Raw genomic sequence first — 53590 nt, 5'->3', positions numbered from 1 at the left:
GACGGATGATGGCGGGGTGAACTCGGGGCTGATGATTCCGCAGGTTACGGCTGCGGCTCTCACCTCCGAGAATAAGTCGCTTGCCTTCCCTGCCAGTGTCGACTCAATCCCGACCAGCGCAGGACAGGAAGACCATGTTTCGATGGCACCGATTGCCGCCCGCAAGGCCGCGACGATCGCCCGAAACGCGGCGGGTATCGTTGCCGTCGAATTGATAGCCGCTGCACAGGGCGTCGACTATCATGCGCCGCTAACGACCAGCGCACCGCTGCAGTCCTTGCACGAAAAGGTCCGCGCCCTGTCGCCGCATCTTGAGGCCGACCGTTACTGGGCCGACGAGATGGCGGCGCTGCAGGGCGCAATCCTAGATGGCTCTCTTCTGCCCAGGCTGTGGCTCTGACAGCCTATTTCTCGCCGAGTTCCGTCAGTATTTGGGCAGCGGTCATCGGCCCATTGGCATAAGTATCAGAGAGGAACGTGATCGTCGTCCTGAATTCGATGCTCGCCTTGGGACTGCCTGGAATCCCCATTTTCTTTGCTGCGGATTCGATAGCGTTGTCCTGCGCCTACGTCGTCACCGGATTGATCACCGGCCGCAACTGTTAGCGGACGCGGATCCAGTTCGATGTCTTACAAACCACTCCAAGCACACAGCCGCGTACGGCCAAACGGTTAGCGCCAATCTGTCGGATGGTGCCAGTGGCATGAATGTTTCGGTCGGCAAGAAAGACTTTGGCGCGGTAATTATTTGCGCCGATCGGGCGAATCTGGCGGATGAGCGTCGCGCCGATCAGGTCCGTTCCGCTACCGCGCTGCGCCTTTGCCTGCTGCTTGCCCGAGGCTTTGACGACCGTGCCGCATAGTGTCGGGCCGCACGGCTTTATGTCGACCTGTAGGTTGCCCTTTTTCCAGCGTCCCTCAATCGGTGCTCGTGCGTCGGCGGTTCCGGAAATGCCCAACGTGAGCAGGGCGGCGATGATAATGGCTGCTCTGGTCATGGAAGAGGGCGATATTCCAACAATGTGGCGCGGATGGGTCGCCAGCATTGCTCGCAAATTAACAAGTGCGCCTAAACGCGCTATTGATAATCATTCGCACGTAAGCTAGCCGGCTCCCAACACCAGAGGGAATTTGTCCATGCGTCCTGCTTTGCGCGCGGCGTCCGCCACGCTGTGCTTCCTTGCGCCCACCCCCCTTCTTGCCCAGCAGACTGAGTCCGCGTCCGACAGCCCAGAAACTGCCTTGGTCGACCCGGACGCCATCATCGTCACCGGCACGCGCACCCGCCTGCCGGTGACTGCATTACCACTGACCGTCGACGTGCTCGGCGGGCAGGAGTTCATCGACCAAGCGGCGGTTTCCGGATCGGTGATAGACGCGGTGTCCGCCCGGCTGCCCGCTTTTTCCCCGACACGCGAGAAACTGAGTGGCGCGGGCGAGTCGCTGCGCGGCCGCTCGCCGCTATTCGCGATCAATGGCGTCCCGCAATCGACTCCGATCCGCGACGGTTCCCGCGACGGCTTCACCATTGATCCCTTCTTCATTGACCGGGTCGAGGTGATTTACGGCTCTAACGCTTTGCAGGGTATCGGCGCGACCGGCGGCGTGGTGAACCAGGTGACGGTTGGCGCGCCGGTTACCGACGGCGTCAGCGTCCGGACCCTTATCCAAGGCACGGCTCAGGACGGCTTTGACGGCGAAGCGTTGGGCGGCAAGGTTGCCGGCCTGGTCGGTTACCGTGCCCGTGACTTTGATTTTACTACCGGCGCCACCTTCGAGCGGCGCGGCGCCTTCCTCGACGGTCACGGCGACCGCATCGGGGTAGACAGCACGCAGGGCGAAATCCAGGACACCGACAGCTGGTCCGTTTTCGGCCGCATCGGCTACGAAATTGGCGCAAGCACCCGTGTCGAACTCGTTGCCAACCGGTTCGAGCTGAAGGGCCGAGGCCATTACGTTCAAGTCCCGGGGTTCCCGGCCACCAGCGTCCGTGGGGAAACCGAAGGCGTCCCACCCGCCAACCGCGCGGAATTGCTCAGCGCGTCGCTGACTAGCGGCGAGCTGGCGGGCGGCGAACTCACTGCTCAGGCCTTCTTCAGCGGCACTCGGGACATTTTCGGCGGAAGCACCGCCGGCACCTTCCAGGACCCCAGCATCGCGCCCGTCGGCACCCTGTTCGACCAGTCGGTCAACAAGAGCCGCAAGCTCGGTGCGAAATTCGGCTACGAACGCACGCTCCCCGGGTTCGATGCGCTGACGCTGACCGCAGGGCTCGACCTGCTGCACGACCGAACGGCGCAGACCCTGCTCGAAACAGACCGCGCATGGGTGCCGGAATCGACCTTCTTCAGCGTCGCGCCATTCCTCCAAGGAAATCTGAAGCTGCTCGACGGCAAGCTCCGGCTGGCCGGCGGCGCGCGTTATGAAAAAGTCACGCTCGACGTTCCAGATTTCACGACGCTCGCTTCCTATGGCTCGCGCAACGTCGCTGGCGGCAAGCCAAGCTTCGACAAGGTATTGCTCAACGGTGGCGTGATCGTGGAGCCGCTCAAGGGCCTCCGCGCCTACGCCAGCTATGCCGAAGGCTATACGATCGCCGACGTCGGCCGCATTCTGCGCGCGATCAATGTCGATGGCGTCGACGTAGACAATTTCCTGACTCTCGAGCCGGTCGTATCTAATAATCGTGAGATCGGGGTCGAATGGAAGCAGGACTTCCTCAGCGCCAGCGCAGCCTATTGGTGGTCATCGTCGAGACTCGGCTCGCTTCTCGTCCGCAATGCCGACGGAATCTACGACGTCGCCCGCCAGCCGATCAAATTGGAAGGCCTAGACCTGTCGATCGAGGCGAAGATGCCGGTCGAAGGACTAAGCATTGGCGCTGCCTACGCCCGGGTGCGCGGGCGGACCGACAGCAACGACGTCGATACCAAGGTCAACAACGATCTGGACGGCGCCAACATCGCGCCAGACCGCATCAACCTTTACGCCGCCTATGCGCGGGGACCGCTCGATGTGCGCGTCGCGGCGCGCTTTTACTTAGAACGGCAATTCAACGACGCCGCCACCGTCACCGACTTCGAAGGTTATACGTTGGTCGACGCGTCGGCCGGCTACCGCTTCGGCAAGCATCGGATCAGCCTGTCCGCGATGAACGTACTCGACAAATATTATGTCAGCTACAACAGCGACACCGTTTCCCCGACCGATCCGGCGCGTTTCTTCGCCGGGCGAGGGCGGACCCTGACGCTTGGCGTCACGAGCGAGTTCTAGATGAAGACGCTTTCCATTCTCCACCGGTGGTCGGGCGCGCTGGTAGGGCTCCTGCTTGCCTTGCTCGGCCTGACAGGGACCATTTTGGTTTGGGAAGGGGAGTGGATTGGCGTCCCCGGCGCCGGTGACGCCGTGATCGAAGAGGTCGACCGGATCGGCGCGGTCGCCGAACGCGCCGCGGCCGGCGGCGCGCTGCGCATCACCTTCGCCAGCGAAGAGATAGGCCTTCACCATATCGCGAAAGAGGGCGGGGCGGGCGAGTATGTCCGGCAGGACGGTGGTGTCGCGGCAAGCTGGTCCAGCCAATGGGAACGGCCAGAACTTTGGATATTCGACTTTCACCATCACCTGTTCGCGGGCGAGACAGGCGAACTCGTAACTGGCATTGCCGGCATCTTCGGACTGGCGTTCGTGATAACTGGATCGATCCTGTGGTGGCGCAGCCGCCGCACGTTCGAATGCCGGCTCTGGCCACGCACGATGCAGCCAGGCCCAATCGTCCGCCACCACCGGGACATTGGCATCGTAACGTCGCCGTTATTGCTCATCTCCTTCCTCACGGGCATCGGCATGCTGTTCCCCTCTGCCGCTCGAGTGGTGCTGGCGCCGCTGGGTACCATGGAAGTCGCGAAAAAGTCGCCGACGGCTGACGCAGGGCCGGGTCCCGCGCCAGTCGGCGCCATGCTGATGAAAGCGAAGGCGCGCTTCCCGCAGGCGAAGCTCCGGCGGCTTACCATTCCGTCTAAGCCGGGTGGCGCATGGTCGGTCCGGATGCGTCAGCCGTTCGAATGGACGCCCAACGGTCGCACGACCCTTTTCTTCGACGGCCGCGGCCAGTTGCTCCGCGTAGATGATCCGGCCACCACCGGGCGGGCGGCGTTGGTCAACGAAACTTTCTATCCGGTTCACACAGGCAAGGTCGGTGGCGTGGCGTGGAAGCTGGCCATGACCCTGTCGGGCGTCGCGCTGACCCTGCTTGGCTCGCTCGCCGTCTGGTCTTTCTGGGTCCGCCGCTTCCTCCATCGCCGTTCGCGGCGACCGCAGGTATCACCTGTGCGCCAGGCGAGTGCCGAAGCTGCCTAGTCCAAGTCGGCGGCGCTGTGCCGCTCGTCGATAAGCGTCGGGTTGCGTTCGGTCGGACTGCGGTTGACGCGGCGCCCGCGCTGGACGGCGGGACGCTGCAGCAATTCATCCACCCACCGGTTGAAATGGCGATAATCCTTTGTCGACAAGAACGTCGACGCATTGCCATAGGCCTCGCCCAGCGCGACCATTCCGTACCAGGGCCAGATCGCCATGTCCGCGATGCTATATTCATCGCCCGCCATGTACCGGTGGCTGGCCAAGTGCCTGTCTAGCACGTCGAATTGCCGCTTCGCCTCCATCGCATAGCGATCGATGGCATATTGAATCTTCACCGGCGCATAGGCGTAGAAATGGCCGAACCCGCCGCCCAGGAAGGGCGCCGACCCCATTTGCCAAAACAGCCAGCTCAGCGCTTCGGTTCGCGCCGCCTTGTCGGCGGGCAGGAAGGCGCCGAACTTTTCCGCCAGATAAAGCAGGATCGATCCGCTCTCGAATACTCGCTGCGGCCTCTTGGCATCGCTCCGGTCGAGGAGTGCTGGGATTTTCGAGTTGGGATTCAACGCGACGAAGCCCGACCCGAACTGGGCGCCCTCGCCAATGTCAATTTTCCAAGCATCATACTCGGCGCCGACGTGGCCTTGGGTCAGTAGTTCTTCCAGCATGATAGTGACCTTTTGCCCGTTCGGAGTGCCGAGCGAATATAGCTGCAGCGGATGTTCGCCGACCGGCAGTATCTTGTCATGCGTCGCGCCGGCTACGGGGCGGTTGATGCTGGCGAAGGCCCCGCCGCTGGGCGCATCCCAACTCCATACCTCGGGGACCATGTAATCGGCGGGAAGGGAAGGAATTTCGGCGTTCGCGCGATCGGGCACGAGATGCTCCTGCAAATGGGTTGCAGAAGGAAATGGGTCGCGACTCTCTCCGCCGCAAGATCAGGCGAGGCGGGACAGCACCATTCCCGCGACGATGGCGGCAAAAGATACTAGGACGCTGGCCGCGACGTAAGTTCCGGCTGTAACTGGCGAGCGCTCCCACAGGGTCAGCGCGTCCAAGCTGAAGGCAGAAAAGGTGGTGAAGCCGCCAAGGAATCCCGTAACCAGGAACAGGCGCCACGGCTGGCCTGTCCCAAATGCGCTGAACAAGCCGATCAGTAGGCCAATCAGGAAACTCCCCACCACATTGACGGCCAGCGTTCCCCAAGGGAAGCCGGGGCCGAAAGCTTGAAGCGTTGCCCGCCCGACGGCATGCCGCGACATTGCGCCAAGGCCACCTCCGACGAAGACAAGTAGCCAGCTCACCTGCTAGTGAACTGCCGCGACCTGGTCGTCCGGCTTTTTGTGGAATTGCTTGACAACCAGTACGATGATCCCGCCCACAATACCCCCCGCGATGGCTGCGCCGATCGCATTGGCGATCCACTCCAACGCTGCGCCGATGCTGCCTCCACCGACCGCTTCGGCGACTGAGTGGGCGGCATCGTGCACCATGTGGGGGATGGCGGGAGCGCCCAATTCTTCCATGCCGTGCAGCAAAATACCGCCGCCTACCCAAAGCATCGCTGCCGTTCCGATCACTGACAGCGATTTCAACAGCTTCGGCACTACACGCACTAGTGCACGGCCAATTGCACGCGACGCGGCGTTAGCCCGATCGGCGAGGTGCAGGCCGATATCGTCGAGTTTGACGATCAGCCCGACTACTCCATAGACCGCTACCGTAATCGCGACCGCGACCAAGCCCAGCGCGGCCGCCTGTTGCGGCAGCGCCATGCCATCAAGCTCGTTCAGCGCGATGGCCATGATTTCTGCCGACAGGATGAAGTCTGTCCGTACTGCGCCCGCGACCTGGCGGTCTTCCAGTTCTTCGGGCGTATCCGCCTGCAGCAGTTCCTTTTCGGCGTGATGATCGTGGGCAATGGCTTCCAGGATCTTTTCGGTTGCCTCGAACGCCAGATAGGCGCCGCCCAGCATCAATATGGGCGTAATCAGAAATGGGGCGAATGCCGATAGGGCAACGGCGCCCGGCAAAAGGAACAGCAGCTTGTTTTTCAGCGACCCTCTGGCGATCTTCCAGATGATCGGCAGCTCGCGTTCCGGGGACAGGCCGGTGACGTAGCGCGGCGTGACGGCGGTATCGTCGATAACGACGCCCGCGGCCTTGGTTCCCGCCTTGCCGACGGCGACACCCACGTCGTCCATGCTGGACGCAGCCAGCTTGGCGATCATCGAAATGTCGTCGAGCAGCGCGATCAATCCGGACGGCATGAATTTCCCCTTGTTGGTGAAGACTGCCTAGCCAAGCTTTTGGAGACTTGCCAGCGCCCCCGCTTTTGACGCACTGCCGGCCCATGCTTTCGATGGAATTCATCAAGACGAACCGCGCCGACGTCGATCGCGCGATCCGCGACAAGGGCGTCAGCGTCGACGTCGATGCGCTGCTGGCGCTTGATGCCGAGGCGCGAGCCCTCAAGACGGAAATCGACAATCTCCGCGCCGCCCGTAACGCGATCAGCGCTCGCTTCAAGGACGCGACGCCAGAGGAAAAGGCCGTGCTCGGTGCCGAAGCCAAGGCCGCCGGCGCCCGGGCATCCGAGCTCGAAAGTCAGCTGGGGGGGAAGCAGGACGCGATTAATGCGCTCATGATGAAGCTTCCCGGCATTCCCTGGGACGGCGCGCCGGTTGGGCCAGATGAAAGCTTCAACAAAGTCATCCGCACCGAAGGCGAAGTGCCTAATTTCGGTTTCGAGCCGCTCGACCATGTCGCGCTAATCGAAAAGAATGACTGGGCCGACCTGTCGCGCATCGTTCAGGTGTCGGGTAGCCGCACCTATTGCCTCAAGGGCCGCCTCGCGCTGCTCGAAACCAAGCTGATGGGCTGGGCGCTCGATCGGATTGCTACGGCCGGCTTTACCGCCATCACCGTCCCCGCAATTGCCCGCGAGCAGGCCTTCCTCAATCAGGGCCAGTTCCCTGGCCACGTCGAGGAAACATATGCCCTTCCCAATGACGACGCCTATCTGGCGGGCACGGCTGAAGTCGCCCTGACCTCGCTTCATTCGGGCGAGATCGTCGACGGCGCGAAGCTGCCGATCCTTTACGCTGGCTATTCTCCCTGCTTCCGTCGCGAGGCGGGCAGCGCGGGAAAGGACGTGCGTGGCCTGCTGCGCGTCCACCAGTTCCTGAAGGTCGAGCAGTGGGTGATGTGCGATGCGGATCCGGCCGTCTCCGCCGAATGGCACGAAAAGCTGCTGGGCCTCGCCGAGCAACTGCTGACCGCCCTCGAAATCCCTTACCAGGTGATCGAGACTTCGACCGGCGATATGGGCCTCGGCAAATATCGCATGAACGATATCGAAAGCTGGGTGCCCAGCCTCGGCAAGTACCGTGAGACGCATAGCTGCTCAACCCTGCACGACTGGCAGGCGCGCCGCGCCAATCTTCGCTACCGCGACAGCGAGGGGAAGGTCCGCTTCGCCCACACGCTTAACAACACCGCGCTCGCGTCCCCGCGTATTCTCGTGCCGCTGCTGGAAAATCATCAGACTGTCGACGGCCGGGTCCGCCTGCCAAAGGCGCTACGCGATCTGATGGGCGGAGACGAATATCTCTAAAGTGGCCAATCCGGACGAGCAAATCCCGCCCGGCTGGCGGCGGCTGAGCGAGTTCTTCTGGCAGCTGCCCCGCATCGCTTACTCTTTCGGCCACCTCGGACCGCGTGGCCCGGAGGATGGCCCGCCCGCGCTGGTCATCCCCGGCTTCATCGCCAACGACCGTACGGTGATGGAGCTTCGCCGCGCGCTCGCCGACGCGGGCTGGCGGGTGCATCCTTGGGACAGCGGCTGGAACCTAGGCGCCCGCGCCGACACGGTCGATCGCATCGCCGCCCGCCTCGACTCCATTTCCGCAGATCAACCTGTGCTCGTCGTCGGGTGGAGCCTCGGCGGCGTCTTCGCCCGCGAGGTCGCCCGCTCCCACCCGGACCGCGTCCGCGCCGTCATCACTCTAGGCAGCCCGTTCAGCGGCGATCCCAGGCTCAACAACGTTTGGCGCCTCTACGAATGGGTCGCGGGGCACCCCGTCGACGACCCGCCGATTGAACGCATCACCGACAAGCCGCCGGTACCGACGCTGGCCATCTGGTCCCGTGCCGACGGCATTGTTAGCCCTCGTGCGGCCAGAGGGCTCGCGCACGAAAGTGATCGCGCGGTCGAGTTTGACTGCACACACATGGCGTTCGGGGTCAGCCGCACGACCGCCCGGCGAGTAGTGCAGGAAATCGACAGCTTCCTGAAAAGCGTTGCGGAATAAGCGCTATTTCTTGTTTCGGTAGCGAAAACACCCCATTTTCAGCTTTATGAAGTGGGAGAAGACGTCGCGAGCGCCCAAGGTGGCACCGCCCAGCGCCGACGATACTGCCCCGTCCGGCTGGCTCCGGTTTCGCGAGGTCGTTTGGCATTTCCCCCGCCTGCTGTCCGGTCTCGGCCCGCTCGGACCGCGCGGCCCAGAGGACGGCCCGCCCGTGCTCGTCATCCCCGGCTTCCTCGCAACGGATCGCACGACGATGGACCTGCGCCGCGCCTTTGCCCGCGGCGGCTGGCGAGCGCACCCCTGGCTGCTCGGAGTCAACACCGGCGCCAAGAAGGACACGATGCAGTCGCTCGGGGGAAGGCTGGAAGCCATCTATGATGGCCGTCCAATCCTACTCGTCGGCTGGAGTCTCGGTGGCCTATTCGCCCGCGAACTCGCTTGCCGCCAATCCGACAAGATCCGCGGTGTCGTTACCCTTGGTACGCCTTTCAGCGGCGACCTCAAGACCAACACCAACGTTCGCGAATTTTACGAGCGGATCGCCGGGCACGATGTCAACCAGCCCCCGTTTGAGCGGTTCGGTACCAAGCCGCCTGTTCCCACTCTCGCCATTTGGTCCAGCAAGGACGGCATCGTTGCCCCCGCCGCCGCGCGCGGCTTGGCGCATGAAAGCGATAAGGCGGTCGAAATCCCGACACTGCACATGGGCTTCGCAGTTTACCGCCCCGCGCTCAGCTGGATCGTCCGCGAAATCCGCGTTTTCCTGACAGAGGTCGAGGGCAAGGCGCCAGAGCTAACGCCGCAGCGTCAGGACTGATCGCACGACAACGCCGCAGCGCCTTCCATCACCCTAGCCCACAGCAGCAGCGCCTCGCGATCCTCCCCGTCGGCCAAAGCCGCCAGCTCGCAGATCAATGTCACCACTCTCGTCCAATCGAGGGCTTCCGGCTGCAGGGACAGGGGCGCGGGAGGCGCGGGACGCACGGGTACAAGACAATCGGGCATGGGCGGATTGTGCCTGCCCGATCAGTTGCAAAGCGCGTACCTTTCCACCGGCGACCCGCTGGCAACGACGAACGGAGAAATCGTTTCGGCCCCGCCTGCCTCGCGCTGACTAGGCGTCGTCTCCCATACGGAGCGCCGCTATGAATGCCTCCTGCGGGATGCTTACCGATCCATACTCCCGCATCCGCGCCTTTCCCTTCTTCTGCTTTTCCAGAAGCTTGCGCTTTCGCGTCGCGTCGCCGCCGTAGCATTTGGCGGTGACGTCTTTCCGCATTGCGCTGATGGTTTCGCGCGCGATGACTTTGCCGCCGATGGCGGCCTGGATCGGGATCTTGAACAAGTGCCTGGGGATCAGTTCTTTCAGGCGTTCGCACATGCCGCGGCCGCGGATCTCGGCGGTGCTGCGGTGGACGATCATACTCAGCGCATCGACTGGCTCTTCGTTGACCAGGATGCTCATCTTGACCAGGTCGCCTTCGCGGTGGCCGATCTGGTGATAGTCGAAGCTGGCATAGCCCTTCGACAGGCTTTTGAGCCGATCGTAGAAATCGAACACGACTTCGTTGAGCGGCAGCTCATATTTTACCATCGCCCGCGTGCTGCTGCCGTGGCCGACGTAGGTTAGGTCCTTCTGGATACCGCGCCGGTCTTGGCACAGCTTCAGGACCGCACCCAGATATTCGTCGGGGACGTAGATGGTCGCCTCGATCCACGGCTCCTCGATGCTCGCGATCCGGTTTGGGTCGGGCATGTCGGCCGGGTTGTGAAGCTCGATGGTCTTCGCGTCCTCGGTCTTCGATTTCGAAAGGTGCATCTTGTACACCACCGACGGCGCGGTAGTGATCAGGTCCAAATCATATTCGCGGGTCAGCCTCTCCTGAATGATCTCCAAGTGGAGGAGGCCGAGGAAGCCGCAGCGGAAGCCGAAGCCTAGTGCCGCGCTGCTCTCCATTTCGAAGCTGAACGACGCGTCGTTGAGGCGCAGCTTATAGAGACTTTCGCGCAGCTTCTCGAAATCGGCCGCGTCGGTCGGGAACAGGCCGCAGAAGACGACCGGCTGCACTTCCTTGAAGCCCGGCAGCGGTTCGGTCGCGGGCTTCTTGACGTCGGTGATCGTATCACCGACCGCGGTCTGGCTGACTTCCTTGATCTGCGCGGTGATGAAGCCGATCTCGCCGGGGCCAAGCTCTTCCAGCTGTTCGATCTTCGGCGTCATGCAGCCGACGCGGTCGATCAGGTGGGTGGTGCCCGCCTGCATGAACTTGACCTGCTGACCCTTGCGGATCACGCCGTCCATTACTCGGACGAGGATAACGACGCCTAGGTAGGGGTCGTACCAACTATCAACCAGCATGGCTTTCAACGGTTTGTCGCGGTCGCCCTTGGGCGGCGGGATTTTGTCGACGATCGCCTGCAGTACCTCGTCGATGCCGATGCCGCTCTTCGCGCTAGCCATCACCGCTTCCGACGCGTCGAGGCCGATAATGTCCTCGATCTCGGCGCGGACCTTCTCGGGTTCGGCGGCAGGCAGGTCGATCTTGTTGATGACGGGCACGATTTCATGGTCGTGCTCGATCGACTGATAAACGTTGGCCAGCGTCTGCGCTTCCACGCCCTGTGCCGCATCGACGACCAGCAGCGCGCCCTCGCAGGCGGCGAGGCTGCGGCTGACCTCATAGGCGAAGTCTACGTGGCCTGGCGTGTCCATCAGGTTTAGCTCGTAAGTCTCGCCGTCGGCGGCCTTCCACTTCAGGCGCACCGTCTGCGCCTTGATAGTGATCCCGCGCTCCTGCTCGATCTCCATGTTGTCTAGCATCTGCCCGCGCGTCATTTCGCGCTCGGTTAGCCCGCCCGTGCGCTGGATCAGCCGGTCGGCCAGGGTGCTCTTCCCATGGTCGATATGCGCGATGATCGAAAAATTCCGGATTTTCTGAAGGTCTTGAGCCAATTTTTCCAACATCGCGCATCTCGCGCACAAAGGTGAGATTGCCGCGCCCGCTAGCAGAGGGAATGCGCTGTGTCATCGGGGGCGTGGAACCTTGCGTCGCGCGGGCCGTCTCATCCGCTTCAACAGGGAGTTTGCGCGATGGGTATGGAACGGGTTCGGCGGATCGAGACCTGGGCGCGACTGGGCTATGCCGCGCGAGGGGTTGTTTATCTTTTGCTGGGCTGGATCGCGCTATCGTCGAACAAGGCACTATCGACGGGCGAGACGGTCCAAGCCGTCAAGGACCTCCCGGGCGGGACGGTGCTGCTCGTCGTGCTGGCGCTCGGCCTCTTTGGTTATGGTTTATTTAAAATCTACAGCGCGGTCGTAGATCTCGACGGCGAGGGGCATGAGCCCAAGGGGCTGGTCGTGCGCGTGTTTCGCGCCATCGGCGGCGCCGGCTATTGGGTGCTATCGTTCATCGCGGTGAAGCAGTTGACTAGCGAGCGGCCTTCGCCGGTGGAGGCAGGCGCTGCTAGCGGGTCAGGCGGGACTCAGCAGGAGGCGGCGCGAGAGGTCGCGCAGGCCGCTGGTGGCGATATGCTCTTGACCCTGTTGGGGGTTGCCGTGCTGGCCGTTGCGGCCAGCCAGTTCGTCATCGCCTTTCGCGCGAAATTCATGGACGACATGCCCGGCGCCCCGCGCCTTGCGAAGCCTGCGGGCCAAGTCGGCTATGCGGCCCGGGCGCTGGTAATGACCATTGTCGGCTGGTTCGTCCTGCAGGCAGGCATCGACGGCGAGCGGTTGCGCAGCTTCGGTGATGCTCTGGCACTCGTTCGGGACGCCAATCCGCTACTGTTCAAGGGCGTTGCAGCAGGGCTTGTCTTGTTTGCGATTACCAGCCTGATCATGGCCCGCTACCGGCAGATCGCCGACGACGACGTTGTCGCGCGCCTGTCGGCCAAAATGCACCGGATCGACCCCCGCAATCATACTTCTAGTTAAGCAGCCGAAATGATATAGCCTCCCTCGCGCTCGATAGGCGCAAGGGAGGCGGATCATTATTCCGCGCGTATCGCGGGCCGCGGCAGGGGTGCGGCATCTGGCCTCCTTTCATTCGATTGGGAGGCAATTTACATTATGTCGAAGTCGTTCATGCACGCAGCGCTGGCCAGCGCGGTACTGGTCACCTCCGCGCCCGCGCTCGCGCAGACCAGTAACACCGGCGCCAGCGAATCCCGCAAGATGCAGTCCGCGGCAACCGCTCAGATACCGCAATGCGCCCGGCCGCTGGGTGTCCTCGCCATCGTCGAGCCGGAGGACCAGTGGTGGCGGCAGCTTAACCTCGGCAGCCCGGAAGCCGTCATCAAGGTATTCGTACAGAATTCCCGCTGCTTCACCATCGTGAACCGAGGCCGGTCGATGCAGAGCCGCGCGATGGAGCGCGCGTTGGCGGATTCCGGTGAGCTCCAGCAGGGATCGAACCTCGGCAAGGGCCAGGTGAAGGCCGCGGACTTCTTCCTTGAACCGAACATCGTAACCGCCAACCAGAACTCGGGCGGCGGCGGAGCGGGCGCCGCGATCGGTGCGCTGGGCGGCCTGTTCGGTGGCGGAGGCCGCTTCGTGGGCGGACTAGTCGGCGGAATCAACGTCAAGAAAGGCGAAGCCAACGTCACCCTGTCGGTCGTCAATGCCCGCACTACGGAGGAATATGTCGTGGAAGGCTATGCCCGGAAGAAGGACATTAGCTGGGGTGCCGGCGGCGGAGGCGGCTGGTGGAGCGGCTTCGCGGCGGCCGGTGGTCACGGCTATCAAAATACCGAAATCGGCCAGGTCATCGTGCTGGCTTACCTTGATGCCTATACCAAGCTAGTCGGCCAACTCGGCGGCATCCCGCAAGGCGCACCGGCCGCGCGCTAGCGGCCAGAGCTCCGCGCGGCCCGGTTCGTGCCGGGCCGCGTCGTTCGTCGATCTCACGACGCCGTTGGTCGATGATGGTTGCATCGGCGGCGGGCGTCCTTAGGGTTCCCCACTGATCATTGGGGAGCCTTTTCATGCGTTTAATCGATCGTCGCCTGACCATCCTGCTTGCCAGCGTCTCGCTGGCCGCTTGCGCCACGGCGCCGGCCATTCAGACCGCCGCGCCAGCGGGCGTGGCGCCGGTCGCGGCTGTTGCTGTACCGGCCGAGCCGGTACCAGTCGCTTCGCTGGTCCAGGAAGTTTCGATCCCGCACCAGAAATTCGTGCTCGAAAATGGGCTGACCGTGTTGGTCCATGAAGACCACAAGGCGCCCGTTGTCGGCGTTTCGGTCTGGTACAATGTCGGCTCCAAGGACGAGCCCAAGGGCAAGACCGGCTTCGCCCATTTGTTCGAACATCTGATGTTCAATGGGACCGAGAATCTGCAGGGCGACTATTTCAAATATTTGCAGCAGATCGGCGCCACCGACCTTAACGGGACGACTTCGTTCGACCGCACCAACTATTTCCAGACCGTCCCTACTGGCGCGCTGGAACGGGTGCTGTTCATGGAAAGCGACCGCATGGGTCACCTGCTCGGCGCGGTGAGCCAGGGTGTGCTCGATAATCAGCGCGGCGTAGTGCAGAACGAAAAGCGGCAGGGCGATAATCGCCCCGGCGGTCTCGTTTTCTACGAGGTGCTGAAGGCGCTGTTCCCCGAAGGGCACCCTTACCGCCATTCAACAATCGGTTCGATGGCAGACCTTGACGCAGCCAGCCTGAACGACGTCGGCAACTGGTTTCGCGATAAATATGGCCCGAACAATGCAGTGCTAGTGCTGGCCGGCGACGTCGATGTCGCCACCGCCCGGCCGCTGGTCGAGAAATATTTCGGCTCGATCGCCCGCGGCCCGGTCAACAATCCGGCGCAGGCTGCCGTGCCGGTGCTGTCCGCAAATTCGTCGATGGTAATGAAGGACAATGTCGCCACCACTACAGTGTCGCGTTACTGGCCGGTGCCGGGTCTGCTCGACCCGCAACTGGTAGCGCTTGACGTCGGCGGATCGGTGCTTGGCGGCCTCGCCAGCTCGCGCCTCGACGAGGTAATGGTCCGCAACGAGAAGATCGCGACCTCGGTGTCCGCCGGTCTCTACGCGTTCCAGCGCGTCGGCGTGTTCAACGTTCAGGCGACGGTAAAGCCCGGCGTCGATCCGGCGCTGGTCGAGAAGCGGCTGGACGAGCTCGTCGCAGATTTCATTGCCAAGGGACCAACCGATGACGAGGTGCGCCGCGCGTCGGTCAGTGAAGTTGCTGGCCGCATCCGCGGTCTGGAACAGGTTGGCGGATTCGGCGGCAAGGCGGTGACCCTGGCGGAAGGACAGACCTACACCGGCGACAGCGACTGGTACGCCAAGAATTTGGCCACCTACGCCTCGATCACGCCGGACGCGGTCCGCGCAGCCATGCAACAATGGCTGACCGAGCCGCGCTTTGCGCTGACGCTCGAGCCGGGCCAGCGGCCTCCGTACGAGGAAGCCAAGTCGGTTGCTGCCAAGGGCGGCAAGTCGGCGCCCAAAAATGCCACCGCGGCCAAGCCCGGTCCGAAACGTGAAGTGCCGCCGGTCGGAACGCTCGCCGGCCTCGACTTTCCGGACGTCACGGTCACTCGCCTCGCGAACGGGGTTGAGCTGCAATATGCGCAGCGCGCCGCCGTCCCGGTCACGCAGCTGGCCTTGTCATTCGATGCGGGTGACGCGGCCGACCCCGCCAATGCGCGTGGGCTGCAGTCGATGGTCATGACCATGATGGATGAGGGCACGACCAGCCTGTCATCGCAGCAGGTGGCCGAGGCACAGGAGCGGCTGGGCGCGGATATCAGCACCGGAAGCTCGCTGGACCGCTCGTCGGTGGTGCTGTCGGCGCTGTCGGCCAATCTGGCGCCATCCCTCTCGTTGCTTGGCGACGTCGTAAAGAACCCGGCGTTCGATGCAGCCGAGCTTGAGCGCGTGCGCACCCAGCGGCTCACTGGCATTGCTCAGCTGCAAAAGGATCCGAACGGTATTGCCCAGCGTATTTTGCCGGCGCTGCTGTTCGGGGCCAATCATCCCTACGCGACGCTGGCAGGCGGTGACGCCGCGGCCATCCAGCGCTTCACCCGGGACGAACTGGTTGCCTTCAAGGATAGCTGGATCCGGCCCGACCGAATGAAGGTGTTCGTCGTATCCGACCGCCCGCTGTCGGAAATCCAGCCTCTGATCGAAGCGGAGTTTGGCCGCTGGGCCGCGCCGGCCGTCCCCGCGGGCGTGAAGAACTTCTCGGCGATCCCGGCTCGTCCGGCCAGCCCGCGCATCGTTCTGGTCAACCGGCCGGATTCGCCCCAGTCGGTGATTATCGGCGGGCAGGTCACGCCGGCCGACCCGCGCGACAATATCGAAGCGCTGATCAGTGCCAACGATGTTCTGGGCGGCAACTTCCTGAGCCGTATCAACATGGACCTGCGCGAAGCCAAGGGCTGGTCTTACGGCGTTCGTGGCTCGGCTCAGCTTAGCGAGAAGGCAGTGCCCTATGTCATTTCCGCACCGGTTCAGGCCGATCGGACCGGCGATTCAATCAAGGCGCTCAACGAGCAGATTGGCGGCTTCCTCGGTACCAAGGGCGTGACCGGAGAAGAGCTGGAGCGGACGATCGCCAACCGCGTCAACGCGCTGCCGGGCCAGTTCGAGACGTCGAGCGCGGTCCTGTCGGCGATGATGTCGAATGACCTCTACGGTCGTCCGACCAACTATCAGGAGACGCTGGCCGCCAAGTACCGTGGCTACTCGGCGGGCAGCTTGGACGCGGCGATCCGTGGTGCGGTCAATCCCGAGGGGTTCGTCTGGGTCGTGGTCGGCGATGCGGCCAAGGTGAGGCCGCAACTCGACAAACTCGGCATCCCTGTCGAGGTCGTCCAGCCGCGATAGCCTAAATGAAAGGCGGAATCGGCCCGGCGGAGCGCGACGCTCTGGCCGGGCCCTTTCTTTAGGCCTCTTGTTGGGCCGCGTTGTGAAACAAGGCGGCCGACAGCAGCCAGATGAGCGCAAAGCCCGTGCTGAACAGCCCGCCGCGAAGATCGCTATTCATTCCAGCCAATCCGCCGATTGCCTGAGCAACTGCTGCGACAGCCAAAGCTAGCGCCATGCCCGACGCACGGAACCGGGTGACCACCGATCCTGAGAGCGCCAGCACGATTACGCCGAGGAAGACGAGATTGTACGGATTGTCCTCCGACCCGATCATCCCGACTGCGCCATTCACCCAGATGGTGAGAAAGGATGCGGCCAACGCCGCCGCGACGCCGCCGCGATACGCCCAGCTTGCCGACCTCCGGACCGTGAACTCGTAAAGGGCGCCTACTCCGCCAATTAGCGCCGCCGCGAAAACAAAATCAGCCGAGGTCCAGTTCACCTCACGGGTGAATTGCATTGCGGCCAGCGGCAGCAGGACAAGTCCCAACGCAATCCCCCATCCAGCGATCCGCCACTTATTCGTCCAAGGTTGCGCTAGCTTCGACACTAAATCCTCCATCAGTTGTCCCGGCTTGGCGTGGCGGAGTTTCAGCTGGAAAACATGAGGGGGACGTGAGGAAAATCTGAAAACGCATTTATTGTCGTTGCAGGACGAACTATCATCGCGCCGAACCTAGGTCCCCGCAGGAGGTGGAGATGCGCGTTTTAGTCGGTCTTGGTCTCGCTTTGGCCTTCGTGGGCGGTACCGCAAATGCCGAAAAGGCAGCGGCTCCCGAAGACAAAATCGTCTGTAAGCGCACCAACAATACCTACACCGGATCCAATCTGCACCGGCCCAAGAAGACTTGCATGAAGGCTTCGGAGTGGAAGTTGCTTGAAGATGAAAAGGACCGGACGATGCGCCGCGTTCAGGATGGCAACGGGCTCAATCCCAACCAACCGACGTCACTGGGCGGTGGGCCGGGCTGAGCGCCAAGGATTAGCGCAGCCGAGTGACGTGACCCATCTTGCGGCCGGGCCTGGCCTCTCCCTTGTTGTAGAGGTGCAGTGCGGCGCCCGGTTCCGCGACAAGTTCAGCCCAGCCGTCGACGTCGCGGCCGATCAGATTCTCCATCGTCGCGCCTGATGCGACCAGGCCGGGGTCTCCCAGCGGCAGGCCGAGAATCGCGCGTAAATGCTGCTCGAACTGGGAAGTTCGCGCGCCCTCGATCGTCCAGTGGCCACTATTGTGCACGCGCGGCGCAATCTCGTTGACGACCGCGCGCCCGGAGCAAGCGAAGAACTCCACCGTCAACACGCCGACATGGTCGAGGGCGTCCGCGATGGCCCGCGCCATTTCAATGGCGTCGGGTTCGAGATCGCTAACCGGCGCACCCGCCGGGACGATCGACTCGCGAAGGATGCCGCCGTGGTGTTCATTGCGGGTCAAGGGAAAGGCGCAGGTTTCGCCGTCCGCCGTCCGCGCTAGCACCACGCTGAACTCCGCCTCGAAGGTCATGCGCGCCTCGGCGACCGCGGGTTGGCTGTTGATCGTCTCCCATGCAGCCTCGGCCTCCTCGGCCCGATGGACCCAAGCCTGCCCCTTGCCGTCGTATCCTAGACGCCGGGTCTTCAGCAGGATCGGACTACCGAGCTGCTCTAGCGCTGTCCGCACATCGCCGACTTCATTTACTTCACGCCATGGGGCAACATTGGCGCCGGTGCGCTCGATAAAGTGCTTCTCGACGGCGCGGTCCTGCGCGATTTCAAGGCTGCGGGTACCCGGCCGAATCTTTCCATCGAGCACATCGAGCGGCGCGACGGGTACATTTTCGAATTCGTAGGTAACGACATCACACTGCTCGCCGAAGCGGCGCAGCGCCTCGCGGTCGTCGAACGCCGCGCGGGTGAAGGCGCCCGACACTTCGGCGGCGCAGGGCGACTCGTGCGGATCGAAGATGTGGCAACGATAGCCGATCCGCGCGGCCGCCATCGCCATCATTCGGCCAAGCTGGCCGCCGCCAATGATGCCGATCGTGGAGCCGGGCCGGAGACTCATTCGGGCTGTTCGGGAACCGCGTCGGTCTGTTTGGAGCGCCAATCAGCCAAGCGGCCGGAGAGCGCCTCGTCAGTGGTCGCCAGCATGGCGGCGGCGAGAAGCGCCGCGTTGACCGCGCCGGCGCGCCCGATGGCGAGTGTCCCGACTGGGATCCCGGCTGGCATCTGGACGATAGACAACAGGCTATCCATGCCTTTCAGCGCCTTGCTCTCGACCGGCACGCCGAGCACCGGAAGCTCGGTCATCGATGCGGCCATGCCGGGCAGGTGCGCGGCCCCCCCGGCGCCGGCGATGATCGTCTTGAGCCCACGACCTTTTGCGCCATGGGCGTAATCGTAGAGCCGCTGGGGCGTGCGGTGGGCGGAGACAACCTTGCTTTCGTGGGCGATGCCGAGCGCTTCCAGCGTCTCGGCGGCATGGCGCATCGTTTCCCAGTCGGACGTGCTGCCCATGATGATCCCGACCAGCGGTTCCGCCATCTGCCTGTTCCTGCCCCCGGACCGTCAAAAATGGCGGCTTAAAGAGGCTGGGCGACTGGCGCAATCCGGGACAGGGGAAAATCCGGAATCCACATTCCCACCAATCTGGATTATGGCGGATTTGTTCAGCGGGGAATGAACATGCACGACGTGTCGCTAGAGACCAGCGATCCGGCGGCCATGCTTGAAGAAATCGTGCGGCTGCGCGGCGAGGTGGTTCGGCTGGAATCGAAAGTGGAGGAACTGGATCGGCTCGCCCATCGCGATCCGCTGGTTCCGCTCGCCAACCGGCGCGGCATGCTCCGCGAGCTTGAGACGATGATCGCCCGGCACGACCGGCACGGCTCACCAGCTGCGGTGCTGTTCGTTGACCTCGATGACCTTAAGGTGCTGAACGACAGTTTCGGACATGGCGGCGGCGATGCAGCACTGATGCAGGTTGCGAACAAGCTGCTCGAAGGAACGCGCGCCAACGATTGCGTCGCGCGGCTGGGCGGCGATGAATTCTGCGTGTTGCTTGACCATGCCGACGAGGCCAGTGCGCTGGAGACGGCTGAACGGCTGGTTGACCGTATCGCTTCGGAAGATTTTCTGTTTGAAGGCTTGCCGATGCCCCTATCGGTGGCAATCGGTGTGACGCTCATCCAGCCCGGCGACACGCCTGCCACCGTTCTCGCTCGCGCCGACAAGGCCATGTACCGGGTGAAAGCTGCCGCCTAGCCTAGGCCTCGTTGATGGCCGCGGTTAGTGCCGAACTGCCGCCTATCGCTCGCTAACATAAAACCGGTCTATCGCGCGCAGCTCCTTGTCCAGTTCATAGACGATTGGCTGGCCCGTCGGGATTTCTAGGCCGACGATATCGGCATCCGCGATGTTGGAGAGGTGCTTTTCCAAGGCGCGGAGTGAATTGCCATGCGCGGAAATGACGACCCGCTCGCCCCGGCGGAGTGCGGGCGCGATCTCGCCTTCGTAATAGGGCAAGACGCGCTCGATCGTGTCCTTTAGGCTTTCCGACTGCGGGACCGTTATGCCCGCATAGCGCCGGTCGCCGGCCAGCTGGTAGGGGCTGTCGGCATCCAGCGGCGGCGGGGGAATGTCGAAGCTGCGCCGCCAGATCTTGACCTGTTCGGCGCCGACTTTGTCGATCATTTCCTGCTTGTTGAGGCCGGTGAGGCCGCCATAGTGCCGCTCGTTGAGTTGCCAGTCCTTGGTCACCGGTAGCCACAGCCGCTCCATTTCGTGCAGAACGAGGTGCAGCGTGCGGATGGCGCGCGTCTGGACACTCGTAAAGCAGCGGTCGAAGTCATAGCCTTTTTCGGCCAGCAGGCGTCCGGCTGCACGCGCTTCGGCAATGCCCTTGTCGCTTAGGTCACTATCCCACCAGCCGGTGAAGCGGTTTTCAAGGTTCCACTGCGACTGACCGTGGCGAAGCAGTACGAGCGTCGGCATCAGGCCTTGGCCTTCTTCAGCTCCGGCAGGATCGCGTGCAGCGCGTCAAGGCAAGCGCTCGCAAGATATTTGGAGCGCTCCGGCGACCAGCCGTAGACTTCGTCCGGCAGGTCGAAATTATCCTTGAACGGCATTTCGAGGGTCATCGACACCGCGCCGAAACGCTCCGCTAGCTGGGTCGTGGACATGGACATGTTGGCTTCGCCGGGCTTGGCGACTTCATAGCCCTGACGCGTCTGGAAGTCGGGCGAGATTCGCTCGAGATTGTCGCTGAACAGATTGAACAAGCGGGTCTGGCGATCCGTAATCGAGGGAATGCCCTCGAAACCCGCCAGGAAGTTGGCCGGGATGGCTTCATCGCCGTGGATGTCCATCGCGAAGTCCGGCGGCATTTCGTCCATCGCATTGCGAACGTACAGCACTTCCGGACTCTTTTCCGCGGTTGGCGCGTGCCATTCACGGTTGAGGTTTACACCGACCGCGTTGGTGCGCAGATGACCGCGCCGGGACCCGTCTGGGTTCATGTTCGGAACGACGTGGAATGTGCATTCCTTGCGAAGCACTCGCGCAACGGGATCATCCGGATCGGTCAGCTTTTCCAGTGCGCCTTCCATCCACCACTCGGCCATCGTCTCGCCGGGATGCTGGCGCGCGTAGAGCCATACGGTAGTGCTGCCCTCGCCGAGTGTCAGGCAGTCGATGTCCTGCCCGTCCAGGCTCTTGCCCAGGCTGCGATATTCGACGCCAGGTAGAGCGGCTACGGTCGACACGAGGTCATGGTGCCGTTCCATCGAATAGGGCGCAAAATAGGCCAACCAAACGAGGTCGGTTTCCGGGACGAAGCGGATGGTCAGCTTGCCGTCGGCGTAGCTTGTGCCAGAAATGCGGGTCCAGTCCTCGCGGTCCAGCGACACGCATGCCTTATAGTCGGGCCAACCGTCGGGGTAAGCGGCGCTGCCGCAATTGACGATATTGAGCGTTACTTCCCGGCCGCCGGCGCCGGCCAATCGGAAATGGAACCACTGGTGGAAATCGCTCATGTGATCCTTGACGATCTCGAGATCGATCGTGTCGCGGTTCTGGCCGACAACGCGAATGTTCCCGGCGTCGAACGCGCTCGAAATCGTGATGCTCATGATGTCCTTTGTCAGGTCTTAAAATGGTTAAGGCGCGGCCCTGATAGAACCGAGCGGGGCGATGGGCAAACTCGTCTTTCGACGAACGGTTGGCGTGCGGCTCTGGCGTCCGCGCCGCGGCTCGACTAGCCCCCAAGCCATAATCCGCGGTTAACGCCGCGACCCCATGGAGCCCACGTCGATGCGTTTGCTATCCGCCGCCTTCCTGTTCGTTATTGCTACCGCGCCGGCACTGGCCGCTCCTCCGGCAGGCGATCCCGCTTCAGCCCTGCGCGTCAGGGCCGATGTCGAATTCCTGGCAAGCGATGGCCTCGAAGGCCGCGATACGGGGTCGAAAGGCTACCAGATTGCTGCTGACTATGTCGCGTCGCAGTTCCGCGCCATCGGGCTGGAACCGGCGGGCGAGAAAGGCGGCTGGTTCCAGCAGGTGCCGTTCCGCCGCGCCTCATTCGACAAGTCTCCGGTCATTACGCTTGCCGTTAACGGCAAGCGCGTTGCGCTGGAACAGGGGAAGGATGCGTCGCTCCGTCCCAGTGTAACCGCCAAGGTTCGCCGCCTCAGCGCCGGCCTGGTGTTTGTGGGCTACGGCATCAAGGACGCACGGTACCGGATAGACGATTATCGCGGCCTGGACCTGAAGGGTAAGATTGCCGTGGTGCTGACCGGCGCGCCCAAGGGGCTCCCGACAGAGATCGAAGCTCATATCAACGCCAGCAAAGACCGGATGGCAGCCGACGCAGGAGCGATCGGAATTATCGAAGTCGCGGTCAGGCCGGGGCGCTACGACCCCGTACGCCGGGGCGGCCGCCCGCTAATTGACTGGGTAGATTCTTCGGGCCGGGCGGGCTCCACGCCGCAAGGGCTGGCGGTGCAAGTCAGCGTTTCGGAAAAGATTGCCGCATTGCTATTCGACGGCGCGCAACGCTCGCTTGTCTCCGTTCGCTCGGAAGTTAGCGATCACGCCAGGTCCGGGCCACGCGGCTTTCCGTTGCGCACGGTGCTGACCGTTGATGCGGAGAACAAGTGGGAGGACTTCGCGAGTCCCGAAGTCGTCGGCCGCCTGCGTGGCTCCGACCCGGCACTGGCCGGGGAGCATGTCGTGCTGATGGGGCATCTCGACCATCTCGGCATGCGCACCGACGCCAAGCCGGGCGAGGACGCCATTTATAACGGCGCGCTCGACAATGCCGCGGGCGTAGCGACGATGCTGGAAGCGGCTCGCCAGTTCGTCGCGCAGCCGGCCCGTCCGATGCGGTCGGTCCTCTTCATAGCCAATACGGGCGAGGAACGCGGACTGCTGGGCGCTGACTATTACGCCAATCACCCGACAGTTCCGCCGCAAAGTATCGTCGGCCTGGTCGATCTCGACATGCCGCTGCTGCTTTATCCCTTCACCGATGTGACGGCGTTCGGCGCCGATCATTCGACAATCGGCGCCATGGTCGCCGACGCGGCGCGGTCGATGAGCGTGGCGGTAACGCCGGACCCCATGCCGCAGGAGGCGATCTTCACGCGCTCCGACCATTACATGTTCGTCCGGCGGGGCGTCCCCGCCGTGCTGTTGATGACCGGACATGGCAATGGCGGGAAGGCTTTCTGGGACGCCTATCTAGGAAAGACCTATCATTCCCCGCAGGACGACCTCAGCCAGAAGATCGATTGGGATGCGGGCGCTCGCTATGCCCAGCTCAATTATCGCATCGCCCGCGCCATGGCCGATGCGCCGCAACGGCCGATGTGGTTGCAGGGCGACTATTTCGGCGACCTGTTCGATCCGCGTGGTCCGCGCGCGCCGGCTCCAACGAAGGGAAATTAGGGGCGGCTAGCCTTGACTCGGGCGGCGGCCCGCCATAGGTGAGCCGCCGGTTTAACCCACCCGACAACATATAACTTACGAAGGCAGGCGTTTTCGGCCATGAAGATTCGCAATTCCCTGAAGTCGCTGAAGTCGCGCCATCGCGATTGCCGGGTGATTCGTCGTCGCGGCCGGACCTACGTTATCAACAAGACGAACCGCCGCTTCAAGGCGCGCCAGGGCTAAGCTGCCGGGCCGAAGGCTCGTTGCACATCTCGGCGTGTTCGAAGGCCTTCGCCCTGACGGGCGGAGGCTTTTCGCGTTATCGGTGGAAAAAGCGCGGTGGTTTGTTCGTTTATTCCCGTGAATGAACGTTTCAGCGCGCGTTAAGCTCGATTCGCCTAAAGCGTGCGCAAGGAGTGAGAGAAATGACTCGCACGATGAAGATGGTCCTGATGGTTGCCGGTATCGCCCTTGCGGCGACCACCGCCACCGCTGCGGTCGCCGCTTGGGCGCCCGACCAGTCGACGCCGCGTGGCTTCAACTGGGAAATCAAGGACGGCAAGCGCGTTCCCAAGGGCCAGCGCCAGACCAATGCCGACGGTAGCTGGAAGGAAGAGATTCGCCAGGGCAAGTGCGTGACCGTCAAGGAAAAGAGCGCCAGCGGCGAATATAAGGAAACGCGCCGCTGCGATTGATCCAGCGGTCGCGCAGGCGGCGCTGCGACGTTTCTAATTGGCGTTTTTACTATTAAGCTGTTCGAGCCCGGTGCCGCCCTCGGTGCCGGGCTCAATTTTGCAGGCCGGCAAACCGATCTTCTCATTATCGTCGCAAAGGCGGACTTGAACACTGTCATTGGCGCCGACGAACAGCGACCATTCGCGATCGTCGCTGCACTTTGCAGTCCAGACGTCCATGTCCTTGTACCGCGTGACATAGCCGGTCGAAACGATCTGCTCACAGCGCAGGCCCTGTCCAACGATCGCTCGCTTCAACGCGATCGCGCGATCGAGGTCGTTCAGGTCCATCAACTGCTTCTGCTGGGCGCTCCGGACCATGATGTCGTTCTGCACCGGCGGCGCGGGATTCTGCCCGCTGTCGCAGGCGGCTAGCAGGGCAGCGGCGATGAGCACGGTCGCGTAGCGGGTCATAGTCTCTCCTCATGCGCGGCAACGCACGTGCCGGCGATTATGCTCCCGAACGGCGTTCCTGCAACAGGCGGACGGCGGCATGAGGATTCACCCCTTCTGCTAGCGCGACGAAAATCGTGTCGTCACCCGCCAGCGTCCCTGCGAATTCCTCCAGTCCGGCAGCGTCGAGCGCGTTCGCTACCAGGTTGGCGGAACCGGGTGGGGTCTTCAGCACCAGCAGGTTACCGGCAGGAATGATCGCATCGACCCATTCAGCGAGCAGCCGGTCAAGCTTGGTCGCGGCATGCCCCGGTTCGACCTGGTCGGGCATCACGTATCGGATCGACCCGTCGCGCTTTAGCTTGACCGCGCCCAGTTCCAGGAGGTCGCGGCTGACCGTGGCCTGCGTTGCATTGATGCCTGCCAGCGACAGGCGCGCGACCAGCTCCTCCTGGCTGCCGACGCGGTGGTCGCGAAGCCAGTCGGCAATCATCAACTGCCGTTGCGATTTGGTCGTCATGGTAGTGCCTCCCGGCAAACCATGGTGCCGATGCCTTCGTCCGTGAACAGTTCGACCAGAATGGCGTGCTCCGCACGACCGTCGATCATATGCGCGGACGCGACGCCTCCCTCGACGGCCTCGGCACACGCCAGCAACTTCGGAATCATACCCCCCGTCACACTTTCATCGGCGATCCGTTCACGCGCCTCTGTGGTGGAGAGGCGGTGGACTAGGCTCGACGGGTCCGATGGATCTCCGAGCAGGCCCGGGGTTCCCGTCAGATAAATGATTTTCTCCGCCCGCATCGCCACGGCGATGGCTCGCGCGGCGTCGTCGGCATTCACGTTATAAGGCTGGGCCGTCGCATCGGCACCGACCGTCGATACCACCGGGATGAGTCCGTCGTCGTGAAAATCGTGGAGCAGTGCGCCGCGCACCTTGGTCACGCGCCCAACGAAGCCCAGTCGGTGGTCGATCGGCTCAACTTCCAGCAGGCGCCCGTCCTCGCCGGCAACGCCGATGGCGACCGGCTCAAGCGTATTGATGGCGGCGACGAGGTCGCGGTTAGTTTTTCCGACCAGAACCATCCGGACGATGTCGAGCGCGTCGGCGTCAGTGACCCGAAGCCCTTCGACCCGTTTTATCTCGATCCCCGCCTTGGCCATTTCGACGTCGATCTGGGGGCCGCCGCCATGGACCAGCACCGGGCGGATGCCGACCGAATGGAGCAGAAGGATGTCCTTCGCAAGGCTGCGCATGCGCGCCGGGTCGGTCAGCGGAACGCCACCGACCTTCACGACGATCGTCTTGCCGGTAAATCGTCGGATGTACGGTAGCGCCTCAATCAGGATTCGCGCGGTGTCGTTAGTCGTAATCATGACGTTGCCGCATTTTCCTTGATATAGCCGGGTCCAAGGTCGACCGACACGGCACGGCCCGTCCCATTGCCCACGCCCAGCTCAACGAGGATGTGGATTTCCTCGCCTTTCATGTGGGAGCGAACTGCTTCGGCGTCGTGTGCGATTTCCACGCCCGCCTCGGCAACGCGGATGCCGCCGTAACTGACGGCGGACTTTTCCGTCTCGAACTCGACGCCGCAGGAACCAGCCTCCGCCAGCAGGCGGCCCCAGTAGGCGTCGGCGCCGTACCAGCTGCACTTGATCAGTTGGTTGTTGCCGATCGACCGGGCGACCTTGCGCGCTTCCGCATTGGATGCGGCGCCGGTGACGTGGATAACGACTAGCTTGGTCATCCCTTCCGCATCGCGCGCCATCTGCAGCATCAGTTCTTCACACACCTGCAGCACGTCGTCCTCGAAGTGGGCTATGTCGGCCGGGCGACCCTTTCGGCCGCTCGCGAAGAGCATGACTGTGTCGTTGGTCGAGGTCGCACCATCGGTGATTAGGCAGTTGAATGTTGCATCGGCCGCGCGGAACAGGATGCGCTTCAGTTCCTCGCTGGAAAGGTCGGCATCGGTGGTCAGGAAGGCGAGCATAGTCGCCATGTTCGGCGCCAGCATGCCGCAGCCCTTGGCCATGCCTCCGACCGAGTATTCTTCGCGCACGACGCCCGCTTCCTTCGGCCTGGTATCGGTGGTCAGGATGCCCTTGGCCGCGTCACGATGGCCGTCGCGATTCAGCCGCCGACCAAGTTCGGGAATCGCCGTCAGTATCTTCCGCATCGGAAGGCGAAAGCCGATTAGGCCGGTCGAGCAGACGAGCATGTCCCGGGGGTCGCAGCCGACCGCTTCGGCCGCGGCCGCGCACATCTTCTCAGAGTCCTCGCGGCCCTTGGCGCCGGTGCCAGCATTGGCATTGCCGCTGTTGACGACGACGCCGCTGGCCAGGCCGCCCGAAACGTTTAGCCGCTCGAGGCTGGCCTCGACGGGCGGCGCCCGGAACTTGTTCTGCGTGAAGACGGCTGCCGTCGACACCGGCTTCCCGTCCATTGTGGCAAGCAGGCTGACGTCGCGGCGCCCACCGGACTTGATCCCGGCGGCGAGGCCAGACGCCACGAAGCCTTCGGCAAGTGTCACGCTCACGGATAAACTCCCATGGTGGTCAGGCTCGCGCCTTCGTCGAGGCCGAGCATCAGATTGGCACACTGGATCATTTGCCCGGCCGCACCCTTGCCGAGATTGTCGATCGCCGCGAGCGTGACGAGGGTGCCGGTGCGTTCGTCCAGGCGGGCGGTCAGGAAGGCGGCGTTTGAGCCATTCGCCCATTTCGTTTCTGGAGGCATGTCGCCAACATGGACGAATGGCTCGCCCGCATAGGCATCGCGCAGGATCGCGAGGGGGTCGTCGGAACCGCTTGCGCGGGCATAACAGGTAGCCAAGATACCACGGCTGGCCGCCATCAGGTGCGGCGTGAACAAGACGGTGCCGCCGGTTGTCAGTTCCATTTCCGCTGTGTGGCGGTGGTTCAATAGGCCGTAAGCGCGGTAGCTTCCGTCGACTGTACAGAAGTGCGTCCCGGCATTTGACGTTCGCCCCGCGCCGCTGACGCCCGAGGCGGCGTCAACGACGATTCCCTGCTTCTCGATCGCGCCTACCTCGACCAGCGGTCGCAACGCGAGGCTAGCAGCTGTTGGATAGCAACCGGGCGCTGCGACGCGCTTCGAGCGCTTGATCTCATCGCGGAAGAATTCGGGAAGGCCGTAGGTGAAGCTGTCGAGTAGGTCGGGCCGGGCGTGCCGCTCGCCGTACCAGCGCTCGAACTCCGCCGCGCTGCTGAGGCGAAAGTCCGCGCCGAGGTCGACGAAGGCGACGCCGGGTGACAGCAGGTCGTCGGCCAGGCGCTGAGTCTCGCCATGCGGCAGGGCGGCCAGAATGAGATCGCTGTGCGACAGTAGCGCCGGATTCCAGGCGGCAAACGCAGTCTCGGGATAAGCGAGGGCCAAATGTGGGTGTACAGACGCTATGCGCTGACCGGCATTGGACGAAGCGAAAGCGGTAGCAACTTCCATCGCCGGATGGCCGGCGATAAGGCGCATAAGCTCGCCGCCGACATAACCAGAGGCACCTAGGATAGAGACACGAATCATGGGGCGCGGCCTATGCATTCCCTTGCATATTTATGCAACAGGCGCGCGCCGTCAGTCCCGGTAGACGATTCTGACCTTGGCTGCCGCCGCTTTCGCCCTTGCTATCGCTTCGTCAACGTCCGACCCCCGAGCCAGTGCCACGCCCATTCGGCGATTCTTCAGCGTTTTCGGCTTGGCGAACAGGCGGAGGTCGACCGGCTTACCCGGCTCCCCGGTTGCTAGCGCATCGGTTACCCCGTCAAAGAAAAACGAGTGGCTCTCGCGATCCGCGAGAATCACGGCGGATGCGGAGGGCCCGGCCGTTTCGATCGCGGGGATGGGCAGGCCGAGGATGGCACGCAGATGAAGCTCGAACTCATTGGGTGACTGGCCGATCAGTGTCACCATCCCCGTGTCATGCGGGCGCGGGCTGAGTTCGGAAAAGATGGCGCGGCCGTCGGCGACGAAGAACTCCACCCCGAAGATGCCCTGTCCGCCAAGCGCGGTGACGACCTTTGCCGCCTGTTTCTGCGCGGAAGCTAGGACGGCATCGTCCATTGGTGCCGGCTGCCAGCTTTCCCGATAGTCGCCGCTTTCCTGCCGGTGCCCAATCGGCGGGCAGAACAGCACGCGGTCCTGCGTCGCAACTGTCAGCAGCGTGATCTCGTAATCGAAGGCGATAAACTCCTCGACGATCACGCGCGGGCGGTCACCGCGCATGTTGACGACGGCATATTCGAAGGCGGTGCTCAGTTCTTCGACCGTGTGGACCGTGCTCTGGCCCTTGCCGCTCGACGACATGACCGGCTTGACTACAGCGGGCAGGCCGACCGTTTCAGCCGCAGCGATCGCCTCATCCCGCGTTTCTGCAAAGAGGTAGCGGGAGGTGGTGAGGCCAAGCTCATGCGCAGCGAAATCGCGGATGGCGTCGCGGTTCATCGTTAGTTTCGCGGCTTTGGCCGAGGGGACAATGTGCCAGCCTTCGCGCTCCAGTTCGCCGAGCATTGCGGTGTCGATTGCTTCGATTTCCGGAACGATATAATCCGGCCTGTGCTTCTCGACAGCCGCGCGGAGTGCCGCGCCGTCGAGCATCGGAAACACCTCTCGCGCGTCGGCCAGCTGCATCGCGGGCGCATCGTCGTAGCGGTCGCAGGCAATCACCCGGCAGCCGAGCCGCTTGGCGGCAATCGCGAATTCCCGGCCCAATTCGCCGGAACCGAGCAGCATCAGGGTGGCGATATACATCGAGGCTCGCTAGCCTGCCGCCCATCATTCGTCATCCCCTTTCCCGGGGATGCCACCGGGGGAGCGTCGATGCGTCAATTTCTGATCCTGTCCGCCTGCCTGATCGGCGGTTGCCAGACCAAGAGCGAGGACTGGGCAGTGAAGTCGACGCCCCCACCGCTCACCGCGCCGGTCCCTGCCGGCGCGACGCCGCCCAGCGTCCTAGCGGCGTCGAAAATCGGGGAATGGGTCGCGATCCCCGCCGACGACCTGATGGTCCTCGAACTTGCTGGTAACCGGCGGGTCGTCATCCAGTTGGCGCCCGACTTCGCACCGGTCCATGTCCAAAACATCAAGGCGTTGGCGCGGACGGGCTATTGGCAGGGCGCGGCGGTCTACCGGGTTCACGACAATTATGTCGCCCAGTGGGGAAACAACGAAACCGAAAAGCCGCTTCCGCCAAGCGTCGTTGCCCGCCCGCCTGCCGAATATCAGCGCAATCTCGCCGGTCTAGACGTTGTGCCGCTAGGTTCACCCGACCCTTACGCACCGCTGGTCGGCTATGCGAAGGGTTGGCCCGTTGCGGTGGACACGCGCGACGCGACGGTCGCCCTTGCCCATTGCTATGCCAGCGTCGGCGTCGGTCGCGACCTGTCGCCCGACACCGGCATGGGAGGGGAGCTGTATGCGGTAATCGGTCACGGCCCGCGCGCGCTTGACCGGATAATCGCAAACGTCGGCCGCGTTGTCAGCGGAATCGAGCATTTGTCGAGCTTGCCGCGCGGAACGGAGGCGCTCGGGATTTACAAGGAGCGATCGTCCGACGTCCCCATCGTCAGCGTGCAGCTTGCCTCGATGATGGCAGAAGAGACGCGGCCACGGTTCGAATATCTGGACGAGAAGAGCGCCAGCTTCGCGGCCTGGCTTCACGTCAAAAAAAACCGGCAGGACGATTTTTACATTCGTCCCGCCGGCGGAGTGGATCTGTGCAATGCGACGACACCGGTTCGGCCGTCGAAGTAGTCAGGGCGAAGTAGTCAGAAGGTCAGGCGGCCCACGCGTGGCCCGTGTCGCGGTTGCGATGCTGGATCACCACCGGGCCATTGTGATGACGCATGCTGGCCTCGGCCAGCGGTAGGGCGGTCGCGCAAAAGGCGCATTCCGCCGACACGCGGCCGATAATCCAGTGGGTGCGCCCGCAGCCCGGGCAATGGTTGACCTGATGCTCACGGTACACAGCGTGATATCCGCGTCCCGCCGGATCGTGCGTCATACGCAATTCGCCTAGCGTCGGAACAGTAGCCATATCATTGGTCCTTTCGGGCGAGTTGAACGGCCGAAAAGCCATTGGGTTTCATGTCCCTAGGATTCTACAGGGCGCGAAGTCCCTGTGCGGGACGTGCGTTGAGGGCGGGCAGCGCGGCAAGGAAGGCTGCCAGGACCGCCAGCGCGATGGCCCCGGCGGGGATCTGCGATAGCGTCATCCAGTCCGGTCGAAACTGGAATTCGAACAGCCTTGTAACCACCTGCTGCGCCGCGAGAACGCCCGCGCCGAGCGCGACCAAAGCAACGGCGGCGGAGAGAGCCGCAAACTCGACCAGTTGGCTCCGCGCCACCTCACCACGCGTCGCGCCGACGAGACGGAGCAGGACGATGTCCCGCGCTCGCTGTCGACGGGTAGCGACGACCGAGCCGGCGAGCACGATCATGCCCATTGCGATCGCGAAGGCCGTGGCGATGCGCACCGCACCGTCGATCGATTCCAGCAGCGATTTGACTTGGGCGACGACGTCGGACACCCGGATCGCGCTGACCATCGGCAGCTCGCTGGTCAGGCTCCGCTCGAACGCCGCGGTGGGCCGCCCTTCGCCGGGCGCAACGGTTGCCATCAGTGTATAAGGCGCATCGTCGACGGCCCCGGGCGAAAAGATAATCGCGAAGTTAAAACCGAGGCTGCGCCAGTCGATTTCTCGGAACGACGCAATCTTTGCGGTGATTGGCCGACCGAGGATGGCAACGGTCAGGTTGTCCCCGACCTTCAGGCCCAAGGCCTGCGCGGCGTCGATGTCGATGCTAACCAGCGGCGGTCCGCGATAATCGGCCGGCCACCATTCACCGCCGACGATGCGGTTGGCCTCGGGTAGCTGGCCGGCGAAGGTCAGCCCCCGGTCACCGCGCAAGATCCAGGCACCTTCGGGAATGGACTTCATGTCCGCGACACGGACGCCGTTGACCTCGGTCACCGGCCCGCGGAGCGAGGGGACGAGGCGGACCTCGGCGCCAGGCAATTGTGCCTGCACCAATGAATCGAATCGATCGCGCTCGGCACGGGGAATGTCGACGAGGAACAGGGCCGGCGCCCGCTTCGGGATCGTCGTGTCGATTTCAGTCAGCACGCTGGAGGCAGTCGCGGCAAGTGTAACAAGCAGTGTGAGGCCAAGGCCGAGCGAGACGGCGAGGCGTCCCGTCGGCGCGCCGGGTCGGTCCAACGCGGCGATGCCAAGCCGGGTGATCGGACCGCCAAGGTGTCGGGCGCCGCGCGCGGTGCGGCGGATGGCGAGGCCGATCAGCGCGAAAAGCAGGCAAAGCGCAGCGATGGCACCGACGCCGATCGCGGCGAAGGCAGGATCGCTGGCCGTGCCGATGGCGAGGCCTGCGGCGAGCAGCAAGGCTGCGCCGGGGGCCAGGAAGCTGGTCCAGCGAAGCGCTTCAGCATCCGCGACGTCGCCGCGTAAGAGACGGGCAGGGCGCGTGTCCCCGGCGGAGGCAATCATCCGCCAACTTGCGGCGAACGTGATGAGCAGTCCGAACAAAGCAGCTTCACCCAGCGCAAGCCATTGCGGGCTGGGATCGGGCGCCACCGGAAGCATGTCGGCGGTGAGCTTTGCGACAAGCCCCGGCGCCAGCGCGCCGACAGCAAGCCCGGCGACAATCGCCAGACCCGCGACAATGCCGATCTCGATTGCGAGCATCGCGTTGATCGACGAGCGGGGCGCGCCCACCAGCTTCAGGATAGCGATGCCCGACCGGCGCGACGCCGCAAAGGCCGCCGCCGCGCTCGACATGCCCAGGCCGCCGATGGCCAGCGCCGACAAGGCGACGAGCAGAAGCATCTGGCCGAGCCGGTCGACGAAGCGGCGAGTCCCGCCGCCTGCATCGCCTCGATCGCTGGCGCGCCAGCCGCCGTCGGCGAAGCGCTGCTGGAAGTCCTTGCCCGCAGCTTCGGGGTCGGCCCCATTCGCGAGAACAAGGCGATAGCTAGTGGTCGAAATGCTGCCCGGCTGGATTAGCCCGGTCATCGCCAGTCCGGCCTCGTCCATGATGGCGGGCGGGGCGAGCGCGAAGCCGCTGGCACTCGGCATCTTGTCAATGATGGCCGATACCAGGAACGCCGACCGCCCGACGCGGAGGCTCTGGCCCCGCGCTATTCCAAGGCGCTCCGCAATCTCGCGGCCGACGGCGATTTCACCGCCGGAAGGCCGCTTGCCGCCGGGCGCAAGGTCGAGCTTGCCCGCCAGAGGCCAGGCGGAATCCACGCCGGACAGTTCGGCAAGCAGGCTACGGCCGTCCGGGGAGACCAGCATCGCGCGGGTGGTAGTGCTCTTCGACGATGGTCCGATCGCCTTCATTACGGTCTGCTCGTCGGTCGTCGCTTCGCGTTGGGCGACCGACAGCAGCAAATCGCCTCCCAGAAGCTGGCGGCCATTGTCGGCTATCGCTCGGTCGATCGAGGAGGCGAGGCTGGTGACCGAGGCCAAGCCGGCGATAGCCACGGCTAGGCAGATCCAGAGCAGGCCAAGTCCTGCCAGCCCGCCGCGCAGGTCGCGGATCGCCAGGCGCATCGGCAAGTTCACTGCGTTAGCCGCCCGTCCGCCATACGCACGACGCGTGCCGCCCGGGCGGCGACAGCGGCATCGTGGGTGATAACCAGCAGGCCGGCCCCGGCGCTGGCCGCTCGCTCGAACAGCAGGTCGATGATCGTTGCTCCGGTGGCGCTGTCGAGGTTACCTGTCGGTTCGTCCGCCAGCAGCAGCCTGGGCCGTGGTGCGGTCGCGCGGGCGATGGCGACGCGCTGTTGCTCGCCGCCCGAAAGCTGCGCGGGATAATGTGTCAGGCGATGACCAAGGCCGACGGCCTCAAGCTCGGCCCTGGCCCGGTCGCGGGCATCTGCCGCGCCTGCCAGTTCAAGCGGGACCGCGACATTTTCCAACGCGGTCATCGTCGGGAGCAGGTGGAACGCCTGCAGGATGATTCCGAGCGAGCGGCCACGAAGGCGGGCCAGCCGGTCCTCGTTCCAGCCATCGATGTCCTGCCCATCAAGGTTCACCGCGCCGCTGTCCGGCCGCTCCAGTCCCGAGATAACGGCCATCAGCGAGCTCTTTCCCGAGCCCGACGGTCCAAGCACGGCGACGCTTTCCCCGGGGTCGAGCCGAAGGCTGACGCCCTTGAGGATTTCGGTTCGGACGTCGCCTTCGCCGAGTGTCAGGCGGACATCGTTCAGGTCGATAAGTGGCTGGTTCATTGCGCCGATAGCTAGGTAGCTTGCGATATAACGGCAATGGCGTCACCTTTGGCGGCATGATCCGCCGGTCGATTGCCACAGCCCTTTTGTCGATCAGTCTACTCGGCGCCGCTCCGCTAAAGGAGCGACCGCTCGTCCTTGCGTTCGGGGATAGCCTGACCGCCGGTTATGGGCTGGAACAGGGGCTTGGTTTCGCGCCGCAGCTGGAGGCGACGTTGCGGCGGCATGGCATCGCAGCCGAAGTGGCCGATGGTGGCGTGTCGGGCGACACCAGCGAAGCCGGCAAAGCGCGGCTCGGATGGACGCTCGATGGGCTGGGGCGCAAGCCCGATCTGGTGATCCTAGAACTGGGCGCCAACGACATGCTTCGCGGCCTCGATCCCACCTTGACCCGCACCAACATCGACGCGATGCTAACCGAGCTCAAGCGACGCAATATCAAGGTGCTAGTCGCCGGGATGCGCGGGGCGCCGAATCTCGACCCGGCTTACGTGGTGAAGTTCGAAGCGATCTATCCCGAGCTATCCAGAAAGCATGGTGCGGCGCTCTATCCCTTCTTCCTCGACGGCGTCGCGGCGCAGAAGGGGCTGGTGCAGCCAGACGGGCTGCATCCCACTTTCCAGGGGGTCAAGATCATCGTCACCCGCATCACGCCAAAGCTGAAGCGGGCACTGGGCCAGGACTAAATATTCAGACCGTCGAGGGAGATGGGTTCGGCAAACTCCGCTCCGATGCGGCCGCCGGCAATCCAGCGAACCAGGGCATTCGCGCGCTCCCGCCCTGGAAGAATTAGCCAAATGCGGGTGCCAACCTCGAAGTCGCCCTCAGCCTCGGCCATGAAGCCGGTTTCGGAAATGTTGAGCACCTTGGCTTCGAAGCCTTCGCTGCCCAGTTCGCGCACGCGCGCGCCAATATCGACCGGCATCCGGTTGGACCGGCGCCGTTCGGATTGGTCGCGTGCCTCTTCGATGCGCGCCTTGATCATTCGAAAGTTCATCTCCAAGCGGAAATTACTCTAAGGGTTGGGCAAAGGATATGCCCATCCGTCCATCCCGCAACCAGCGCACCTGACCCGCAATCGTGCCGCGGTCAAGCAGTTGAAGCGACACGCTTTCCCCGATGTGCGCCTCGCCCGCGAAGCGAATCATCGCTCCGGACCGCGACAGATTGAGCAGCGACACGACATGGTTGCGCTTGCGCAGGGCCAGGACGCCGGTGCTGGAGCCGGCATCGACCCGCTCCTCGTCGCGCTCGTCAAACATGCGCTTGACGGTTCGCGGGATCATTTCCCCGTGAAGTTGAAAGCGCGAAGACATGGTTCCGTCCTTCCCTCGAAAATGGGCAAGCGGAGATTCTTATGCTTCCCAATCGTTTAAGGATTGGTTTGCGACCGCAAAAACCGCTCGGGGCAGCGCGCCTCTACCTAGTCCCGCCGGTTCATCGCGTGTATGGTTGACGCTTGCTAGACATGTTGGCGGCCACGGTGCGATGCCGGGGTGTGCCTGGCGAGGGGAACTGAACAGTGACGACGAAGGTGCGTTCAAAGCATGCGGTGATTTTTGCGGCGCTGGCCGCGGTGCCGCTGTCCATGGTCTGGGCCCAGCCGGCGCCCGCCACCGACCCGATCGCGCCACTGCCCGAGGGCGCCCAGGCGGCTCCCGTCGAAGCGCCGCCACCGCCTCCGCCACCGCCACCGCTGTGGCAGGTTCCGCAGGCGCAGGCGCTGCTCAACTACATCCGCAACGTCGGCCGCGAAGGGCTGTCGCCGGAAGACTATAATCCGTCGGGCCTCGAGACGGCGATGCGCACCGGCGACCCGATGACCATGTCGCAGGTGGCGACCGACGCGTTCAACAAATTGTCGTCCGACTTGGCGCTCGGTCATGTGCGCGGTGACGCGCGGGTCGACTGGCACGTTGTCGACAAGGACCTGGACGAGGCACGGAAGCGAGCGCTTCTGGAAACGGCATTGCGCAATAACCAGTTGCCGCAGACGCTCGACGGCCTGCTGCCATCACACCCGCAATATGGCGCTCTGAAAACCGCACTTGCGACTGCGGCGAAAACGGACACGGCCAAGGTCAACAAAATCCGGCTGAACATGGACCGCTGGCGCTGGCTGCCGCGTGAGCTCGGCTCGAAGTATATCATCGTCAACGTGCCAAGCTATTATGCAACCTTGGTCGAGAACGGCGCCACGCGCTGGAAGACCCGGGCCGTGGCGGGGGCGATCAAGACGCCGACGCCACAGCTCAATGCCACAGCGTCGGGCGTGATCCTCAACCCCTGGTGGGAAGTGCCACAAAGCATTTCGCGCGAAGTGGCAGGAAAGGCCGGCTATGTCGCGGTGAAGGGCAAGGACGGCAAGGTGCAGCGCTGGCGCCAGCCGCCGGGGCCCAGCAATGCGCTCGGCCAGCTGAAGTTCGTTATGCCGAACGAGCATGCCATCTTCCTTCACGATACCAATGCGAAGAGCCGGTTCAACAGCTCGGTCCGTGCGGCCAGCCATGGCTGCATCCGGACCAAAGACGTGCTGGAGTTGGCGACCGAATTACTCAGCGACGACAATGGCGAATGGACGCCCGAGCGCATCAAGGCGGCACTGGCCTCCAAAAAGAGCGTGCAAGCCAATTTCGTTAAGCCGCTTCCGGTCTACATCGTCTATTTCAGCGTGGCGGCGAACACCGACGGTTCGATCGTCAACTATGACGACATGTACAAGCGCGACGGCAAGGTGATTGAGGCGCTGCTGGACAGCAAGGGCGAGATGCCCGGCAAGAAACCGGCCGAAAAGGTCGCGGCGAAATAAGTCAATAAAAAGGGCGGCTCGCTGGAGCCGCCCTTTCTTTTTCCCGCTTCGAAAACTTGTTGCCTGACCTTCAGGCGACTTTGTCCGCGTAGATCAGTCGGCCGCCGCCAAGGCGCTGCATCACGTCCCACTGACTCTTGCGGCTGAAGGCAAAACAGCCCTGGCTTCGGCCCAGCTTGCCGTGCTGCGCGATCATGTCATCTTCAGCATACCAGGCGTTGTGGATGACGATGGCGCGCGACATGGCGTTGTTGTTCGACCAGTCGAGGCCGTTGACCTTCATCGAAAGGCCGTACTTGCCGTGATAGGTATCGGCCGTGGTGTAGGCGCCGTTGGAGGTTGCCTCCGACCCCGGACGATTCGAAAAATGGTCGAGAAAGCCGGTGTGGCGCGGGTCGGATCCGCTGCCGTGGGCGACGCGGTGACTTTCCACCTGGCCGCTTGGTAGGTGGACGACGTGAAAGCGCGGATCGGCCGAGGCGGCGTTGAAATCCACGATGCCGATGAAGTCGCGGTCGCGAATCCAGGGCCGCGAATCGAGTGCGTGCTTGGCCTTCGCAAAAAGAGTTGGGTTGATTCCGCCTGGCGCGAGCGGCGTCGTTGGGGCCGGAGTCACCGGCGCCATCGGATCGACCGGAGGCGCAGGACGGGCGAACATCGACGAAGGCAGGACCTGCGAACTAGCAGCGCCCGACAGCAGTAATCCGCCTGCGCCAGCCGCACCAAGTCGCAACATTTCCCTGCGATTCAACGACATCTTGTCCCTCCGCTGTGGAAGGCCCTTATACAGATGCCAAGGTTAAGCTCCGATAACCAAAGGCAAATGTTTCCCGCGTCCGTCCCGCGCCAGCAACGGTTCGTCGTTGGGAAGCGATTGTTCGCGCAGGTTGAAAAGGGTTGAGACCACTGCTAAGGGGCCGCCTTCCGTACGCAGCCGCTGGCTCGTGCGACAATATTCATTGCTTGGCGACAACGGGCCGGATGTGCTGGCCTCCTCGCCGGGTTTGCCCGGTCGAATTCGGGCGTTTTCGAAGGGAGTTGGACGGCTTTTATGCAGATTATCGTTCGCGACAATAACGTCGACCAGGCGCTGCGGGCGCTCAAGAAGAAGCTGCAGCGTGAGGGCGTCTATCGCGAGATGAAGCTGCGCCGTCATTACGAGAAGCCGTCGGAAAAGCGCGCCCGTGAGCGTGCCGCCGCGATTCGCCGCGCCCGCAAGCTCGAGCGCAAGCGGATGGAGCGTGAAGGCGCGCGCTAAAAACGTCCTTCACCCCGTTTTTTAATCCTCCGTCACTTCGCGAGGACGTTCGATGTCGGTTTCACAGGTTCCGCTCCGCCCGATCAAGAAGGGCTCGCTGGTCAAGCTGTGGCTCGCCATCGCGCTCCTCGCTGCCCTCGCCTTCGGCATCGCCAAGGCGGGTGCGGGACAACTTTCGACTGTTGAGGTCGAGACGGTGACAGCGGGTAGCGGCCCGCTCATCACCGAGATGGACGGCGTCATCATCGAATATACCGGCCGGACCGAAGACGGCACAGTTTTCGACACGACCGACGGCCGCGGTCCCGCGCCGTTTCTGGTCGCCCAGGTCGTTCCGGGTTTCCGCGAAGCGCTGACCCGCATGCAGCAGGGCGGACGCTACAAGATCGTGATCCCCGGCCGCCTCGCCTATGGCGCCAACCCGCCGCAGGGCAGCCCGATCGGCCCGAACGAGGATCTGGCGTTTGACGTCCACGTTCTCCAGGTCGCCCCGAATGCGGCGCTCTCCGCTGCTGCCGCCGGCGGTCAGCCCCAGTAAGCTTATTTTCCGGAAGGTGGCGACGCCTGCCGGGGGCCGCCCTTCCGCTTGCTGATGTCCTCGAGCGTTGTTTTGACCGCGGCGACGATCGGGTCGGCGAGAAGCAACCCCATGAAACCAAATAGCGCGCCGAACAGCAGCTGGGCTGCCAGCACCAGCGCCGGCGCCAGGTCGACCGTGCGCTTCGCCACGTAGGGGACGATCAGATATCCATCGACGGTCTGGACCACGAAATAGGTCATGATCGCCCACAGCCCGGCGTCGGTCCCAGCAGAGAATCCGACCGCGACCATCAGTAGACCCGAAACGATGGCGCCGATGTTGGGAATGAAGGCCAGCAGACCCGTCAGCAGGCCGAGCAGCGCCGCCATCGGCACCCCACCCCACAGGAGCATCAGCCAGGTGCCGACGCCCTCCACCACCATGCCGATAATCCGGCCGAACATCAGGCGCCGCAGGACAAAGCCGACATGATCGCTAATCTCATAGAAGCTGGTGCGGCGGCCGATGGGCAGCATCCAGGCAAAGCCGCGATCATATAGGCGGGGTTCAATGGCGATGAAGATTCCGATGACAAGGACCAGGATGACGGACGAGACGATGCCGACGGCTGTGCTGAGCGCGGAAGTTAGGCGTCCCATTCCGCCAAGTAGCTGACTGCCGATGTTGCTCAGCCCCCCTTCGGGAAGAAGGCCGGCGGAATCGACATGGGCGAGCAGCTTGTTGGCCTGTTCCGTCACCACCACCCGAAGGGCACCGGCCTGTTCGGCGAAGGTGGTTCCGGCGAAATAGAAGGTCCAGCCGATAAACCCGAAGCCGGCAAGCGTGACGATGGCCAGTCGCCAGCCGCGCCCGATGGGTAGCACCCGCCCCAGCAGGCGGGTCCCGCCATCGAGGATGATCGCGAACACCAGCCCGCCAATGATCAGCAGGATCGGCTGGGCCAGCAGGACCATGACCACGATGGCCAGTGCCATGCCCAGCCATACGGCTGCTTTGCGGGCCTCGTCGCGGACCAGCTTGCTCGACATGTCCGACGGCCCTGGCCGTTCGACGGTGGGTTCGGACGGCTGATTGTCGGACATGGGCAGTTTTACTCCTTCGCCGCGCGAAGCGATTCGCCGGCGCGCCCGTTGCGGAAGGCCGGGAACCAGCTCAACGGGTTGGCCAATTGGGTGGTGCCATCGAGGCTGAAAGTGATGAATTCGGCGCGGCCACCGATATTTTCCCACGGCACCGGTCCGCCAAGGCCCTGCTCGGCAAGGCTGTAGCGGCTGTCGGCGCTATGGTCGCGGTTGTCGCCCATCAGAAATACATGATCGGCCGGGATGCGGATTGGACCGATGTCGTCGCCGGGGCTGCGGCCATCGTCGATCGTATCGTAGCTAACGCCGTTGGGCAGCGTCTCGCGGATGATCGGCAGTCGGCAGAACTGGCCGTCCTCGGTTTCCACCAGCCTGTCCCAAAACTGCATCATGCCGCACGGCGCATTGGCGTCTACGGGGATCATCGCCGGCGGACGTACCTCGGCCTTCACCGGCCGGCCGTTGAGGATCAGGCGCCCTCCGCGCATCTCGATCGTGTCGCCGGGCAGGCCGACCACCCGCTTGATATAATCCTCGCGCGCACCGGGAGGTGTCACGATGACAATGTCGCCGCGCTCGGGCAGCTTGCCTAGCAGGCGACCTTGCCAATGCGGCAGCACATGGAAGCTGGGCGACACCCAAGACCAGCCATACGGATATTTGCTAACCACCAGCCGGTCGCCGGTCAGCAAATTGGGCATCATCGATTCCGACGGAATGTAGAACGGCTTGGCGACGAAGCTGTGGAACAGCAGAACCGCGACCAGCACCCAGAAAAGGCCCTTCGCTTCGCGCCAGATGGCAGCGCGACGGCTTTCCTTCTGCGTTTCCGACGGGACGCTCGCCTCCGCCGCGGCGGGGACGGTTTCGCTACTCTCGGACAATCAGGGCTCCATCTTGCGGGCGTATAGAATGACGAAAGCCTGCGCCCATGGGTGGTCGTCGGTCATCGTCAGATGTACTTCAATGGCGTGGCCGTCCGGCGCCAATGCGTCAAGCCGCGCCTTCGCGCCGCCGCTCAGTTCCAGCGTCGGCGCGCCCGACGGCGCATTGACGACGCCGATGTCCTTCATGAACACGCCGCGCTTGAAGCCGGTGCCGACCGCCTTCGAAAAGGCTTCCTTGGCGGCGAAGCGCTTGGCGAGCGTTCCGGCAATGGTGTGCGGTCGCCGCGCCGCCTTGGCGCGTTCGATGTCGGTAAACACGCGATTGAGGAAGCGTTCGCCGAACCGGTCCAGTGAATTCTGGATCCGCTGGATATTGCAGAGGTCGGAACCGATCCCGACGATCACCGGGCGCTGTCCATCAGCTTGCGCATCCGGTGTACGCTGTGTTCCAATCCCGTGAAGATCGCCTCGCCGACTAGGAAATGGCCGATGTTGAGCTCTGCCAGCTGTGGGATCGCAGCGACGGGCACGACATTGTCGAAGGTTAGGCCGTGACCGGCATGCGGTTCGATGCCGTTCTTCGCGGCCAGCGCGGCCGCGTCAGTGATGCGCCTCAGCTCCAGGGTCCGTTCCTCGCCTTCAACATGGGCGTAACGCCCTGTGTGGAATTCGACGACCGGCGCGCCCAGCCGCAAGGCGGCATCGACCTGGCGCTCGTTAGGCTCGATGAACAGGGAAACGCGGATGCCCGCCTCGCTTAACTGCTCAACGAAGGGCTTTAGAACGTCGAACTGTCCCGCCGCGTCGAGGCCGCCTTCGGTTGTCCGCTCTTCGCGTTTTTCGGGAACGATACAGGCTGCATGGGGGCGATGCCGAACTGCGATTCCTAGCATCTCTTGCGTCGCAGCCATCTCTAGGTTCAGCGGCAGGTCGATCTCCCGCATCAGCCGGTCGATGTCATGGTCGGTGATGTGCCGCCGGTCCTCGCGAAGATGTGCGGTGATCCCGTCCGCGCCCGCTGCCGCGGCAAGCAGCGCGGCGCGAACCGGGTCGGGATGCGACCCTCCGCGCGCGTTCCGGATCGTGGCGACATGGTCGATGTTGACGCCAAGGCGAAGTCTCTCGCTCATGCGGCAGCGCGGCTGCCCGGCTTGATCGCGGGGATGGCGGCCAACTCGGCGGGAAGGTCGTCCGCGGCGTAGGTCGGCACGTCTATACGGATCAGCGGAATGAACGGCACGCCAAGATCGACCGAGCCGCTCGACCGGTCGACTAGGCTTGCGGCGCCAACGACCTTGCCGCCGGCCTCCTCGATGGCCGCAATCGCTTCCTTCGACGACAGGCCCGTGGTGACGACGTCCTCGACCATCAATACGCGCTGGCCCGGTTCCAACGCGAACCCGCGTCGCAAGTGGAAGGTGCCGTCGGGCCGTTCGACGAACATCGCCGGCTTGCCCAGCGCGCGGCCCATTTCGTGGCCAATGATGACGCCGCCCATCGCCGGGGAAATCACCGCGTCGATGGAATCGCGGATTGAGGCGGGCAACTTATCGGCCAGAGCGCGGGCCAGCCGTTCGGCCCGGGCACCGTTCATCAGCACACGCGCGCACTGCAGGTAGCGAGGGCTGCGAAGACCGGACGACAATATGAAATGTCCTTCCAGCAGCGCGTCGGCCGCGCGGAATTCCGCCAAAATTTCCTCGTCCCTCACGCAGATGCTCCTTAGATCTTGCGCCCGAAATAGGCCTCGGCGGCGACGCTCGCAACCGGCGGCGGAAAAGCGCCGACGCGGCGCTTGAGGGACGAGAATGTCCCGCCTATAAGGCCGCCAATTTCGGGCCTGCCGCATCCGGCGGGGCCTTCTTTGCAACCGAAGCGATCGGGGTGACGATGAAATTGATGGGATGGGCGATCGCCCTGGCGGCAGCCGGCCTTACTCCAGTGGGCGCAAGTGCCCAGACACCGCCGGCCGCGCAGCCGCAAGCTGCCCCCGCGACCGAGGCTGCTGCTCCCGCCGCCACGCCCACCCCGGCCGATGCCTCCGCGGCTGCGCCCGCCCCGGCGATCGATTATGCCGCGCCGACGCCCGGCATCGGCGTTCCCGATGGCCGCAAGGGCCTGCAGGATCAGGTAACCGCGGTTGGCCAGCAGGCCGCCGACTTCCACAACGGCCCGCTGCTCTGGATGTGCATTGCGATCAGCATTTTCGTCCTGCTGCTCCTTGGCTACACGATTGTCCGTTATCGCCGCGGCGCGAACCCGACGCCGTCGCGCACCAGTCACAACACGATGATCGAGGTCGTCTGGACGCTCGTTCCAGTGCTGATCCTGGTCGCCATCGCGATCCCCTCGATCCGCCTGATCCGCGCGCAGTACAGCCCGCCGCCCGCCGACGTGACGATTAAAGTGATCGGCAACCAGTGGTATTGGACCTATCAGTATCCGGACAATGGCGGGTTCGAGATCGTCTCTAACATGCTCAAGGAGCAGAAGGACGTGAAGCCGGGCGAGCGCTATCGCACCGAAGCCGACGGCCCGCCGCTGCTCGCGGTTGATGAGCGCATCGTTATTCCCGCCGGCAAGGTGGTGAAGTTTATCGTCACCTCGAATGACGTGATCCACGCGTTCGCGATTCCCGCCTTCTGGACCAAGATCGACGCCAACCCGGGCCGCCTCAATGAGACTTGGGTGAAGGTTGATCGTCCGGGCGTCTATTTCGGTCAATGCAGCGAACTTTGCGGCGCGCGTCACGGCTACATGCCGATCGCGGTCGAAGTCGTTCCGGAAGCCACCTTCAATGCCTGGCTCGCTTCGAAGGGCGGCTTGCCCAAGGGTGCTCAGCCCGCCGCCGAAGCGACTCCGGCCGCCGCGCCGGTTGAAGCCGCCGCTGCCTCGGCAGCCGACAATGCCGCGGCGCCAGCGCCGGCCACCAATCAGGCCGCGACGGCCCAGAATTAATCTCCAGCGGAAACGAGAAGAGATATGAGCACCATTCCCGCCGACGCGCTTCCGCTGAAGGCCCATGACGCGCATGACGCGCATGACGCGCATCATGACGCAGACCATAAGCCGGGCTTCTTTGCCCGCTGGTTCATGTCCACTAACCATAAAGATATCGGTACGCTGTACCTGATCTTCGCGATCATCGCGGGGATCATCGGCGGCGCAATTTCGGGTGTCATGCGCGCCGAGCTGGCTGAGCCGGGCATCCAGATCCTGACTCAGGGCTGGCCGATCGGCGCAGGCAGCGCCAACTTCGATGAGGCGCTCCACCACTGGAACGTTCTGATCACCGCGCACGGCCTGATCATGGTCTTCTTCATGGTCATGCCAGCGATGATCGGCGGCTTCGGCAACTGGTTCGTGCCGTTGATGATCGGCGCGCCGGACATGGCCTTTCCGCGCATGAACAATATCAGCTTCTGGCTGCTCGTTCCGGCGTTTCTGCTGCTCCTCGGCTCGGCTTTCGTCAGCGGCGGTACCGGTCTTGGTGCCGGCACCGGTTGGACGGTCTATGCGCCGCTCTCGACGAGCGGCTCGTCAGGACCGGCAGTGGACATGGCGATCTTCTCGCTGCACCTTGCGGGCGCGAGCTCGATCCTCGGCGCGATCAACTTCATCACCACCATTTTCAACATGCGCGCGCCGGGCATGACCCTGCACAAAATGCCGCTGTTCGTCTGGTCGGTGCTGATCACCGCCTTCCTGCTGCTGCTCGCGCTTCCGGTCCTGGCCGGCGCGATCACCATGCTACTGACCGACCGCAACTTCGGCACAACCTTCTTCGATGCGTCGGGCGGCGGCGATCCGGTGCTCTACCAGCACCTGTTCTGGTTCTTCGGCCACCCGGAAGTGTACATCATGATTCTGCCGGGCTTCGGCATTGTGAGTCAGATCATCGCCACCTTTAGCCGCAAGCCCGTCTTCGGCTATCTCGGCATGGCCTATGCCATGGTTGCGATCGGCGTGGTCGGCTTCGTCGTTTGGGCTCACCACATGTTCACCATCGGTATGGACGTGAACACCAAGATGTACTTCACCGCCGCAACGATGATCATTGCGGTCCCGACGGGTGTGAAGATCTTCTCGTGGATCGCGACCATGTGGGGTGGTTCGATCACCTTCGAAACGCCGATGCTGTGGGCGATCGGCTTCATTTTCCTGTTCACCGTGGGCGGCGTCACCGGCGTGGTTCTCGCGAACGGCGGTGTCGATAACTACATGCACGACACCTATTACGTCGTCGCGCACTTCCACTATGTGCTGTCGCTCGGCGCGGTGTTCTCGCTCTTCGCGGGCTTCTACTACTGGTTCCCGAAGATGAGCGGCCGCATGTACAACGAGCTGCTGGGCAAGCTTCACTTCTTCGTGATGTTCGTTGGCGTGAACCTGATTTTCTTCCCGCAGCACTTCCTGGGCCTCGACGGCATGCCGCGGCGTATCCCTGACTACAGCCCGGCGTTCGCCTATTGGAATTACGTGTCGACCGTCGGCTACATGATCATGGCCTCGGGCATGGTGATTTTCTTCATCAACATCTTCTGGTCGCTGATGGCCGGCAAGAAAGCCCCAGACAATTACTGGGGCGAGGGCGCCACGACGCTGGAATGGACCTTGTCCAGCCCGCCACCGTACCACCAGTTCGAAACCCTGCCAAAGATCGATTAAAGATCGAGGCACTGATAACTAGGGGCTGGGATCGAAAGATCCTGGCCCTTATTTATAGGGCAGCAGAGATGCGGCCGGCGGCACGGCACCGCCAAGCTTCGCCGACTTCACGGAATTAAACCAAGACGGGCCTAGGGGGTTCGTCAGTTTGCGCCATGCGCCGCTGTCCATCTATCTCCGCGGGCCGGATCGCGTGGAGGATAACAGATGCACTTTGTGTTCGCGCTCCTGGCGCATTGGTCATAGCCGGCTTTGCCCAGCTGAACGTGGGCCATCTCACGGTGCATAGCCTGCCCGGCACTGCCTCATTCTGCGTTGCGCTCGGCTATGCTGCCGGAAAGATCTGGAATGCTTGGTCGGTCAATCCGCCAACGATTCTGAACGCTGCGACGCTCGCGGGAATGATGGCCGGCCTCGTCTTGCGTTGGTGGTTGATGGCGAGGCGAAAACGGCCCTGCTTATTGATCCACCCGAGCTGCCTTCAAGATTTTTACCGCCGGCTCGAGCATCTCGCCCTTCATCGAGCCTTCGCCCTTCGTCGCGGACACGGGCGAGGCGAGAATTCGATCGACGACATCCATCCCCTCGACCACCTTGCCAAATACGGCAAAGCCCTGGTCCGCGCCATTTGCGTCCAAGCCCGGGATGTCGGTCGTAAGGATGAAGAAGTCGGCCTGCGCAGTCCCTGGCCCCTGGCTCGCCATTGAAATCGCGCCGCGCACATGTTTAAGGCCCGTCGTGGCGGTTGATTCGTGCGCGACGGCGGGGAGCAGCTTGCGCGCGTCCGAGGTGATGCCACCTTGGACGAGCCCACCCGTGTCGCCGTATTTCATCGCGCGATAGATGCTCTCGCCATCATACTTGCCGCCAGTAACATATTTCAGGAAATTGGCCGTGGTCAGCGGCGCGTGCCCCTTATCCAGCGCAATGACGATCCGTCCGGCAATCGTGTCCAACTCGACTGTCACAAGGTCCTCGACCGCCGCAGGTGCGGGGGCAGGGGCCGCGCCGGGCGTCTGGGAAAGGGCGGGGGCGGCGACGGCGGTCATCAAAACGGCAAGCATGATTCGGATACGCATGGGTGCAGCCTAGCGCGCAAATTCTGAACCGCCACTGCCCGCCCTTTTCCTGTCCGCGCCAACGCCTTATAGGCCCCGTCCGTGACTAGCCTGCCTTTGCCTGCAACCCACTACCTCCCCGCTTCGCCGCGCGACCTGTTCGCGCTGACGAAGCCGCGCGTGATGAGCTTGGTGGTTTTCACTGGCCTGTGCGGCCTGCTGGCAGCGCCGGTGCCGGTTCATCCAGTGCTGGGCTTCACTGCTGTCCTGTGCATCGCGCTCGGCGCCGGCGCTGCGGGCGCGCTCAACCAATGGTATGAGGCGGACCTCGACGCGAAGATGAAGCGCACCGCCTCGCGTCCGCTTCCTGCCGGGCGGATGACACGGCAGACCGCGCTTCACTTTGGCGTGGGCCTAAGCGTTTTCTCGGTCATCCTGATGGACCTTGCCGCCAATCACCTGGCGGCGGCCATCCTCGCGATTTCAATCCTGTTCTACGTCATCGTCTACACCGTCTGGCTGAAGCGCCGGACCGCGCAAAACATCGTCATCGGCGGCGCGGCCGGCGCTTTCCCGCCGCTGATCGGCTGGATCGCGGCGACGGGCCAGATCAGCGCGCTTCCCGTGCTGCTGTTCGCCATCATCTTTCTGTGGACACCGCCGCACTTCTGGGCGCTCAGCCTTTTCGTCCGGACTGACTATGCCAATGCCGGTGTGCCGATGCTGCCGGTCGTCGCGGGCATTACCAACACCCGTCGCCAGATCGCGCTCTATACGCTGCCGATGATCGCCGCCGCTATTGCACCATGGGTGATGGGCCTGACCGGCTGGATCTACGGCATCGCATCGGTCGTGCTCAATGTCATCTTCCTCGCGCTATCGCTCGCGGTGCTGGCGAACAAGGCGAGAGAGCCCAAGGAGATGAAGCCAGAAAAGCGGCTGTTCGGTTTTTCCATTCTCTACCTGTTCGCCATCTTCGGCGCGCTGGTAATCGACGCCAAGGTGTTGGTATGATGCGCGAAGAAGATGAGCTGATCCGCAGGCGGCAGCGCGACCGGGCGCGCGTTATGGCCATTCTGCTCGGCCTGTTCGTGGTGCTGATGTTCGCCATCACCATCGCCAAGATGACAGTGAACCAATGACCAGCATTGCGGAGAAGAACCGCACCGTCGGCATCCGAGCGGCCTTGTTCGGGTTGGCGATGCTCGGCCTCGCCTTCGCCTCGGTGCCGCTCTATCGCGTTTTCTGCCAGGTGACCGGCTTTGGCGGCACAACGCAGAAGGCCGACGCCGCGCCGGGCGCTGTGGCGGGCCAGATCGGCGTGCGGTTCGACGCCAATATTGACCCGCGCCTACCGTGGAAGTTTGAACCCGAACAGGAAACTGTCCGCATCCATCCCGGTGCGCGCACGGTCATTTATTACCGCGCGACCAACTATACGGCGCGAACAACGGTGGGGAGCGCGACCTTTAACGTCACTCCGACGCAAGCCGGACCGTATTTCAGCAAGATTGAATGTTTCTGCTTCACAGAACAGACGCTGAAACCGGGCGAAAGCGTGCGGATGCCCGTCACGTTCTTCGTTGATCCCAAGTTGCGCGAAGATCCCGACACCAAGGGCATCGACGAGATCACGTTGAGCTACACATTTTATCCGGTGGAAAATCCGGAAAGTGGCCGCTAGAGCCGCAATCAGTCAAACAGGAACGCATCCATGGCCGCGACGAAGAATCACGACTATCACATCCTTCCGCCCGACCCTTGGCCGATCATCGGCTCTTTCTCCGCCTTCGCGTTATTCGGCGGGCTGGTCATGTGGATGCACGACAATCCCTACGGCAAGTTTGTGGGCTTCGCCGGCTTGGCGATGGTCCTGGTCACGATGTTCAGCTGGTGGTCGAACACTGTCAAGGAAGCGAACGAAGGACATCACACGCCGGTCGTGTCGCTGCACCTACGCTACGGGATGATCCTCTTCATTGCGTCCGAAGTCATGTTCTTCGTTGCGTGGTTCTGGGCCTTTTTCGCCGCTGCTTTGTTCCCGGCTCCGGTCGAATGGGTCGATGGAGCTGCGCAGCCGATCGCTGATGCTGCGACGGCGGCGACCTGGCCGATGCACGGCATCGAAGTGCTTGATCCGTTCGGCTTCCCGCTTCTCAACACCCTCATCCTGCTCTGCTCCGGCACCACGGTGACCTGGGCGCATCATGCGCTGATTCACGGCGATCGCGACGGCCTTAAGAAGGGCCTATGGTGCACCATCCTGCTCGGCCTGCTGTTCACCGCGATTCAGGCTTATGAATACATCCACGCCCCGTTCGCCTTCAAAGGCAATATTTACGGTGCGACCTTCTTCATGGCGACCGGTTTCCACGGCTTCCATGTGATCGTCGGAACCATCTTCCTCGCCGTCTGCCTCGTTCGCACCTACAAGGGCGACTTCACGCCGAAGCAGCATTTCGGCTTTGAAGCGGCGGCCTGGTACTGGCACTTCGTCGACGTGGTGTGGCTGTTCCTGTTCGTCTCCATCTACATCTGGGGCGGCTGGGGCGCGCCGATGCACGGCTGATGGGCGGGGCGCCGGTGACCGGCGCCGCGCCGTCACTGGCGGCGGCGACTTCCGGGGGCCTGTGCCCCCGATGCGGGGCGAGGACGCTGTTCGCGGGCCTCGCCCGCTTCGCATCCCGCTGCCGCGCATGCGACCTCGATTTCGATAGGTTCAACGTCGGTGACGGGCCGGCGGCGTTCCTGATCCTGATCGTCGGCGCGATCGTCGCAGTCGGCGCCATTGTCCTGGACCAGGGTGTAAGCCCACCGTGGTGGGTTCACCTCGTATGGATGCCGATCGGCCTCGGCCTCACGCTCTACGGTCTCCGGCTGGGCAAGGCCGCACTCATCTACCAGGAATATGTCCACCATGCGCGGGAAGGACGGATCGTCAGATGAGACGCAAGCTTCCCATCATCCCGACCATCCTGGTCGCGCTCGCCGTCGCTACGATGATTGGGCTCGGCATCTGGCAGCTGCAGCGCAAGGCGGAGAAGGACGCGCTGCTGGCTAGCTATGCCGCCGCCGCCGGACAGCCGCCAATGGGCTGGCCAGTCGTTCCCCCGAAGGAGCCGCCGCTTTTCCGCAACGCGACCGGCAATTGCCTGCAGGTGGTCGGCTTCCGCACCGCTGCGGGTCAGAACGTTCGTGGCGAGCCTGGCTACTTGGTTATTGCCGACTGTCGGACAGGGGCCGAAGGTCCCGGCTTGGCGGTCGAGCTGGGCTGGTCGAAGAATCCGAATGCAGGCCGCGATTACAAGGGCGGCCTCGTCAGCGGCCTGATTGCGCCAGATTCGAAAAGCCGGATGCGGCTCGTCGCTGCGACGCCGGGACCCGGACTCGTGGCAAGCGCGCCGCCCTCGCCTGCCAACATTCCCAACAACCATTTCAGCTACGCTATCCAGTGGTTCCTGTTCGCAACTATCGCAGTGGTGATCTACCTGCTTGCCCTGCGCGGCCGTTGGCGAATGGAGGCGGCGGCCAATGGCTGAGCTAACTCGCCTCGCTAATGGCGTAACCGTCGCTATCGATCCAATGCCGGGTGCACAGTCGGCGGCGATCGGCCTTTATGCCGGGGTCGGCTCGCGGTCGGAAGCGGACGGCAAGGGCGGGCTCGCCCATCTTGTCGAGCATATGGTGTTCAAGGGCGCGCGCGGCCGGGACGCTCGCGCGATCGCTGAGGCGATCGAGGATGTCGGCGGCTCGCTCAACGCCTGGACCGCGCGCGACCAGACCGTTTTCCATGCCCGCACGTTGGCGCCCGATGTCGGCCTCGCGCTCGAACTGATCGCCGACCTGGTTCGCGCACCGAAGCTGGACGAGGCGGAGCTGGAGCGGGAAAAGCTCGTCATCCTGTCGGAACTTGGCGAATGCCTCGATACGCCTGACGACCTGATTCACGATCATTTGTTCGAAGCAGCGTTCGGCACGCAGCCTATCGCCCGGCCGGTTCTGGGCACTGACGCCAGCATCCGAGGTTTCACTCGCGCCGACTGCACCGGCTGGCTTGAAGAGCAATATCGGCCGGACAGACTGGTCATCGCCGCAGCAGGCAAGGTCGATCCTGGCCATGTCCTGATGCTTGCAGAGGCGCTGTTCGGCGACCTTCCCACCGGCGAGGCGCCCGCCATCGCTGATGCTCGATTCCTCGGTGGGACTCGGTCGGACCGGCGCAGCGCGGAACAAGCCCACCTCGCCTTGGCGATGCCAGGGTTGCCCGCTTCTGATCCCGAGGCGCCTTCCCTGTCACTGTTCGCGCAGGCCGTGGGCGGCGGTATGTCGTCGCGCCTTTTCCAGGAGCTTCGCGAGGATCGCGGCCTTGCCTATTCCATTTACGCCTGGACGCAGGGCTTTGCCGACACCGGCATGTTCGCGGTTAACCTATCGACCGACAAGGCGCGGGCCGCCGAGGCGCTGAATCTTGCGCGTGAAACAGTCGAGCGCGCCGCGCAGGATCTTACTGAGGCCGAGGTGAAGCGCGCCCGGGCGCAGGTCGAGGCGGGCATATTGATGGCGCTTGAAACCCCGCAGGGTCGAGCCGATGCGATGGCGCGCTCGCTGGAGATCTTCGGCCGGATCATGAGCGTCGACGAAATGCTGGAGGAGCTCCGCAGCGTCGATGCGGGACGCGCCCGTGCCGCCGGGGCCACGATGCTGTCCGGGCCGCGCGCGATGGCCTCGATCGGTGGAAAGCTCGCGCTGGCCGCATGACCATCGGGAATCTCGAAACCATCGTCGCCGAGCCTTGGGACGACTGGGGGCTGCTTGACAGCGGCAATGGTCAGAAATGGGAGCGTTACGGACCCGTTACGGTCGTTCGCCCGGAACCGCAGGCGATGTGGCAGCCCGAACATAGCGTTTGGGCTCCCGATGCGACCTTCGTCCCCGGTTCCGACGAAGAAGGCGGCGGCCGCTGGGTCCAGCACCGGGCCGTCCCGCAGAGCTGGCCGCTGGTCCGGGGCAACGTTCGTTTCCACGCTAGCCTGACGCCCTTCCGCCACCTTGGCTTCTTCCCCGACATGGCGCCACAGTGGGACTGGATGGTGGAACGGGCCAACGACGCCGATATCATGAATCTCTTCGGCTACACCGGCGTCGGCACACTGCTGTTGTCCGACATCGGCGCGCGTCTGGTCCATGTCGATGCGTCGAAGAAGTCGGTTGAGGGCGGGCGGGCCAACGCGGCTCTGTCAGGTCTTGCCGAGCGGCCCATTCGCTGGATCGTCGACGACGCCGCGAAGTTCACCGCCCGGGAGGTCCGGCGAGGCCGCCGCTACGATGGGATTCTGCTCGACCCGCCCAAGTTCGGCCGTGGCCCGGAAGGTGAAGTCTGGCGACTGGAGGAACATCTTGCGCCGCTGCTTGCGAACTGCGTCAAGCTGCTCGACCAGGACAGCCGCTTCCTTGTCCTTACCGTCTATGCGGTGCGGATGTCGGCACTCAGCATCGGCGAGCTGTTGTCACAGCTGACGACCCATCTTGGCGGTCGCGTCGAGTGCGGCGAAATGGCTGTGCGCGAGGAAGCGCGCGGCCTACTGCTTCCGACGGCCATCTTCGCGCGCTGGAGCCGCGACTAGCTCCGCGACGCCCTGATCGCCGCGCCGCCGACGAAGGGCGCGCCAGCGACCGTCAACAAGGCAACTGCGGCTTCGAGCTTCAACGCGGCACTCTCGCCGTCGCCGGTTGCGGCTGCACCGAAGATGACCAGCGGCACAGCAAGCGGCATCAGCAGCAGTCCTGCGAGGGCCCCGGCGCGCGCTAGCCCGGCCGTCAAGGCGGCGACCCCGACGGCAAGCGCAGCCAGCGCCGGCGTGCCGATGGCCAAAGCGATAAGGCAGCGCGTCAGGGCCGGTCCGTCCAGGCCGACCAGGAAACTGCCGGGCACTGCCGCGATTAGCAGCAGCGGACCGAACGTTAGCCAATGCCCGATGATCTTTGCCGCTGCGACCGCTTCCTCGGAGACGCCCATGATCGTGAGCTGGTCCAGGGTTCCATCTGCCCGGTCCGGTTCGACCAGTCGCTCGATCGGCAGGAGGGCTGCGGTCAAAGCAGCAATCCAGAGAGCGCCGCCCCCGATGCGGGCGAGAAGTCGTGCGTCCGGCCCCACGGCAAAGGGAACGATCGTGGCCACCAACAGGAAGAACGCAACCGGAAGCCATGCCCCTCCGGACAGGCTGCGGCGCACATCGCGCGCGATAAGGCGTCCGATCATCGGCCAAGCTCCAGCCGCTGCCAGTCACCTTCCAGTGCGACGTGGCTGGCCGCGACGACCGCGCCGCCGGCCAACTGGTGCGCCGCGATCGCGGCGGACAGCCGCCGCACGCCGTCGCCGTCGAGCCCGTTGACCGGCTCGTCGAGCAGCCACAGAGGTGAACCGCTGGCCATGACCCGCGCAAGGCGCGCGCGCTTGGCCTGTCCGGTTGACAGCAGCCGCACCGGAACGTCGGCGAGCGGGTCAAGACCGAAGGCGGTCATCGCGTCGGCCAGCTTTGGCCCGTTCCAAAAGGCGAGCGCCTTGCCGAGCTTTAAGTCGAGGTCGAGTGCCAGCCCCTCGTCGGCCAGTGCTGCTTCGCTCCGTTCCAGCTTCCCTGCCGCCGGCTTGAGCAGGCCTGCGACCAGCCGGATCAGGCTCGTCTTGCCGCAACCGTTCGGTCCCGCAAGGTGTAGCGCACCTCCCCGGTGGAGTGAGAGATCGAGGCCTTCGAACAGCAGTCGACCGCCACGGATTAGCGCAAGCCCGCGTCCCTCGAGGAGGGTCATTCCTGCTCCTCCAGGGCATGCATGTCCTCGTCGCTCAGCCCGAAATGATGGCCGACTTCATGGATCAAGATGTGCCGGACGAGATGCTCGAACGCCTCGCCTTCCTCGGCCCATTCGGCGAGAATCGGTTGTCGGAAAAGGCGGATGCGGTCGGGCAGCGTGCCGCTGGTCTCCACGCTCCGCTCGCCGATGGGGATGCCCTCATAGACACCGGTCAGGTCGAGCGGATGGTCGATGCCCATTTCGGCGAGCAGGGCGTCATCGGCATATTCGTCGATTTGCAGCACGACGGCTCGCAGGTGGTTGGCGAAAGGCTCGGGCAAGGCCGTCAGCGCGGCGCGAGCGATTGCCTCGATTTCCTCTGCGGAAGGGGGATGGTCGAAGCGCCGCGTCATGCGGGAACGGCATAGGGGCCGAAGGCCCCAAGCGGCAAGCTTGCCCAATCGCTCCAGCTTGCCTAGAGGTCCGGCCTTCCAGCGATATGCGGAGCGGTGGCCGAGTGGTCGAAGGCGCTCGCCTGGAAAGTGAGTATACGGCAAAACCGTATCGAGGGTTCGAATCCCTCCCGCTCCGCCATTTTTCATGATCTCCTCTGTTTCCCATCGCTTGACTCGCGCTG

The 53590-nt window shown here is 63.7% G+C and carries 61 protein-coding genes and 1 tRNA gene (1 of these 62 running past the window's edge); 30 read left to right on the top strand and 32 right to left on the bottom strand.

All coding sequences use genetic code 11. The features are described from left to right. Positions 1-400: the 3' end of a histidine ammonia-lyase gene (gene hutH, locus D3M59_RS11905; RefSeq protein ID WP_119533897.1), read on the top strand. It extends 1106 nt beyond the left edge of the window; only the last 400 of its 1506 coding nucleotides appear in the window; its start codon lies beyond the left edge, outside the window; the stop codon is at positions 398-400. 202 nt (positions 401-602) lie between these two features. On the opposite strand, the gene D3M59_RS11900 is transcribed toward hutH, so the two are convergent. Beyond that, positions 603-998, bottom strand: coding sequence for a DUF2147 domain-containing protein (locus D3M59_RS11900; protein WP_158582024.1), 396 nt, complete (start codon positions 996-998; stop codon positions 603-605). 139 nt (positions 999-1137) lie between these two features. Here D3M59_RS11900 and D3M59_RS11895 point away from each other — a divergent pair, with 139 nt between their 5' ends. Beyond that, positions 1138-3273: a TonB-dependent receptor gene (locus tag D3M59_RS11895; RefSeq protein ID WP_233543254.1), complete on the top strand. Its 2136-nt coding sequence runs from the start codon at positions 1138-1140 to the stop codon at positions 3271-3273. Continuing rightward, positions 3274-4356: a PepSY-associated TM helix domain-containing protein gene (locus D3M59_RS11890; protein ID WP_119533894.1), complete on the top strand. Its 1083-nt coding sequence runs from the start codon at positions 3274-3276 to the stop codon at positions 4354-4356. Here D3M59_RS11890 and yghU read toward each other — a convergent pair. The 3 genes from yghU to D3M59_RS11875 all read right to left on the bottom strand — a co-directional run bounded on the left by yghU (position 4353) and on the right by D3M59_RS11875 (position 6623). Further along, a complete protein-coding gene (gene yghU, locus D3M59_RS11885; protein ID WP_119533907.1) occupies positions 4353-5183 on the bottom strand; it encodes a glutathione-dependent disulfide-bond oxidoreductase in 831 nt (276 codons plus the stop codon). The two genes, D3M59_RS11890 and yghU, sit on opposite strands and share 4 nt — an antisense overlap. A gap of 108 nt (positions 5184-5291) precedes the next feature. After that, on the bottom strand, positions 5292-5657 hold the full coding sequence (crcB, locus tag D3M59_RS11880) for a fluoride efflux transporter CrcB (protein WP_119533893.1): 366 nt from the start codon (positions 5655-5657) through the stop codon (positions 5292-5294). Between the two features lie 3 nt (positions 5658-5660). Then, a complete protein-coding gene (locus tag D3M59_RS11875) occupies positions 5661-6623 on the bottom strand; it encodes a DUF808 domain-containing protein (RefSeq protein WP_119533892.1) in 963 nt (320 codons plus the stop codon). A gap of 83 nt (positions 6624-6706) precedes the next feature. On the opposite strand from D3M59_RS11875, the gene serS reads away from it, so the two are divergent. Genes serS through D3M59_RS11860 form a run of 3 tightly spaced genes read left to right on the top strand, consistent with a single transcriptional unit; the run spans position 6707 to position 9483 of the window. After that, the gene (serS, locus tag D3M59_RS11870) at positions 6707-7969 is read left to right on the top strand and encodes a serine--tRNA ligase (RefSeq protein WP_119533891.1); all 1263 of its coding nucleotides are present in this window, start codon (positions 6707-6709) and stop codon (positions 7967-7969) included. Between the two features lies 1 nt (position 7970). Beyond that, positions 7971-8666, top strand: coding sequence for an alpha/beta fold hydrolase (locus D3M59_RS11865; protein ID WP_119533890.1), 696 nt, complete (start codon positions 7971-7973; stop codon positions 8664-8666). 46 nt (positions 8667-8712) lie between these two features. Next, positions 8713-9483 carry an alpha/beta hydrolase family protein gene (locus D3M59_RS11860; RefSeq protein ID WP_119533889.1) on the top strand — a complete coding sequence of 257 codons (771 nt, stop codon included), beginning with the start codon at positions 8713-8715 and terminating at the stop codon, positions 9481-9483. Here D3M59_RS11860 and D3M59_RS12145 read toward each other — a convergent pair. Together D3M59_RS12145 and lepA are read right to left on the bottom strand one after the other, a co-directional pair. After that, positions 9474-9650 carry a hypothetical protein gene (locus tag D3M59_RS12145; protein WP_158582023.1) on the bottom strand — a complete coding sequence of 59 codons (177 nt, stop codon included), beginning with the start codon at positions 9648-9650 and terminating at the stop codon, positions 9474-9476. The genes D3M59_RS11860 and D3M59_RS12145 overlap by 10 nt on opposite strands. A 130-nt stretch (positions 9651-9780) precedes the next feature. Next, positions 9781-11631: a translation elongation factor 4 gene (gene lepA / locus D3M59_RS11850; protein ID WP_119533887.1), complete on the bottom strand. Its 1851-nt coding sequence runs from the start codon at positions 11629-11631 to the stop codon at positions 9781-9783. A gap of 126 nt (positions 11632-11757) precedes the next feature. Here lepA and D3M59_RS11845 point away from each other — a divergent pair, with 126 nt between their 5' ends. The 3 genes from D3M59_RS11845 (at position 11758) to D3M59_RS11835 (ending at position 16517) form a co-directional block, all read left to right on the top strand. Beyond that, on the top strand, positions 11758-12603 hold the full coding sequence (locus tag D3M59_RS11845) for a DUF1206 domain-containing protein (protein ID WP_119533886.1): 846 nt from the start codon (positions 11758-11760) through the stop codon (positions 12601-12603). Positions 12604-12738: 135 nt separating this feature from the next. Then, entirely contained in the window at positions 12739-13518 is a 780-nt protein-coding gene (locus D3M59_RS11840; RefSeq protein ID WP_119533885.1) for a CsgG/HfaB family protein, read from the top strand. Between the two features lie 134 nt (positions 13519-13652). After that, positions 13653-16517: a M16 family metallopeptidase gene (locus tag D3M59_RS11835; protein ID WP_119533884.1), complete on the top strand. Its 2865-nt coding sequence runs from the start codon at positions 13653-13655 to the stop codon at positions 16515-16517. A 58-nt stretch (positions 16518-16575) separates the two neighbouring features. Here the strand turns inward: D3M59_RS11835 and D3M59_RS11830 are convergent, their stop codons facing one another. Continuing rightward, the gene (locus D3M59_RS11830) at positions 16576-17109 is read right to left on the bottom strand and encodes a hypothetical protein (protein ID WP_199662527.1); all 534 of its coding nucleotides are present in this window, start codon (positions 17107-17109) and stop codon (positions 16576-16578) included. Positions 17110-17258: 149 nt separating this feature from the next. Here D3M59_RS11830 and D3M59_RS11825 point away from each other — a divergent pair, with 149 nt between their 5' ends. Further along, a complete protein-coding gene (locus D3M59_RS11825; RefSeq protein WP_119533883.1) occupies positions 17259-17531 on the top strand; it encodes a hypothetical protein in 273 nt (90 codons plus the stop codon). Between the two features lie 10 nt (positions 17532-17541). On the opposite strand, the gene D3M59_RS11820 is transcribed toward D3M59_RS11825, so the two are convergent. Both D3M59_RS11820 and purE read right to left on the bottom strand, forming a co-directional pair. After that, positions 17542-18600: a 5-(carboxyamino)imidazole ribonucleotide synthase gene (locus D3M59_RS11820; protein WP_119533882.1), complete on the bottom strand. Its 1059-nt coding sequence runs from the start codon at positions 18598-18600 to the stop codon at positions 17542-17544. Then, the gene (gene purE, locus D3M59_RS11815; protein ID WP_119533881.1) at positions 18597-19079 is read right to left on the bottom strand and encodes a 5-(carboxyamino)imidazole ribonucleotide mutase; all 483 of its coding nucleotides are present in this window, start codon (positions 19077-19079) and stop codon (positions 18597-18599) included. Before purE ends, D3M59_RS11820 begins: the two co-directional genes overlap by 4 nt. Before the next feature lie 141 nt (positions 19080-19220). Here purE and D3M59_RS11810 point away from each other — a divergent pair, with 141 nt between their 5' ends. Then, the gene (locus tag D3M59_RS11810) at positions 19221-19799 is read left to right on the top strand and encodes a GGDEF domain-containing protein (protein WP_158582022.1); all 579 of its coding nucleotides are present in this window, start codon (positions 19221-19223) and stop codon (positions 19797-19799) included. Between the two features lie 42 nt (positions 19800-19841). On the opposite strand, the gene gpmA is transcribed toward D3M59_RS11810, so the two are convergent. Together gpmA and D3M59_RS11800 are read right to left on the bottom strand one after the other, a co-directional pair. Next, on the bottom strand, positions 19842-20528 hold the full coding sequence (gene gpmA, locus D3M59_RS11805; protein WP_119533879.1) for a 2,3-diphosphoglycerate-dependent phosphoglycerate mutase: 687 nt from the start codon (positions 20526-20528) through the stop codon (positions 19842-19844). Then, complete coding sequence (locus D3M59_RS11800) at positions 20528-21664, bottom strand: M14 family metallopeptidase (protein WP_119533878.1); 1137 nt, start codon at positions 21662-21664, stop codon at positions 20528-20530. Before D3M59_RS11800 ends, gpmA begins: the two co-directional genes overlap by 1 nt. Before the next feature lie 181 nt (positions 21665-21845). Between D3M59_RS11800 and D3M59_RS11795 the strand changes: the two genes are divergently transcribed. The 3 genes from D3M59_RS11795 (at position 21846) to D3M59_RS11785 (ending at position 24157) form a co-directional block, all read left to right on the top strand. Then, positions 21846-23480 (top strand): M20/M25/M40 family metallo-hydrolase, encoded by a 1635-nt coding sequence (locus D3M59_RS11795; RefSeq protein WP_233543253.1) that lies wholly within the window; start codon positions 21846-21848, stop codon positions 23478-23480. A 99-nt stretch (positions 23481-23579) separates the two neighbouring features. Beyond that, a complete protein-coding gene (gene ykgO, locus D3M59_RS11790) occupies positions 23580-23705 on the top strand; it encodes a type B 50S ribosomal protein L36 (protein ID WP_006833921.1) in 126 nt (41 codons plus the stop codon). A gap of 182 nt (positions 23706-23887) precedes the next feature. Continuing rightward, the gene (locus D3M59_RS11785) at positions 23888-24157 is read left to right on the top strand and encodes a hypothetical protein (protein WP_119533876.1); all 270 of its coding nucleotides are present in this window, start codon (positions 23888-23890) and stop codon (positions 24155-24157) included. A 33-nt stretch (positions 24158-24190) separates the two neighbouring features. On the opposite strand, the gene D3M59_RS11780 is transcribed toward D3M59_RS11785, so the two are convergent. From D3M59_RS11780 to purT, 6 genes are read right to left on the bottom strand one after another with little or no spacing between them, the layout of a single operon-like run. Beyond that, on the bottom strand, positions 24191-24610 hold the full coding sequence (locus D3M59_RS11780; protein WP_119533875.1) for a hypothetical protein: 420 nt from the start codon (positions 24608-24610) through the stop codon (positions 24191-24193). Between the two features lie 37 nt (positions 24611-24647). Then, entirely contained in the window at positions 24648-25109 is a 462-nt protein-coding gene (locus D3M59_RS11775; protein WP_119533874.1) for an arginine repressor, read from the bottom strand. Then, positions 25106-25969: an acetylglutamate kinase gene (gene argB, locus D3M59_RS11770; protein ID WP_119533873.1), complete on the bottom strand. Its 864-nt coding sequence runs from the start codon at positions 25967-25969 to the stop codon at positions 25106-25108. The genes D3M59_RS11775 and argB overlap by 4 nt, the downstream gene beginning before the upstream one ends. Continuing rightward, on the bottom strand, positions 25966-27132 hold the full coding sequence (gene argJ, locus D3M59_RS11765; protein WP_158582021.1) for a bifunctional glutamate N-acetyltransferase/amino-acid acetyltransferase ArgJ: 1167 nt from the start codon (positions 27130-27132) through the stop codon (positions 25966-25968). The genes argB and argJ overlap by 4 nt, the downstream gene beginning before the upstream one ends. After that, a complete protein-coding gene (gene argC, locus D3M59_RS11760; protein WP_119533871.1) occupies positions 27129-28136 on the bottom strand; it encodes an N-acetyl-gamma-glutamyl-phosphate reductase in 1008 nt (335 codons plus the stop codon). The genes argJ and argC overlap by 4 nt, the downstream gene beginning before the upstream one ends. 51 nt (positions 28137-28187) lie before the next feature. Then, positions 28188-29360, bottom strand: coding sequence for a formate-dependent phosphoribosylglycinamide formyltransferase (purT, locus tag D3M59_RS11755; protein ID WP_119533870.1), 1173 nt, complete (start codon positions 29358-29360; stop codon positions 28188-28190). 69 nt (positions 29361-29429) lie between these two features. On the opposite strand from purT, the gene D3M59_RS11750 reads away from it, so the two are divergent. Next, positions 29430-30362, top strand: coding sequence for a peptidylprolyl isomerase (locus tag D3M59_RS11750; protein ID WP_119533869.1), 933 nt, complete (start codon positions 29430-29432; stop codon positions 30360-30362). 22 nt (positions 30363-30384) lie between these two features. Here the strand turns inward: D3M59_RS11750 and D3M59_RS11745 are convergent, their stop codons facing one another. The 3 genes from D3M59_RS11745 to D3M59_RS11735 all read right to left on the bottom strand — a co-directional run bounded on the left by D3M59_RS11745 (position 30385) and on the right by D3M59_RS11735 (position 33861). Continuing rightward, positions 30385-30645 carry a hypothetical protein gene (locus D3M59_RS11745; protein ID WP_119533868.1) on the bottom strand — a complete coding sequence of 87 codons (261 nt, stop codon included), beginning with the start codon at positions 30643-30645 and terminating at the stop codon, positions 30385-30387. Positions 30646-30709: 64 nt separating this feature from the next. Next, positions 30710-33193, bottom strand: coding sequence for an ABC transporter permease (locus tag D3M59_RS11740; RefSeq protein WP_147416764.1), 2484 nt, complete (start codon positions 33191-33193; stop codon positions 30710-30712). Further along, entirely contained in the window at positions 33190-33861 is a 672-nt protein-coding gene (locus D3M59_RS11735; RefSeq protein ID WP_119533866.1) for an ABC transporter ATP-binding protein, read from the bottom strand. Before D3M59_RS11735 ends, D3M59_RS11740 begins: the two co-directional genes overlap by 4 nt. 20 nt (positions 33862-33881) lie before the next feature. Here D3M59_RS11735 and D3M59_RS11730 point away from each other — a divergent pair, with 20 nt between their 5' ends. After that, on the top strand, positions 33882-34547 hold the full coding sequence (locus D3M59_RS11730; protein WP_233543252.1) for an arylesterase: 666 nt from the start codon (positions 33882-33884) through the stop codon (positions 34545-34547). Here D3M59_RS11730 and D3M59_RS11725 read toward each other — a convergent pair. Both D3M59_RS11725 and D3M59_RS11720 read right to left on the bottom strand, forming a co-directional pair. Then, complete coding sequence (locus D3M59_RS11725; protein WP_119533865.1) at positions 34544-34858, bottom strand: PilZ domain-containing protein; 315 nt, start codon at positions 34856-34858, stop codon at positions 34544-34546. The two genes, D3M59_RS11730 and D3M59_RS11725, sit on opposite strands and share 4 nt — an antisense overlap. Before the next feature lie 13 nt (positions 34859-34871). Then, positions 34872-35177 carry a PilZ domain-containing protein gene (locus D3M59_RS11720; protein WP_119533864.1) on the bottom strand — a complete coding sequence of 102 codons (306 nt, stop codon included), beginning with the start codon at positions 35175-35177 and terminating at the stop codon, positions 34872-34874. A 206-nt stretch (positions 35178-35383) separates the two neighbouring features. On the opposite strand from D3M59_RS11720, the gene D3M59_RS11715 reads away from it, so the two are divergent. After that, positions 35384-36670 carry a L,D-transpeptidase family protein gene (locus tag D3M59_RS11715; protein ID WP_119533863.1) on the top strand — a complete coding sequence of 429 codons (1287 nt, stop codon included), beginning with the start codon at positions 35384-35386 and terminating at the stop codon, positions 36668-36670. A gap of 70 nt (positions 36671-36740) precedes the next feature. Here D3M59_RS11715 and D3M59_RS11710 read toward each other — a convergent pair whose 3' ends face one another. Next, positions 36741-37427 (bottom strand): murein L,D-transpeptidase catalytic domain family protein, encoded by a 687-nt coding sequence (locus D3M59_RS11710; RefSeq protein WP_233543251.1) that lies wholly within the window; start codon positions 37425-37427, stop codon positions 36741-36743. A 294-nt stretch (positions 37428-37721) separates the two neighbouring features. Between D3M59_RS11710 and rpsU the strand changes: the two genes are divergently transcribed. Together rpsU and D3M59_RS11700 are read left to right on the top strand one after the other, a co-directional pair. After that, a complete protein-coding gene (rpsU, locus tag D3M59_RS11705) occupies positions 37722-37928 on the top strand; it encodes a 30S ribosomal protein S21 (protein ID WP_119533862.1) in 207 nt (68 codons plus the stop codon). Between the two features lie 52 nt (positions 37929-37980). Beyond that, positions 37981-38466: an FKBP-type peptidyl-prolyl cis-trans isomerase gene (locus D3M59_RS11700; RefSeq protein ID WP_119533861.1), complete on the top strand. Its 486-nt coding sequence runs from the start codon at positions 37981-37983 to the stop codon at positions 38464-38466. Positions 38467-38468: 2 nt separating this feature from the next. On the opposite strand, the gene D3M59_RS11695 is transcribed toward D3M59_RS11700, so the two are convergent. From D3M59_RS11695 to pyrE, 5 genes are read right to left on the bottom strand one after another with little or no spacing between them, the layout of a single operon-like run. After that, positions 38469-39551: an AI-2E family transporter gene (locus D3M59_RS11695; protein ID WP_199662525.1), complete on the bottom strand. Its 1083-nt coding sequence runs from the start codon at positions 39549-39551 to the stop codon at positions 38469-38471. A gap of 8 nt (positions 39552-39559) precedes the next feature. Beyond that, positions 39560-40435, bottom strand: coding sequence for a signal peptidase I (gene lepB / locus D3M59_RS11690; RefSeq protein WP_119533860.1), 876 nt, complete (start codon positions 40433-40435; stop codon positions 39560-39562). Continuing rightward, entirely contained in the window at positions 40436-40843 is a 408-nt protein-coding gene (gene acpS / locus D3M59_RS11685) for a holo-ACP synthase (protein WP_119533859.1), read from the bottom strand. Then, positions 40840-41568 carry a pyridoxine 5'-phosphate synthase gene (locus D3M59_RS11680; RefSeq protein WP_119533858.1) on the bottom strand — a complete coding sequence of 243 codons (729 nt, stop codon included), beginning with the start codon at positions 41566-41568 and terminating at the stop codon, positions 40840-40842. Before D3M59_RS11680 ends, acpS begins: the two co-directional genes overlap by 4 nt. Beyond that, positions 41565-42149, bottom strand: a complete 585-nt coding sequence (gene pyrE / locus D3M59_RS11675; protein ID WP_119533857.1) for an orotate phosphoribosyltransferase — start codon at positions 42147-42149, stop codon at positions 41565-41567. Before pyrE ends, D3M59_RS11680 begins: the two co-directional genes overlap by 4 nt. 179 nt (positions 42150-42328) lie before the next feature. Between pyrE and coxB the strand changes: the two genes are divergently transcribed. Further along, a complete protein-coding gene (gene coxB / locus D3M59_RS11670; protein ID WP_119533856.1) occupies positions 42329-43396 on the top strand; it encodes a cytochrome c oxidase subunit II in 1068 nt (355 codons plus the stop codon). 24 nt (positions 43397-43420) lie between these two features. After that, complete coding sequence (gene ctaD, locus D3M59_RS11665) at positions 43421-45106, top strand: cytochrome c oxidase subunit I (protein WP_119533855.1); 1686 nt, start codon at positions 43421-43423, stop codon at positions 45104-45106. A gap of 458 nt (positions 45107-45564) precedes the next feature. On the opposite strand, the gene D3M59_RS11660 is transcribed toward ctaD, so the two are convergent. Then, a complete protein-coding gene (locus D3M59_RS11660) occupies positions 45565-46185 on the bottom strand; it encodes a peptidylprolyl isomerase (RefSeq protein ID WP_119533854.1) in 621 nt (206 codons plus the stop codon). A gap of 162 nt (positions 46186-46347) precedes the next feature. Between D3M59_RS11660 and D3M59_RS11655 the strand changes: the two genes are divergently transcribed. Genes D3M59_RS11655 through D3M59_RS11625 form a run of 8 tightly spaced genes read left to right on the top strand, consistent with a single transcriptional unit; the run spans position 46348 to position 51788 of the window. Beyond that, positions 46348-47178: a heme o synthase gene (locus tag D3M59_RS11655; RefSeq protein ID WP_233543255.1), complete on the top strand. Its 831-nt coding sequence runs from the start codon at positions 46348-46350 to the stop codon at positions 47176-47178. Next, positions 47175-47306 (top strand): hypothetical protein, encoded by a 132-nt coding sequence (locus tag D3M59_RS12380; RefSeq protein ID WP_267896967.1) that lies wholly within the window; start codon positions 47175-47177, stop codon positions 47304-47306. Before D3M59_RS11655 ends, D3M59_RS12380 begins: the two co-directional genes overlap by 4 nt. Continuing rightward, positions 47303-47848, top strand: coding sequence for a cytochrome c oxidase assembly protein (locus D3M59_RS11650; RefSeq protein ID WP_119533852.1), 546 nt, complete (start codon positions 47303-47305; stop codon positions 47846-47848). The genes D3M59_RS12380 and D3M59_RS11650 overlap by 4 nt, the downstream gene beginning before the upstream one ends. A gap of 30 nt (positions 47849-47878) precedes the next feature. Continuing rightward, a complete protein-coding gene (locus D3M59_RS11645; RefSeq protein WP_119533851.1) occupies positions 47879-48733 on the top strand; it encodes a cytochrome c oxidase subunit 3 in 855 nt (284 codons plus the stop codon). Then, positions 48733-49110, top strand: a complete 378-nt coding sequence (locus tag D3M59_RS11640) for a DUF983 domain-containing protein (RefSeq protein ID WP_119533850.1) — start codon at positions 48733-48735, stop codon at positions 49108-49110. Before D3M59_RS11645 ends, D3M59_RS11640 begins: the two co-directional genes overlap by 1 nt. Then, complete coding sequence (locus tag D3M59_RS11635; protein ID WP_119533849.1) at positions 49107-49703, top strand: SURF1 family cytochrome oxidase biogenesis protein; 597 nt, start codon at positions 49107-49109, stop codon at positions 49701-49703. The genes D3M59_RS11640 and D3M59_RS11635 overlap by 4 nt, the downstream gene beginning before the upstream one ends. Next, a complete protein-coding gene (locus tag D3M59_RS11630) occupies positions 49696-50922 on the top strand; it encodes a M16 family metallopeptidase (protein WP_119533848.1) in 1227 nt (408 codons plus the stop codon). The genes D3M59_RS11635 and D3M59_RS11630 overlap by 8 nt, the downstream gene beginning before the upstream one ends. Beyond that, a complete protein-coding gene (locus D3M59_RS11625) occupies positions 50919-51788 on the top strand; it encodes a class I SAM-dependent methyltransferase (RefSeq protein WP_119533847.1) in 870 nt (289 codons plus the stop codon). The genes D3M59_RS11630 and D3M59_RS11625 overlap by 4 nt, the downstream gene beginning before the upstream one ends. Here the strand turns inward: D3M59_RS11625 and D3M59_RS11620 are convergent. The 3 genes from D3M59_RS11620 to D3M59_RS11610 are packed head-to-tail and all read right to left on the bottom strand — an operon-like array spanning position 51785 to position 53366. Next, positions 51785-52423: a heme exporter protein CcmB gene (locus D3M59_RS11620; RefSeq protein ID WP_119533846.1), complete on the bottom strand. Its 639-nt coding sequence runs from the start codon at positions 52421-52423 to the stop codon at positions 51785-51787. The genes D3M59_RS11625 and D3M59_RS11620 overlap by 4 nt on opposite strands. Next, the gene (locus tag D3M59_RS11615) at positions 52420-52971 is read right to left on the bottom strand and encodes an ABC transporter ATP-binding protein (protein WP_119533845.1); all 552 of its coding nucleotides are present in this window, start codon (positions 52969-52971) and stop codon (positions 52420-52422) included. The genes D3M59_RS11620 and D3M59_RS11615 overlap by 4 nt, the downstream gene beginning before the upstream one ends. Further along, complete coding sequence (locus tag D3M59_RS11610) at positions 52968-53366, bottom strand: metallopeptidase family protein (protein WP_119533844.1); 399 nt, start codon at positions 53364-53366, stop codon at positions 52968-52970. Before D3M59_RS11610 ends, D3M59_RS11615 begins: the two co-directional genes overlap by 4 nt. Before the next feature lie 90 nt (positions 53367-53456). Between D3M59_RS11610 and D3M59_RS11605 the strand changes: the two genes are divergently transcribed. Next, a tRNA-Ser gene (locus D3M59_RS11605) sits at positions 53457-53547 on the top strand. Positions 53548-53590: the final 43 nt, after the last annotated feature.

The organism is Sphingomonas edaphi (assembly GCF_003583725.1).
GTDB lineage: Bacteria > Pseudomonadota > Alphaproteobacteria > Sphingomonadales > Sphingomonadaceae > Sphingomicrobium > Sphingomicrobium edaphi.
Note: the sequence above shows the minus strand (reverse complement) of the source record. Positions and strands in the feature narration are given on the sequence as shown.

What these genes read in the sequence shown, in the direction of transcription:
- ykgO (WP_006833921.1), top strand. Translation starts at nt 23,580, where the DNA reads ATGAAGATTCGCAATTCCCTGAAGTCGCTGAAGTCGCGCCATCGCGAT.
- D3M59_RS11635 (WP_119533849.1), top strand. Translation starts at nt 49,107, where the DNA reads ATGAGACGCAAGCTTCCCATCATCCCGACCATCCTGGTCGCGCTCGCC.
- D3M59_RS11625 (WP_119533847.1), top strand. Translation starts at nt 50,919, where the DNA reads ATGACCATCGGGAATCTCGAAACCATCGTCGCCGAGCCTTGGGACGAC.
- D3M59_RS11820 (WP_119533882.1), bottom strand. Translation starts at nt 18,600, where the DNA reads ATGAGTCTCCGGCCCGGCTCCACGATCGGCATCATTGGCGGCGGCCAG.
- D3M59_RS11655 (WP_233543255.1), top strand. Translation starts at nt 46,348, where the DNA reads ATGAGCTTGGTGGTTTTCACTGGCCTGTGCGGCCTGCTGGCAGCGCCG.
- D3M59_RS11800 (WP_119533878.1), bottom strand. Translation starts at nt 21,664, where the DNA reads ATGAGCATCACGATTTCGAGCGCGTTCGACGCCGGGAACATTCGCGTT.
- D3M59_RS11895 (WP_233543254.1), top strand. Translation starts at nt 1,138, where the DNA reads ATGCGTCCTGCTTTGCGCGCGGCGTCCGCCACGCTGTGCTTCCTTGCG.
- D3M59_RS11640 (WP_119533850.1), top strand. Translation starts at nt 48,733, where the DNA reads ATGGGCGGGGCGCCGGTGACCGGCGCCGCGCCGTCACTGGCGGCGGCG.
- ctaD (WP_119533855.1), top strand. Translation starts at nt 43,421, where the DNA reads ATGAGCACCATTCCCGCCGACGCGCTTCCGCTGAAGGCCCATGACGCG.
- D3M59_RS11725 (WP_119533865.1), bottom strand. Translation starts at nt 34,858, where the DNA reads ATGAACTTTCGAATGATCAAGGCGCGCATCGAAGAGGCACGCGACCAA.
- D3M59_RS11900 (WP_158582024.1), bottom strand. Translation starts at nt 998, where the DNA reads ATGACCAGAGCAGCCATTATCATCGCCGCCCTGCTCACGTTGGGCATT.
- D3M59_RS11890 (WP_119533894.1), top strand. Translation starts at nt 3,274, where the DNA reads ATGAAGACGCTTTCCATTCTCCACCGGTGGTCGGGCGCGCTGGTAGGG.
- coxB (WP_119533856.1), top strand. Translation starts at nt 42,329, where the DNA reads ATGAAATTGATGGGATGGGCGATCGCCCTGGCGGCAGCCGGCCTTACT.
- D3M59_RS11860 (WP_119533889.1), top strand. Translation starts at nt 8,713, where the DNA reads ATGAAGTGGGAGAAGACGTCGCGAGCGCCCAAGGTGGCACCGCCCAGC.
- D3M59_RS11795 (WP_233543253.1), top strand. Translation starts at nt 21,846, where the DNA reads ATGCGTTTGCTATCCGCCGCCTTCCTGTTCGTTATTGCTACCGCGCCG.
- lepA (WP_119533887.1), bottom strand. Translation starts at nt 11,631, where the DNA reads ATGTTGGAAAAATTGGCTCAAGACCTTCAGAAAATCCGGAATTTTTCG.
- D3M59_RS11615 (WP_119533845.1), bottom strand. Translation starts at nt 52,971, where the DNA reads ATGACCCTCCTCGAGGGACGCGGGCTTGCGCTAATCCGTGGCGGTCGA.
- D3M59_RS11780 (WP_119533875.1), bottom strand. Translation starts at nt 24,610, where the DNA reads ATGACCCGCTACGCGACCGTGCTCATCGCCGCTGCCCTGCTAGCCGCC.
- D3M59_RS11645 (WP_119533851.1), top strand. Translation starts at nt 47,879, where the DNA reads ATGGCCGCGACGAAGAATCACGACTATCACATCCTTCCGCCCGACCCT.
- D3M59_RS11750 (WP_119533869.1), top strand. Translation starts at nt 29,430, where the DNA reads ATGCGTCAATTTCTGATCCTGTCCGCCTGCCTGATCGGCGGTTGCCAG.
- argB (WP_119533873.1), bottom strand. Translation starts at nt 25,969, where the DNA reads ATGATTACGACTAACGACACCGCGCGAATCCTGATTGAGGCGCTACCG.
- D3M59_RS11845 (WP_119533886.1), top strand. Translation starts at nt 11,758, where the DNA reads ATGGGTATGGAACGGGTTCGGCGGATCGAGACCTGGGCGCGACTGGGC.
- D3M59_RS11630 (WP_119533848.1), top strand. Translation starts at nt 49,696, where the DNA reads ATGGCTGAGCTAACTCGCCTCGCTAATGGCGTAACCGTCGCTATCGAT.
- D3M59_RS11825 (WP_119533883.1), top strand. Translation starts at nt 17,259, where the DNA reads ATGCGCGTTTTAGTCGGTCTTGGTCTCGCTTTGGCCTTCGTGGGCGGT.
- argC (WP_119533871.1), bottom strand. Translation starts at nt 28,136, where the DNA reads ATGATTCGTGTCTCTATCCTAGGTGCCTCTGGTTATGTCGGCGGCGAG.
- D3M59_RS11650 (WP_119533852.1), top strand. Translation starts at nt 47,303, where the DNA reads ATGACCAGCATTGCGGAGAAGAACCGCACCGTCGGCATCCGAGCGGCC.
- purT (WP_119533870.1), bottom strand. Translation starts at nt 29,360, where the DNA reads ATGTATATCGCCACCCTGATGCTGCTCGGTTCCGGCGAATTGGGCCGG.
- D3M59_RS12380 (WP_267896967.1), top strand. Translation starts at nt 47,175, where the DNA reads ATGATGCGCGAAGAAGATGAGCTGATCCGCAGGCGGCAGCGCGACCGG.
- D3M59_RS11620 (WP_119533846.1), bottom strand. Translation starts at nt 52,423, where the DNA reads ATGATCGGACGCCTTATCGCGCGCGATGTGCGCCGCAGCCTGTCCGGA.
- D3M59_RS11810 (WP_158582022.1), top strand. Translation starts at nt 19,221, where the DNA reads ATGCACGACGTGTCGCTAGAGACCAGCGATCCGGCGGCCATGCTTGAA.
- D3M59_RS11680 (WP_119533858.1), bottom strand. Translation starts at nt 41,568, where the DNA reads ATGAGCGAGAGACTTCGCCTTGGCGTCAACATCGACCATGTCGCCACG.
- D3M59_RS11735 (WP_119533866.1), bottom strand. Translation starts at nt 33,861, where the DNA reads ATGAACCAGCCACTTATCGACCTGAACGATGTCCGCCTGACACTCGGC.
- D3M59_RS11835 (WP_119533884.1), top strand. Translation starts at nt 13,653, where the DNA reads ATGCGTTTAATCGATCGTCGCCTGACCATCCTGCTTGCCAGCGTCTCG.
- D3M59_RS11700 (WP_119533861.1), top strand. Translation starts at nt 37,981, where the DNA reads ATGTCGGTTTCACAGGTTCCGCTCCGCCCGATCAAGAAGGGCTCGCTG.
- D3M59_RS11720 (WP_119533864.1), bottom strand. Translation starts at nt 35,177, where the DNA reads ATGTCTTCGCGCTTTCAACTTCACGGGGAAATGATCCCGCGAACCGTC.
- D3M59_RS11840 (WP_119533885.1), top strand. Translation starts at nt 12,739, where the DNA reads ATGTCGAAGTCGTTCATGCACGCAGCGCTGGCCAGCGCGGTACTGGTC.
- gpmA (WP_119533879.1), bottom strand. Translation starts at nt 20,528, where the DNA reads ATGCCGACGCTCGTACTGCTTCGCCACGGTCAGTCGCAGTGGAACCTT.
- D3M59_RS11785 (WP_119533876.1), top strand. Translation starts at nt 23,888, where the DNA reads ATGACTCGCACGATGAAGATGGTCCTGATGGTTGCCGGTATCGCCCTT.
- yghU (WP_119533907.1), bottom strand. Translation starts at nt 5,183, where the DNA reads ATGGTCCCCGAGGTATGGAGTTGGGATGCGCCCAGCGGCGGGGCCTTC.
- D3M59_RS11775 (WP_119533874.1), bottom strand. Translation starts at nt 25,109, where the DNA reads ATGACGACCAAATCGCAACGGCAGTTGATGATTGCCGACTGGCTTCGC.
- serS (WP_119533891.1), top strand. Translation starts at nt 6,707, where the DNA reads ATGCTTTCGATGGAATTCATCAAGACGAACCGCGCCGACGTCGATCGC.
- D3M59_RS11710 (WP_233543251.1), bottom strand. Translation starts at nt 37,427, where the DNA reads ATGTCGTTGAATCGCAGGGAAATGTTGCGACTTGGTGCGGCTGGCGCA.
- D3M59_RS11875 (WP_119533892.1), bottom strand. Translation starts at nt 6,623, where the DNA reads ATGCCGTCCGGATTGATCGCGCTGCTCGACGACATTTCGATGATCGCC.
- rpsU (WP_119533862.1), top strand. Translation starts at nt 37,722, where the DNA reads ATGCAGATTATCGTTCGCGACAATAACGTCGACCAGGCGCTGCGGGCG.
- purE (WP_119533881.1), bottom strand. Translation starts at nt 19,079, where the DNA reads ATGGCGGAACCGCTGGTCGGGATCATCATGGGCAGCACGTCCGACTGG.
- D3M59_RS11745 (WP_119533868.1), bottom strand. Translation starts at nt 30,645, where the DNA reads ATGGCTACTGTTCCGACGCTAGGCGAATTGCGTATGACGCACGATCCG.
- D3M59_RS11695 (WP_199662525.1), bottom strand. Translation starts at nt 39,551, where the DNA reads ATGTCCGACAATCAGCCGTCCGAACCCACCGTCGAACGGCCAGGGCCG.
- D3M59_RS11660 (WP_119533854.1), bottom strand. Translation starts at nt 46,185, where the DNA reads ATGCGTATCCGAATCATGCTTGCCGTTTTGATGACCGCCGTCGCCGCC.
- D3M59_RS11610 (WP_119533844.1), bottom strand. Translation starts at nt 53,366, where the DNA reads ATGACGCGGCGCTTCGACCATCCCCCTTCCGCAGAGGAAATCGAGGCA.